This window comes from Bradyrhizobium sp. URHA0013 (genome assembly GCF_000518345.1).
Classification (GTDB): domain Bacteria; phylum Pseudomonadota; class Alphaproteobacteria; order Rhizobiales; family Xanthobacteraceae; genus Bradyrhizobium.
Genome location: NZ_KI912427.1, coordinates 56,351 through 112,531, shown reverse-complemented (window position 1 = coordinate 112,531; position 56,181 = coordinate 56,351). Strand labels below are relative to the sequence as shown.

The window sequence follows — 56,181 nt, the reverse complement described above, 5'->3', positions numbered from 1 at the left end:
AGTCGGTAGCATGAACGCAAAGACCGACACCGTGCAGTCCTCCGCCGACGCCCTGCGCTATCCCTGGGAACAGCATCCCGGCCCCGAACAGGTCGTCGAGGTGAAGCCCGGCGTGTTGTGGGCGCGGCTGAAGCTGCCGTTCCGGCTCAACCATGTGAACATCTACCTGCTCGCCGACGGCGACGGCTATGCCATGATCGATGCCGGCTTCGGCAATGAGGAGACGATCGAAGCCTGGACGAAGCTGTTCGACGGGCCGCTGAAGGGCGTCAACATCACGCGCCTGATCGTGACCCATTCCCATCCCGATCATGTCGGTCTGGCCGGGTGGATCGTCGAGCGGTTCAACTGCCCGCTGGTGATGTCGCAGGTCGAATATCTGCAATCGGTCTATCACCAGAACCGCGGCACCGAGGAGCGGCAGGAAGCGCAGCGGCTGTTCTTCCGCCGCCACGGCATGGACGAGTCACTCACCGAAAAGCTGCTCGGCCGTGGCCAGGACTATCTCAAGCGCGTCTCGGTGCTGCCGCCGTCCTACCGCCGCATCTCGCATGGCGAGGACGTCGTGATCGGCACGCGCCGCTTCAAGGTGATCACCGGCGGCGGTCACGCGCTCGACCAGGTGATGCTGTATTGCGCCGACGACAAGCTGTTCCTCTCGGCCGACCAGGTGCTGAGCAAGATCTCGCCGAACGTCAGCGTGTGGGCGGTCGAACCCGATCAGAACTCGCTCGGCGAATATCTGGCCTCGCTCGCCAGCCTTACGACGACTCTCCCCTATGACGTGCTGGTGCTGCCCGGCCACGGCGTGCCGTTCTACGGGCTGAAGACCCGCATCAAGCAGCTCGCCGATCACCACGAGGAGCGCTGCCGCCTGATCGCGGAAGCCTGCCGCGAGGTGCCGCAGACCTCGCGCGCCCTGGTGCCCGTGGTGTTCAACAAGCACGTGCTGGACGAACACCAGATGGGCTTCGCCGCCGGCGAACTGGTCGCCCACGTCAACTACATGATCGTGGAAGGCCGGCTGACGGCGGAGATGAAAGACGGCGTGTTGCAGTTCAGGACGACCTGAGGGCTGCGCTCAATTCACCGGATGGTGCAGAGCAACATTGCATCTCGCGCGAACTTGATCCGGATCAAGTTTCAAATCGCACGATAGGGCATTTTGCCCAAATGCCCCGCAGGTCCAAATGTGGGATAGCGCATAGACATTGGAGCTGGAAAAGCTCTAAGGATATGCGGGTCTTTGGTCGGTTCCGCTGCAGGTTTGACGATGGATTACGCCCAGTTCTTCAATTCCGCCCTTGATCGTCTCCACACCGAGCGGCGCTACCGCGTGTTCGCCGATCTCGAGCGCATTGCCGGCCGGTTCCCGCATGCGCTCTGGCACTCGCCGAAGGGCAAGCGCGACGTCGTGATCTGGTGCTCGAACGATTATCTCGGCATGGGCCAGCACCCGAAGGTAGTGGGCGCGATGGTCGAGACCGCGACCCGCGTCGGCACCGGCGCCGGCGGCACCCGCAACATCGCCGGCACGCATCATCCGCTGGTGCAGCTCGAGGCCGAGCTCGCCGATCTCCACGGCAAGGAAGCCTCGCTGCTCTTCACGTCCGGCTACGTCTCGAACCAGACCGGCATCGCGACCATCGCAAAGCTCATTCCGAACTGCCTGATCCTGTCCGACGAGCTCAACCACAATTCGATGATCGAGGGCATCCGCCAGTCCGGCTGCGAGCGGGTCGTGTTCCGCCACAACGACCTCGCCGATCTCGAAGCGCTGTTGCAGGCTGCGGGCCCGAGCCGACCCAAGCTGATCGCCTGCGAGAGCCTCTATTCGATGGACGGCGACATCGCCCCGCTCGCCAAAATCTGCGACCTCGCCGAGAAGTACGGCGCCATGACCTACGTCGACGAGGTCCATGCGGTGGGCATGTACGGCCCGCGCGGCGGCGGCATCGCCGAGCGCGACGGCGTGATGCATCGCATCGACATTCTCGAGGGCACGCTCGCCAAGGCGTTCGGCTGCCTCGGCGGCTACATCGCCGCCAACGGTCAGATCATCGACGCAGTGCGCTCCTATGCGCCGGGCTTCATCTTCACCACCGCGCTGCCGCCGGCGATCTGCTCGGCCGCGACCGCCGCGATCAAGCATCTGAAGACGTCAAGCTGGGAGCGCGAGCGTCACCAGGATCGCGCCGCCCGGGTCAAGGCGATCCTCAACGCCGCCGGCTTGCCGGTGATGTCGAGCGACACCCACATCGTCCCGCTGTTCATCGGCGATGCCGAGAAGTGCAAGCAGGCCTCCGACCTCCTGCTCGAGCAGCACGGCATCTACATCCAGCCGATCAACTATCCGACGGTCGCCAAGGGCTCCGAACGCCTGCGCATCACGCCCTCGCCCTATCACGATGACGGCCTGATCGATCAGCTCGCCGAAGCCCTGCTGCAGGTGTGGGACCGCCTGGGTCTGCCGCTTCGCGCGAAGTCGCTGGCGGCGGAGTAGCTCCGGGTCGTCCTGCTTAACGACTACCCCAGTTCCCGCACCCGCACGGCATTTCGCTGTCGCCTGCGGCCGTCCAACGCGCTAGGTTTACAGGGAAAATGAGATCGGGCGCGGCCAGCGCGCCCAGAGAGAAGCACGCTCGCCATGCTGCACGATTGGGGCGTGATCGCCGCCGCCTTCGGCTATATCGGCTTTCTGTTCCTGGTGGCGAGCCATGGCGACCGCCGCTCGCCGGCCGGGCGCGGCCGCGCCTCGGGGCTGATCTATCCGCTGTCGCTGGCGATCTACTGCACCTCCTGGACCTTCTTCGGCTCGGTCGGCTTCGCCACCCGCACCTCCACCGACTTCCTCGCGATCTATGTCGGCCCGATCCTGATGATCGGGTTAGGGGCCGGCGTGCTCCGCCGCGTGATCCAGCTCGCGAAGGCCCACAACATCACCTCGATCGCCGACTTCATCGGTGCGCGCTACGGCAAGAGCCAGGCGGTGGCGGCAACCGTCGCGCTGATCGCCATCATCGGCTCGGTGCCCTACATCGCGCTCCAGCTCAAGGCGGTCGCCTCCTCGCTCGAAACCATCCTGAGCGAAGACCAGGCCTTCTCCCACATCCCGATCGTCGGCGACGTGGCGCTGATGGTGACGCTGGCGATGGCGGCCTTCGCAGTGCTGTTCGGCACGCGGCAGACGGACGCCACCGAGCACCAGCACGGCCTGATGCTCGCGGTCGCGACCGAATCCATCATCAAGCTGGTCGCCTTCCTCGCCGCAGGCATCTTCGTCACGTTCTGGATGTTCTCGCCGCACGAACTGATCGAGCGCGCGATGAAGACGCCGGAGGCGGTGCGCGTCATCAACTATTCGCCGTCGATCGGCAACTTCCTGACCATGACGCTGCTGTCGCTGTGCGCGATCATGCTGCTGCCGCGCCAGTTCCACGTCAGCGTGGTGGAGAATTCCTCGGACGCCGAGGTCGGACGCGCGCGCTGGCTGTTTCCGCTCTATCTCGTCGCCATCAATCTGTTCGTGATCCCGATCGCGTTCGCCGGCCTCGTCAGCTTCCCGTTCGGCGCCGCCGATCCTGACATGTACGTGCTGGCGCTGCCGATGGAGGGCGGCGCGGATCTGCTCAGCGTCGCCGTCTTCGTCGGCGGGCTGTCGGCGGCGACCGCGATGGTGATCGTCGAATGCGTCGCGCTCTCCATCATGGTCTCGAACGATCTCGTGGTGCCCCTGGTGCTGCAACGACGGCCCGAGGGGCGCACCGGCGGCGCCGATTTCAGCGACTTCCTGCTGCGCTCGCGCCGGCTCGCGATCTTCGCCATCATGGTGATGGCCTATTTCTACTACCGCGCGCTCGGCAACACCCAGCTCGCGGCGATCGGACTCCTGTCTTTTGCCGCCATCGCCCAGCTTGCACCAAGCTTCTTCGGCGGATTGCTGTGGCGGCGAGCGACCGCGCGCGGCGCGATCGGCGGCATGCTGGTCGGCTTTGCGGTGTGGCTCTACACACTGTTCATCCCGAGCTTCATGGATACTTCCACGGCGGGCATCCTGCTGCTCCAGCACGGCCCGTTCGGGATCGAGGCGCTGCGGCCGCAGGCGCTGTTCGGCGCCGATTTGCCGCCGCTGATGCACGGCGTGGTCTGGTCGCTGTCGCTCAACATCCTCACCTATGTGCTGTTGTCGCTGGCGCGCCGGCCGTCTTCGATCGAGCTGGTGCAAGCCGATCTGTTCGTCCCCAACACGCTCGCGCCGATCTCCCCGGGCTTCCGGCGCTGGCGCACCACCGTCACGGTGCAGGACATCCAGACCACGGTGGCGCAATATCTCGGGCCTGACCGGGCGCGGCATTCCTTCGAGGCATTCTCCGCGCGGCGCAATGTGCGGCTGGAATCCGGGGCGCCCGCCGATTTCGAGCTGCTGCAGCACGCCGAGCACCTGATCGCCTCCTCGATCGGGGCGGCCTCCTCGCGTCTCGTGATGTCGCTGCTGCTGCGCAAGCGGACGGTCTCCGCCAAGGCTGCGCTAAAACTGCTCGACGATTCCCATGCGGCGCTGCATTTCAACCGCGAGATCCTCCAGACCGCGCTCAACCATGTGCGCCAGGGCATCGCGGTATTCGATGCCGATCTGCAACTGATCTGCTCCAACCGGCAGTTCGGCGATCTCCTCAACGTTCCCCCGCATTTCATCCAGTTCGGCACGCCGTTGCGCGAAATCCTGGAATTTATGGGCGTGAGCGAGCCGGCCGATCCGATCGAGCGCGAGGCCATGCTGGAGCGCCGGCTGGCGGCCTACACCACCGACGGCGAGCCTTATCTCGAGCGCCTGCCCGACCGCCACATGGTGATCGAGATCTTGACCAACCGCATGCCGGGCGGCGGCTTCGTCATCACCTTCACCGACGTCACGCCGACGTTCGAGGCGGCCGAAGCGCTGGAGCGCGCCAATGCGACGCTGGAAAAGCGGGTGCGCGACCGCACCGAGGAACTGACCCGGCTGAATTCCGAGCTGGCGCTGGCCAAAAGCGCGGCCGAAGACGCCAGCATCTCCAAGACGCGCTTTCTCGCCGCCGCCAGTCACGACATTCTCCAGCCGCTGAACGCGGCGCGGCTCTATGTCACGAGCCTGGTCGAGCGTCAGCACAGCGGCGAGGAGACGCGGCTGGTCGAGAACATCGACGAATCGCTCCAGGCGATCGAGGAGATCCTCGGCGCGCTGCTCGACATCTCCCGGCTCGACGCCGGCGCGATGACGACCTCGATCTCGAGCTTCAAGATGGCCGATCTGATGCGCTCGCTGGAGATCGAGTTCGCTCCGATCGCACGCGCCAAGAATCTGGCGCTCGTCTTCGTGCCGTGCTCGCTGCCCGTCGAGTCGGATCGTCTCCTGCTGCGACGGCTGCTCCAGAACCTGATCTCCAACGCGATCAAATATACCCCGCGCGGGCGCGTCCTGGTCGGCTGCCGCCGCCATGGCGCCTCGCTCAAGATCTGCGTCTACGACACCGGCGTCGGCATTCCGACGGTCAAGCGCAGCGAGATCTTCAAGGAATTCCACCGTCTCGAGCAGGGCGCGCGGATCGCCCGCGGCCTCGGCCTTGGCCTGTCGATCGTCGAGCGGTTGGCGCGCGTGCTCAAGCACGACATCGCCATCGATTCCAATGTCGGCGGCGGCTCGGTGTTTTCCGTGACGGTGCCGACGGCGAAGGCGATCACCCACACCGCGGCCGTGACCAGCGCAACGCCGCTCGCACGCACCTCGATCTCGGGGACCCTGATCGTCTGCATCGAGAACGACGCCGCGATCCTCGACGGCATGCGCACACTACTGAAGGCGTGGGACGCCGAAGTGATCGCGGTCGCCGATCCCGAGGGCGCGATCGCCGCGATCGAAACTGCCGGCCGCCGCGTGACCGGCCTGCTGGTCGATTATCACCTCGACCGCGGCAACGGCATCGCCGCGATCCGCGACATCCGCCGCCGCTTCGGTGACGGCATCCCCGCGATCCTCATCACCGCCGACCGCAGCCCCGCCGTGCAAATGGCGGCCCGCGACGAAAAGGTCGCGGTGCTCAACAAGCCGGTCAAGCCGGCCTCGCTCCGCGCCCTGCTCGGCCAGTGGCGCACGCAGCAGATGGTGGCGGCGGAGTGAGCCTCCGCTCTCAGGGCGCAAGCCTCGTAAACACGTAATCGCGACTCTTCACACGAGCTTCGTGGCAGGCGAAGCAGGTGCGATGCTGTGCCTCGTCGACCGGCTTGCCGTTGACGAAGCGACCAAATCCCCAGCCGCCGGTCGAGGCATATTTTCTGGAATCCTTGACCATCACCTGGACGGTGGTGGCCTCACCGGGAATCGTCGCGGACGCAAATTCGGGGGATTGCTTCCGCTTCCAGGCGCGTTTGACCAGAATTGTGCCGTCCGGGAACGGAAGCTTGCCGCCTTGATAGGCATCGATCGCGGCGCTGTTGCCGACGACGGCACGCAGCTCGTCCAAGGGAGCCGCCTCTTCGGCCGGCGCGATCAGCTCCCACCGCTTGTAGCCTTCCGGGACAGTGACGCCGAAGATCGGCGAGGCATCGGTCTCGCCCTGCGCGAAAGCGATCGTGACCAGATACGGCACGCAGGTCAGGACAACGACGAGGAGGAGCACGGCCACCACGATCATCGTCGTAGACGATGGAAATTTTGACTTTTCAGATTTCATTGTCGTCATGACGCCTCACTGAGCTGCGATCGCATATCAGGCCTGGGCCCGGCCTTGCCGGACCGAGGTGCTGCCAAAATTCTCAGGCACCGCCGTCGGCGTCGATCACGGCCTTGGCAAAGGCTTCCGGTGCTTCCTGCGGCAGATTGTGGCCGATGCCGCCGGTGATCAGGCGATAGTCGTACCGGCCCGAGAATTTCTTGGCATAGGCGCTTGGATCGGGATGCGGCGCGCCGTTGGCGTCGCCTTCCATCGTGATCGCCGGGACGCTGATGACGGGAGCTGCGGCGAGCTTCTTTTCGAGCTCCTCGTACTTCGCTTCGCCCTGGGCGAGCCCGAGCCGCCAGCGGTAATTGTGAATCGTGATCGCGACATGATCCTTGTTGTCCAGCGCCGCCGCGCTGCGATCGAAAGTGGCGTCGTCGAACTTCCACTGCGGCGAAGCCAGCTTCCAGATCAGTTTTGCGAAATCATGCGTGTACTTCTCGTATCCGGCGCGGCCGCGCTCGGTCGCGAAGTAAAACTGGTACCACCATTGCAGCTCGGCCGACGGCGGCAGCGGCGCGTTGCCTGCGGCCTGGCTGGAGATCAGATAGCCGCTGACCGACACCAGCGCACGACAGCGATCCGGCCACAGCGCGGCGATGATGTCGGCGGTACGCGCGCCCCAGTCGAAGCCGGCGACAACCGCCTTCTTGATGTCGAGCTTGTCCATCAGTGCGATGATGTCGACGGCCATTGCTGCAGGTTCGCCGTTGCGCGGCGTCTCGGCGGAGAGGAAGTGGGTCGAGCCGTAACCACGGAGATAGGGAATGATGACGCGATAACCGGCCTTTGCCATGATCGGCGCGACGTCGACGAAGGCGTGAATGTCGTAGGGCCAGCCGTGCAGCAGGATTGCGACGGGACCGTTCGCAGGACCGACCTCTGCGTAGCCGACGTTGAGGACGCCGGCATCGATCTGCTTGATCGCGCCGAACGGCGCATTCGTCGCGGCCGAGCGCGGCGCTTCCGATTCGGCGCGGACGGCGCCAATCACGCCGAGGCCGGCGGCGATGGTTCCCGCGGCGACGCCGAAGAACTGGCGACGGTGCTGGTCGATGCTCTGTTTCATGATGGTGCTACCTTGTTGATGGTTGGAGGTGGTGCCGTCAGATCAGCGCGACCGTGACGTCGATGTTGCCGCGGACGGCCTTGGAATAGGGACAGGTCTGATGCGCCTCATCGACGATCCCGCGCGCGATCTCGCGATCGAGGCCGGGCAGGCTGACATCGAGGCGTGCCCTGAGGGAATAGGCGCCCTCGTCGAGCACCAGGTCGATCTCCGCATCTATCGCGCATTTCCTGGGGAGCTCGATCTTCCGCTTGCGGGCCGCGATCTCCATCGCGCCCTCGAAGCAGGCCGACCAGCCGGCCGCGAACAATTGCTCGGGATTGGTACCGATGCCGGTGCCGCCCGGCGGCGACAGCTTGACATCCAGGCGGCCGTCGGAACTGCGAGATATCCCGTCCTGTCGCCCGCCGCTGGTGTGGGTCCGGGCCGTGTAAAGCAACTTTGCCGCCTGGGTCATGAAGGTCTCCTTGCCGTCGCACAAGTGACTAGCAGCGGCTGCCGCGACACACCCGTTGGGACTTGTGAGAAGTTGTGAGGTCTCCGCTCGCGCGCCTCACATGGGTCTGCAACCGCAGTCTGATCGCGACGCGGGGAACGGTCTTGCCGGATTGCGGTCATCTGGCTATCCGGTCCGTTCGAAAGGATCAGGATTTCGCCATGACCGAGCCGGCCGACACCGCAACGGGAACCCTCTCGTTTGGGCCATTCACCGTGATGCCAAATGAAAGACTCGTGACCCGCGATGGCGTCGCGCTGCCGCTCGGCGCAAAGGCCTTCGACACGCTGCTCGCACTGATGTCGCGGCCGAACCAGGTCGTCAGCAAGTATGATCTGATGGCGCTGGTGTGGCCCGGCATGACGGTCGAGGACGCCAATCTCCGCTTTCACGTCGCGGCGCTTCGTAAGGCCCTTGGCGACGGCAAGGACGGTGCCCGCTACATCACCACACTCTCCGGCCGCGGCTATTGCTTCGTGGCGCTAATCTCGCAGGTGAATATCCCGGCAGAGCGGCGCACCGCCGCGCGAACGGAATTGCCGCCCGTCAAACTGCCGAACCGGCTGCAACGGATGGTCGGGCGCGACGATGCGGTCGCCGCCGTCTACGACAGGCTCGTCGGCTCCCGCTTCGTCACGATCACCGGCCCGGGCGGTGTCGGCAAGACCGCCGTTGCGGTTGCGATTGCTCACGATCTGCTCGCGACATTTTCCGACGCCGCACATTTCGTCGATCTTGCCGCGCTGAGCGATCCCGATCTCGTGATCACCTCGATCCTGCTGATGCTGGGCTTGCCGGCGCAAACCGAGGATCCCCTGCCTGCGCTGCTCGCGCATCTCAGGGACAAACGGATGCTGCTGATCCTCGACAATTGCGAACACGTCATCGCCACGGCGGCGCCGCTGGCCGCCGACATCTTCCACGCCGCACCGCATGTCCATATCCTGGCGACGAGCCGCGAAGCCCTGCGGGTCGAGGGTGAGCAGGTCTATCGCTTGGCGCCGCTCGCCGTTCCGCCCGACAATCCTGGGCTGACGGCGGCCGCTGCGCAGACTTATCCCGCGCTTCAACTCTTCCTCGAACGTGCCACGGCCGGCGGCGCGCAGATCGCGCTCGACGATGCCAATGCCGCGATCGTCGCCGGGATCTGCCGCAAGCTCGACGGCATGGCGCTGGCGATCGAACTCGCCGCCGGCCGCGTCGAAGCCTACGGCCTGGAGCAGACCGCAGCACTGCTCGACGAGCGCCTCAATCTGCTCTGGCAGGGCCAGCGCACGGCGCCGCCGCGACAAAAGACGTTGCAGGCGACGCTGGCATGGAGCTACGGGCTCTTGTCCGACATCGAACGCCTCGTGCTACGCAGGCTCGCGGTTTTCGCCGGTCACTTCACCATCGACGCCGCACTCGAGATCGTGCCGGACGAACGTGTCGACCGCTCCCGCCTGTTCGACGCCATCGACGGCCTGGTGGCCAAGTCGATGGTCGCGGCGCGGCCGATCGGCGCCATGATGCGTTACCGTCTGCTCGACACGACGCGCGCCTATCTGCTCGAGATCGAGCCTGATGACGCGGCGCTCGCCGCCCGGCATGCGACCTATTACCGGCAATGGCTGGAGCAGGCCGGCACGACGTGGGCCACGGTGCCGAGCGCCGACGAGCGCGCGATCCACTTCTCCGCGCTTCACAACGTGCGCGCGGCGCTGGACTGGTGTTTTGGCACGGACGGCGATGCCAGCATCGGCATTGCACTGGCCGCAGCTGCAGCGCCAATTTTTCTCGCGATGTCGTTGCTGGTCGAGTGCCGGCGCTGGTCTGAACGGGCGCTGCTTGCGATCGATCCCTCCTCGCGCGGCGGCGCCGAGGAAATGCACATCCAGGCCGCTCTCGGACTGACCTTGATGTTCACGCGCGGCGGCAGCGAAGCGGCGCGTGCCGCGTTGAGCCGGAGCCTTGCGATCGCCGAGGCGCGCGGCGACGCGCCGAACCAGCTCCAGCTGCTCGGGCGCATGCATATCTTCCACGAGCGCATGGGACAGTTCGACGCCGCGCTCGGCTATGCGCAGCAAAGCCTTACGGTCGCCGGGACACTCGGCGGGGCCGCCTCCCTCGCCCTCGCCCATTCGCTCCTCGGTGTCTCCTTGCATCTTGCCGGCGAGCATCGCGACGCGCTGACGATGCTGGAGGCCGCCTGGCATGGGCCGGGCACGGAACGGATCAGCACCGTCTATGGCTTCGATCACCGCAACCGGGCCGGCATCTCGCTCGCGCGCGAGTTCTGGTTGCAGGGCCGCCCCGCGGATGCGCTGCAACTGGCCCGACAGACGGTCGTCGAGGCCGCGCAGATGGACCATCCGATCACGCTCTGCATTGCGTTGATCTGGGCGGTCTCGATCGATCTCTGGAGCGGAGACCTCGATGCCGCGGAAGAGAACATCGACCGCTTCATCGCCCATGCCGAATCGCGCTCCATGGGCCCCTATCTTGCGGTCGGCCGCGGCGTCAAAGGCGAACTGGCGATCCGGCGCGGCCATGCCGCCGAAGGCGTCGAGACGATCGGGACGTGTCTGCGTGAGCTCCACGATGCCGGCTACGAGCTGCTCACCACGACGTTCAACATCGTGCTTGTTCAGGGCTTGATGGCGCTTGGGCAGATCGAGCGGAGTGCGTGCCTGATCGACGATGCGATCCGCCTCGTCGAGCAAAGCGGCGATCATCTGTACATGCCCGAGCTGCTGCGCATGAAGGGAAGGGTTCTCTTGGCGAGGCCCAAGCCCGACGCTGATCAGGCAGAAGCCCACTTCGTCCAATCACTGGAATTGAGTCGTCGCAAAGGCGCCAAAGCCTGGGAGCTGCGGGCCGCGATCGATCTCGCCGGTCTCCTTGCCGAACGCGGCCGGCGCGAGGAAGCGAGGCGGTGGCTTCAATTGGCGTATGAAGGCTTCGCCGCGGGCTCGGAGACAGCGGATATCCGGGCCGCCGACAAGTTGTTGCAAACATTATGACGCGGACTCGGTGCCGCTCGTGTCCCGGGCGCACTGCAACGCTCTTGCGCTGCTGCGCAGAGCCGGGATCCACGAGCGACACGGTACAATGCAGCGACATGGGCCCCGGCTCTGCAGCGCACCGTCGAAGCCTAGCAGCGCCGCTCGTCGACACGAAGTTTTGGGCTCACGGAGAGCAATCCGCCCTGCCCTTGGCCTCTCGTACCCGAACGCTGCCGCGTCCACCGCAAGCCCGGCTCGCGAACGTGACGACCACAAGATCGCCCCTCAAGGATGAGCCGGGATGGGCGACACACACGCCAAAACGGAATTTCGGTAAAGTGGAATATTTTGCGCGGTGGGATTGACAGGAGGGCGACACAGCGAGCGCATCCGGACTACGGGAAGCTCGCTCCATGCTCACCCCGTCGGGGTGCCCTGCTTCCATTGGCCGCCGGCGATCTTCGCGGCGGCGATCACGGCTTGGGTCCGGCTTTCGACGCCGAGCTTTTGCAGGATGGCCGAGACATGCGCCTTGATGGTGGCCTCGGAGACGCCGAGCTCATAGGCGATCTGCTTGTTGAGCAACCCCTCCGACAGCATCATCAGGACCCGGACCTGCTGCGGCGTCAGCGTCACCAGCCGGTCGCGCAGGCGCGTCATGTCGGGATCGGCGACGGCCGACAGATCGGTGTCTGCCGGAACCCAGACGTCGCCCTCCATCACCTTGAGGATGGCGTCGCGCAAGGTCTCGACGCCAAATCGCTTCGGAATGAAACCGGAGGCGCCGAAATCGAGCGAGCGGCGGATCGTGGCGCTGTCGTCGGAAGCGGAGACGATCACCACCGGGATCGCCGGATATTGCGCGCGCAGATAGATCAGGCCTGAAAAGCCGGAGATCCCGGGCATCGAGAGGTCGAGCAGGATCAGATCGACGTCGGAGGCCTGTTCCAAAAGCTTGGTCAGATCCTCGAACGATCCAGCCTCGTCGATCTTGGCCGAGCTCAGGACGCCCGCCACCGCCTGCCGCAGCGCGGCGCGGAACAATGGATGGTCATCGGCAATGACGAGATGGGTTGAGGGAGCGTTCATCGTTCTCTTACTGGCAGTCGCACCGGGCCAGTAAGCCGGCGCGGGGCCTCGGTCAATTCTTTCCCGACCAGCCGTGGCATGCAAGTGGACATTATCCCTTTGCGGCAACGGGGTTAATCCACAGGCCGGCACTATGTTGCCGAATGGAACGCCCGCGACGTCAGGTGCGCGTCAGTGCGAAAGGCCGAAAGTCGTATTGGGGCGGGTTTCACGCCAATGTTACCTTGGGGACAAGGCTTGGGTTGATCCGGCATGACCGGACATCCAGGACGCGAGGAAACGATTTTTCGGGGAGCGACTCAATATGTCGACAATGGCTGTGTCTCAAGCAGGCGCGGGAGGGATGACGAAGGACGAACGGTTCGTCATTCTCGCCTCCTCGCTCGGTACCGTCTTCGAGTGGTACGATTTCTATCTCTACGGTTCGCTGGCCGGCATCATCGGCGCGCAGTTCTTCTCGGCCTATCCGCCGGCAACCCGCGACATCTTCGCGCTGCTGGCCTTCGCGGCGGGCTTCCTGGTGCGCCCGTTCGGCGCGATCGTGTTCGGCCGTGTCGGCGACATCGTCGGCCGCAAATACACCTTCCTCGTCACCATCCTGATCATGGGTCTGTCGACCTTCATCGTCGGCCTGCTGCCCAACGCGGCGACCATCGGCATCGCGGCCCCGATCATCCTGATCGCGCTGCGTCTCGCCCAGGGCCTGGCGCTCGGCGGTGAGTATGGCGGTGCGGCCACCTACGTCGCGGAGCATGCTCCGAACGGCAAGCGCGGCTACTACACCTCCTTCATCCAGACCACGGCGACGCTCGGCCTGTTCCTGTCGCTGCTGGTGATCCTGTTCACGCGCTCCGCGCTCGGCGAACCCGAGTTCGCGGCATGGGGCTGGCGCATTCCGTTCCTGGTCTCGGTGCTGCTGCTCGGCGTTTCGGTCTGGATCCGACTTCGCCTCAACGAATCCCCGATCTTCCAGAAGATGAAGGACGAGGGGAAGAGTTCCAAGGCCCCGCTGACGGAAGCCTTCGGCAACTGGCAGAACGGCAAGCTCGTGCTGCTGGCGCTGCTTGGCGGCGTGATGGGCCAGGGCGTGGTCTGGTACACCGGCCAGTTCTACGCGCTGTTCTTCCTGCAATCGATCCTCAAGGTCGACGGCTACACTGCCAACCTGCTGATCGCCTGGTCGCTCCTGCTCGGCACCGGCTTCTTCATCGTGTTCGGCATGCTCTCCGACAGGATCGGCCGCAAGCCGATCATCCTCGGCGGCTGTCTGATCGCGGCGCTGACCTTCTTCCCGATCTTCAAGATGATCACCACCAACGCCAACCCGGCGCTGGAAAAAGCGATCGAGACGGTCAAGGTCGACGTAGTGGCGGATCCCGCAGGTTGCGGCGACCTGTTCAACCCGGTCGGCACCCGCGTCTTCACCTCGCCTTGCGACACCGCACGTGCCTATCTGTCGCAGTCGTCGGTCAAGTACTCGACCACGCCGGGTGCGGCAGGCTCCGGCGTGAAGGTGATGGTCAACGGCAAGGAAGTTGCCTACGCCAACGCCAAGGACGGCAACCCGGCAGTCCTCGCCGCCGTGCAGGGAGCCGGCTATCCGAAGCCCGGCGATGCGAGCATCGTGAAGATGGCGCATCCGTTCGATATCTTCCGTCCGCAGGTGGCCGCGGTCGTCGGACTGCTGTTCGTCCTGGTGCTCTTCGTCACCATGGTCTACGGCCCGATCGCCGCGATGCTGGTCGAACTGTTCCCGACCCGCATCCGCTACACCTCGATGTCGCTGCCCTACCACATCGGTAACGGCTGGTTCGGCGGCCTGCTGCCGGCGACCGCCTTCGCCATCGTGGCCTCGACGGGCGATATCTATGCGGGCCTCTGGTATCCGGTCATCTTCGCGTCGATTACCGTTGTGATCGGCTTGTTCTTCCTGCCGGAGACCAAGGACGTCGATATCAAATCGACCTGATCGACGGCAGATCCAGATCAACACCAACCGGCCGCGGTCTCCGCGGCCGGTTTTGTTTTGAGCTCCAAATTCTTTGTTTTGACGCGGTTTCTTGACGCGAACCGGTATCCACTTCGCTCGAAAACGCTCTACTGATTGCCGCCGATGAATTGCAGCACGATGTCGCGTCGGTGCGGGCGCTTGCGGTGCTCGATCAGGTAGATCGCCTGCCAGGTGCCGAGCGCGAGCTTGCCGCTCAGGACCGGCACATGAAGCGAAGTCTGGGTCAGCATTGTCTTGACGTGCGCCGGCATGTCGTCCGGTCCCTCGGCATCATGCGTCCAGCCGGCGTTCTCCGGCGCGAGCCGGGACAATGCCGTGGTGAGATCCACGAGCACGGAAGGGTCGGCGTTCTCCTGGATCGTCAGCGATGCCGAGGTGTGACGGACGAACAGCGTCAACGCGCCATCTCGCGCGCCTGCCTCGGCAACGAACTTCGCAGCTTCGCCCGTGAGATCGGTGAAGCCGCGGCCCGGCGTCTGCACGGTCAACAGCGACGATGTGAGGGTGGTGGCCTGCACCGACGATGGCGCCGAGCGCGTGATGGATTTGGCTGATGTCATGAAAGTCTCGCCTGATCGAAATCTGCCGTAGGGTGAGCAAAGCGAAGCGTGCCCACCATTCGCCCTGCATAGTCGGATAGATGGTGGGCACGGCGCGTCGCGCCTTTGCCCACCCTACGGCATCTCGCCGCGCGCTAAATCTTCCCCGACACGTCCTTCTGCACGCGATTGGCCATGTCGATCAGCCGGCGCCAGGCCCTTTCCAGGAACGACATCACGCGATCGACGTCCTGGTCGCTCGGCAGCGGGATCTCGATCCTGCGCTCGCCCTCGGCGGCCTTTGGTTCTCGTGCTTGCGGCTCCGCCTTCTTGAGCGGATCGGTCTTCGGCAGCGCCTCGTCGATCTTGCCCGAGACGGTCGGACCCGCCGCGAGCCGTCCCTTCAGCGTCTCGACTTCGGCCTGGAGCCTGCCGATCTCGGCGTCGAGCGCGGTACGTTCATCGGGCACCGCGTAGCAGGCCCAGCCGGCGCCGCTGCGGGTGCAGGTCGACACCGTGCCGGTGCGGCTGTCGAGCCGCAGCACGCCCTCGGGGATGGGGGTCATGCTGTAGCGGCCGTTTTCGCCGTCGGGGGCGGATTGCGCGGCGAGGCCGCCGGCGCTGACCGCCATCACCGCCGCGAACGCCGCCGCCGCAAGCCATGATGCTGTGGATGAATTCGCTGGTCTCATCGCGTTCTCCGCCACGACGGGCCGGTAGCACGTCCAAAGATGGCGCTCATAAAGGTGGCACTCATAAGGGTGGCACTTCTTGCAAATTCTACACCCCGGCGAGGCGATCCGCCGCTCAAAACGCGCCTCTGATATGAACGATCACGGCGCCCCCTTTGATCCCGGCAGCCGCGCGAAATGGCGACTGCGTCCGCCGATCAAGCGGAGACCTGCTGCGGTGCGGCGTCACGCTGTGTGCAGCGCTGCCGCTTGCGCCAATATTGTCAAATAAATCAGCCACATAACTGGAATGGACACAATCGTGACTTGGCTTGACTTGATTATGGGCCATCAGTATGGTCCGCGCGGCTTTTGAGGGTGGCGGGCGTAATTTCCATTCAGCCGCGGCGTTTCGGGTCTTCGTTGCATGACACAGGGCACGGGACACGGCGAGAATGGAGATCGCGATAGATCGCCCGAGGAAGCTGCGCTTTCCGATCGGCTCGGAAATCTTGATCAGCGGTTGTCCGAATTTCGCGGCCGCCACGTCAAGACCGAGCAACCCGCAGGTGACGGTGAGGACAGAGCGGCCAGAGCCTCGGCGATGGCGCTTGGTTTCCGGTTATCCTCCGAGTTGGTCGCCGGGGTCGTTGTCGGAGCGGGGATTGGCTGGGGGTTCGACCGCTTGCTGTCGACGTCGCCTTTCGGATTTATCGTGTTCCTGCTGCTGGGCTTCGTAGCCGGCGTGGTGAATGTGGTGAGAACGGCAGGCGCGGGTCAAAACAGGCGCGGTGGTTCTTAAGCGATCCACACCAGGAGAGGAATGATCGTGCCGGCTCGCGCCGGTACGGGCCGGGCCCGACCGGCAGACCGAGACCCGCCGGCATCGCCCGGCAGACCAAGAGATGCCGCGCTGATGAAAATCGATCCGATCCACCAGTTCAACATCGAGCCTCTCTTCACCCTGGGCCATATCGGCAACCACACGATCGCCTTCACCAATTCCTCGCTCTACATGCTGGTGGCGGTCGCGATCATCTCGATCCTGATGCTCGCCAGCGGCACGCAGCTGGTTCCCGGGCGCCTGCAGTCGGTCGCCGAAATCTCCTACGAGTTCGTGGCCTCGACCATCCGCTCGACGGCCGGCGCGGAAGGCATGAAGTTCTTTCCGCTGATCTTCTCGCTGTTCATGTTCATCTGCGTTTCGAACCTGGTCGGCATCATCCCCTACACCTTCACGATCTCGAGCCATCTGATCGTCACCGCCGCTCTGGCGCTGCTGGTCTTCTTCACGGTCCTGATCTACGGCATTGCCAAGAACGGCCTGAAATTCTTCTCGATCTTCGTGCCCCACGGCGTCCCCGGCTACATCCTGCCCTTGGTGATGTTCATCGAGATCCTGTCGTTCTTCCTGCGGCCGGTCTCCCACAGCGTCCGTCTATTCGCCAACATGCTGGCCGGCCACATCGCGCTGAAGGTGTTCGCGGGCTTCGTCGCCATGCTCGGCTTCTCGCTCGGCGCCCTTGGCTGGGTCGGCGGCGTGCTGCCGCTGGCGCTCACGGTCGCGCTGTACGCTCTCGAAATTCTGGTCGCGTTCCTGCAAGCCTATGTGTTTGCGATCCTGACCTGCATCTACCTCAACGACGCCATTCATCCGGGACACTGAGCGGTCCGGGGAATTTCCACCCAAAACCCAATCTTTCTTCCAAGGAGTCTAAAATGGATCCGGCAGCAGCAAAACTTATCGGCGCGGGCATCGCATGCATCGGCATGGGCGGCGCAGGCGTCGGCGTCGGCGTGATCTTCGGCAACTATCTTGCCGCAGCCGTTCGCAACCCCTCGGCCGCTCAGGGCCAGTTCGGCAATCTGATCTTCGGCTTCGCCGTGACCGAAGCGCTGGGCATTTTCTCGCTGCTGATCGCGCTGCTGCTGCTGTTCGTTCCGCTCTGAGGACGATTTTTCGCGCCGCTTCGACCGAAGCGACGCGCATGACAGCAACAGGAGTAATCCATGGCTGAAAGTCATGGCGGCGCAAAAGGTCCGGCGGCGGGCGCCCACACCGGGTCCGAAGGCGGTCACGGTGGCGGCTTTCCCCCGTTCGAGAGCGGCACCTATGCTTCACAGCTGGTGTCGCTCGCGATCTTCTTCGTCGCGCTTTACGTGATCGTGTCCAAGCTCGCTCTGCCGCGCGTCGGCGGTGCGATCGAGGCGCGTCAGAACAAGATCGAGGGCGACCTCGCCGAAGCGCAGAAGCTGAAGGACCAGTCCGAAGCGGCGCTGAAGGCCTATGAAAGCGAGCTTGCTTCGGCGCGCTCGCGCGCGCAGGCCATCGGCAACGAATCCCGCGACAAGGCGAATGCGCAGGCGGACGCCGAGCGCAAGGCGCTGGAAGAGCAACTGGCGGCCAAGCTCGCCGAGGCGGAGAAGACCATCGCCTCGACCCGTGCGACCGCCATGAGCAACGTCCGCGGCATCGCGGCCGATGCGGCAGGCACCATCGTGCAGCAGCTCACCGGCGTGGTTCCGGACGCGGCATTGGTCAATGCCGCCGTTGATGCGTCCTTGAAGGGTTAATCGATATGTTCTTCGATCCTGAAACCTGGGTCGCCATCGCCTTCGTGATCCTGATGGTCGTGTTCGGCTATCTCGGAGTCTTCAAGAAGGCCATGACGGCGCTCGACCATCGCGCCGATCGCATCAAGGCCGAACTCGACGACGCGACGCGCCTCAAGCAGGAAGCCGCCAAGGTGCTCGCCGACTACAAGGCGCGCACCGCCTCGGCCGAACGCGAGGCCGCCGACATCATCGCGAACGCGAAGAGCGAAGCCGAGCGCATCGCAATCGAGGCCAAGGCCAAGGTGGAAGATTTCGTCGCTCGCCGCACCAAGACCGCGGAGGGCAAGATCGCGCTCGCCGAGGCCCAGGCAGTGGCCGATGTTCGCGCCGCAGCTGCGGAAGCCGCCGTCCAGGCCGCCTCCACGATCCTGTCGCAGTCGGTCAGGGGCCAGGTCGCCGACGATCTGCTCGCCAAGGGCATTACCGAAGTCAGGCAGAAGCTGAACTGAGGGGCTTCGCCTTCACTCATCAAAAAGCCGGCGCGATGAGCGCCGGCTTTTTTGTTTGATAGTTTGCTTTCTCGACGTCATGGCCGGGCTTGTCCCGGCCATCCACTTTCTATTCAGGCGGAGCGAAGGACGTGGATGCCCGGGACAAGCCCGGGCATGACGGTCACTTGCAAAATCATTCGCTACTTCTTCTTCGCCCGCGCCTTCGGCTCGGGTGACAGCGCCTGCGGATCGAAGCCGACATAGAAGATGTAGCTATCGGCGTCCTTGGCCGAAGGCATCGGATAGACCAGATCCTCGGCCACGAAGGTGAAGGGGACGCTGCCGCCCTCCGACATTCCGACCGTGGTCCGGTAGGCCTTGGAAGCGATCACCTTCTCGCCGATGCCGCCATGCACCACGGCGACGCGCAGCGGCACCTCGACGCTCGCCGGCGCGCCGGCGGGACCGGCAATGACGCGGCCCTGGATGCCGATCCGGGCCGTGATGTCGCCGCCATTGCGGGTGCATTCGCGCGCCATCTTGGTGATGGTGGCCTGGAAGCGGATCTCGTTGCCGACGGCCGGTTTGCCGGTGGCACCGACCGCGTAGGTGGAGGCTCCTGCACGCACCGTGACCTGCGGGCAATCAAGATCATCATCAGCCGCCGGCTGTCCCGGTGCAGGCGCCGGCTTGGGTTGGGCCGGCTCGTCCGACTTGCCGCCGAACAAGCCCTTGAATCGATCGGTCAGCGACTGCGCCGCGACTGGCGAGACGGAGACGAGCGCAACTGACAACACCAGCGCGACCGCTGCCCCCCGCCGCAACGCATTCCGCGGTGACCGAAGCTCCTGCACCATCAACACCCAAACTCCATGACGACATCACGGCCGATCACCGGCCGGGCTGCGCCGTTATATCGTCAAAACCGGCGAACCCAAGGCAGCAAACAAGCAGACTTTGGTCACATGGATAAGCGGGCTCAGCCGCGGAAATCCTCGTGCAGCAGGCCGAACAGCAAATGGTCCTGCCAGATCCCGTTGATGCAGAGATACCGGCGCGCCAGCCCCTCGCGGGAGAAACCGCACTTCTCCAGCACCCGGATCGACGGCGCATTGGTCGGGATGCAGGCGGCCTCGACCCGGTGCAGATTGAGCTCGCCGAACAGCGTCGGCAGCAGCACCCGCAGCGCGGCCGTCATGTAGCCGCGCTGGGCGTGGGGCTTCCCAACCCAATAGCCGATGGTGCCGGCCTGGACGATGCCGCGGCGAACATTGGCGAGCGTGATGCCGCCGACCATGGCGCCGTCGAGCTCCCGGAAGATCAGAAAGGGATAGGACCGGTCTGCGGCGATGTCCTCGGAATAGCGGCGCAGGCGACGGCGGAAGCCGGAGCGCGTGAGATCGTCCGACGGCCAGATCGGCTCCCAGGGCGTCAGGTAATCGCGGCTGGACTCGCGCAGATGGGCCCATTGCAGGAAGTCCGACATCTGCGGCGCGCGTAGCAACAGGCCGTTGCCGCGCGGCGCGAGAGCGGCGGGTCCACTGGATGGCAGGCGAAAGAGGGCCATGGTGATGCTTCCCGGGGGCGGATCAACCCGTGCGCGGCTCCTAATGCAGCCGCGCCTTGGCGCGTGCCCGGGTCAATCCTTCCGCAAAAGACACCGCCGTGTCCAGACCCCTGCCACTGCCCAATGCGACAACCGCAGGGCGGCTGCGCGAAAGCAGTGCACGCGCCGCATCCCGGGTCGATTCGACGCTGACGGCGTCGATCCGGGCCACCAGCTCCTCGGCGGTCTGGGGCCGGCCATAGGCCAGCACATGCCGGGCGAGCTGCTCGGCACGAGAGGAGCAGCTCTCCAGCGCCATCAGCAGCCCCGCCTTCATCTGCGCCTTGGCCCGCGCGATCTCGACCTCGGTCAGGGTCTCGACCGAATCATTCATGATGTCGACCACGACCTCCATCATCTCGGGCGCATCGGCCGGATCGGTGCCGGTGTAGAGGCCGAAGAAGCCTGTGTCGGTATAGGGCGCGTGGAACGAGTAGATCGAGTAACAGAGGCCGCGCTTCTCACGCACCTCCTGGAACAGCCGCGACGACATCCCGCCGCCGAGGATGTTGGTGAAGACCTGGAGCGAGAACAGCGACAGATCGGTCTGCGGCACGCCCTCCAGCGCCAGCGTCAGATGCGCCTGCTCGAGTTCGCGATGCACCACCTTGGTACCGCCCTTGCCGAACTGCGCGGCTTGCGGCTTGGGACCCGCAGTCCCCTCAAAACTGGCAAAGCGCTGCTCGACCTCGGCGACCACCTGCTTGTGATCGACCGCCCCGGCGGCCGCCACCACCATGTCCGGCCCACGGTAATGGGTCGACAGATAGTCGCGCAGCGAGTCGCGGCTGAAGGCACGCAAGGTCTTGGCAGTGCCGAGCAGCGAGCGGCCCATCGCCTGGTCGGGATAGCAGAGCTCGTTAAGGTGCTCGAACACGACGTCGTCAGGCGTGTCTTGCGCCGCGCCGATCTCCTGCACGATAACGTTCTTCTCGCGCTCAAGCTCGTCGGGCTCGAAGGCCGGGTTGGCCAGGATGTCGGCGAGCACGTCGAGCGCAAGCGGCACGTCGGCCTTCAGCACCCGCGCATAATAGGACGTGGTCTCGGTCGAGGTGCCGGCGTTGAGGTCGCCGCCGACCGCCTCGATCTCCTCGACGATCTCGCGCGAGGAGCGCTTCGTCGTGCCCTTGAACGCCATATGTTCCAGGAGATGCGAGATGCCGTGCTCGTTGGGCTTCTCGTCGCGCCCGCCGACGCCGGCCCAGACGCCGAGCGCCGCAGTCTCGAGATGGGGCATCTTGTCGGTGACGACAGTCAGGCCGGACGCAAGCTTGGAAATCTCGACGCTCATCCGGCAACTCCCTGTTTCGCGGCGCGGCTGACCGACAGCACGAACCGCTCGACCTCGGCCTGGTCGTTCTTCATCACCTTCATGTGTTCGGATTTGGTCATCAGGCCATCGAGCCAGGCCGGCAGTTGCGGCCGCTGGCCGCAGGCCGCTTCGACCGCGTCGGGGAATTTGGCCGGATGGGCGGTGGACAGCACGATGCTGGGAACCGTCCTGTCCGTGGTGTCGCGGTCGGCGACCGCAAGCGCGACCGCGGTATGGGGATCGACCAGCTCGCCCGCCTCGCGCCAGGCGGCGCGGATCGCGGCCGCGGTCTCGGTCTCGTCGGCCCGGCCTGCGTCGAATCCCTCGCGGATCGCGGCCAGCGTCGCATCGGGCAGCACGAAGCGGCCGGACTGCTTCAGCGAATCCATCAGACGGCGCACGCCGGCAGCATCGCGCCCGCCAGCCTCGAACAGCAGCCGCTCGAAATTCGAGGAGATCTGGATGTCCATCGACGGCGACGCCGTCGCGTGGACCTCGCGCACCTCGTAGATCCCGGTCTTCAGCGTGCGCGCCAGGATGTCGTTGACGTTGGCGGCGATGCCCAGGGTCCGCACCGGAAGACCCATGCGCTTGGCGACATAGCCGGCGAAGATGTCCCCGAAATTGCCGGTCGGCACGACGAAGTCCACCGCGCGCGCGGGTGCACCGGCGGCAACGGCGGAGGTGAAATAATAGACCACTTGGGCGACGATCCGCGCCCAATTGATGGAATTGACGCCCGACAGCGACGTCGCATCGCGGAAGCGATGGTTGTTGAACATTGCCTTCACGAGGGCCTGGCAATCGTCGAAATTGCCCTCAACGGCGAGCGCATGGACGTTGGCCGCGCCCGTCGTCGTCATCATCCGCCGCTGCACCTCGGAGATGCGGCCATGCGGGAACAGCACGATGAGATCGACATTCTCGAGCCCTGCGAACGCGTCGACTGCAGCACCGCCGGTGTCGCCCGAGGTCGCGACCACGATGGTGGTGCGCTGGCCGCGCTTGGCGAGCACGTGGTCCATCAGCCGCGAGATCAGCTGCATCGCCACGTCCTTGAAAGCGAGCGTCGGACCGTGGAACAGCTCCAGCACGAACTGGTGCGGCGCCATCTGGCGCAGCGGCACCACCGCCGGATGGCGGAAAGTGGCGTAGGCCTCGTTCGCCATGCGGCCGAGCTCGGCGTCCGAGATCTCGCCGGCGACGAAGGGGCGGATCACCTCGACCGCGACCTCCCAATAGGGACGACCGAAGAAGCCGGCGATGGCGTCAGTCGAGAGTTGCGGCCAGATGGCCGGCACATACAGGCCGCCGTCGCGGGCGAGCCCGGTCAGCATCACATCGCAGAAGCCGAGTTCGGGGGCCTCGCCCCGGGTCGAGATATAACGAGTCAAACTGCCCTCCAAAGGCCGGCCGAGCCTGGGCTCGATCCGCAAGCCTTTGATTTTACGAAATTACTTGCTAACAGCCAGAGGCTTTGAGCCACCATAAAGTGTTTTGCGGCATCAGGAAACCGCTTCGCGGCTGGGGCCATCCAAGGAAAAGGCTGCCAACAAAAAGGGCTGCGGCAATGCCGCAGCCCTCTCTTGGAAGGTCTGTCGTTGTGTGCAGACCGGTTTGGCCTCTTGGGGTCACCGACCCGCAAAAACTGTTCGCGCAAGCTTTCGTCGGCTGTCACGACATCGTCAAGGGACAAAACGGGTTGTGTGAGAAAATGTTCCTGTTTTTCCCGACAGGTTTCGGCCCGGACAAGCATTCGCCAGCGGTCGTACGTCACGCATTGCCGTTATATCCCGAATGACCGGACAGTTCAGGAACGAACGACGGCTGCGCTCATTGTGTCGGCGGATGGTGTCGGCGCTATCCATGCATTGCCCGGCTGAGCGCCGAGACCGGTCCGCCCGCCGAACCGGCAGCATCCTGGAGCAGCCGGTTCGGCGCCCCGGGCGTCAGTTCATCCCGATTTCCACCGCGATCCGGATCAGGTCGGAATGGTTCTTGGCACCGAGCTTCTGCTTGAGCAGGGAGGTGGTGTTGGCGACGGTCTTGTAAGAGATACCGAGCGCCTCGGCGACCTCGACGATCTTGTCGCCTCGCCCCAGCAGGCGGAGAATCTCGAGCTCCCGCGGCGTCATCTGCGAGGCGGGATTGGCCTTGATCGCCGCGCCGGAAAACGTCACGGCTTCCGCGAGCTGCGGTGAGATGAAATTGTCGCCCGCAACGACCTTGCGCACCGCCTTGAGCAGGATCCGGGGATCGTCGCCCTTGGAGACGTAGCCCTGCGCGCCCAGCTCGACCGCCCGCACCACGAAGGCCGGATCGTCGTTCATGCTGAACATGATGATCTTGGCGTCGGGATCGTCCTTGCGAATGCGCCGCATCAGTTCAAAGCCGGAGACGTCCGGCAGGCTGATGTCGATCACAGTGACGTCGGGCCGCTTGCTGACATAGGCGCGATGCCCGGATTTGGCGTCGGTCGCCTCGTCGATCCGGATCGAATGGTCGGAGGCGAACAGGGTGCGGCAACCGGACAGGACCACGGGATGGTCGTCAACAATCAGGACGCGGGTCGCCGGCTTGGCAGTATCTTGCATTGTAACTCTCTAGTTTTTTGACTCATAAACCGACGGGAACAAATGGAAAGAGCAAATCCGACCGATGCGCGTTAGAATTGACCTAATGTGGCAACGCCTCTCGTTCCGAACCCAACTGTTTCTGCCGCTCGGCCTGAGCTTCCTCGCCGCGCTGATCATGAGCGGCGTGCTGCTCCAGATCTTCGCGACCGACCAATTGGCGGACGAGAACGAGCCGGGGCGGCGTTCGATCCAGACCGTTGCCGCCGCGCTCAACAACGCCCTGCGCACCTCGAACAATCCGCGGCAGACGCTCGACGCCTTTGTCCATTCTCTGGACAACTCCTCTGATATCCAATTCCGTGCCGCGGAGATGGGTCCCGCGTCCTCAGCGAGGGACGGTCCGCGCAAGCCGCATGGCGTCCCGCAATGGTTTGTCGACCTGCTCACCATTCCGGACATGGAGGCGGCAGCTCCGGTGACGATCGGCGACAAGCGTGTCGGCGATCTCGTCTTCCGGCCGGACCTGTCGGCCGACCTGTTCGAGAAATGGATCGGCTTTCTCGCGCTGACCAGCCTCGTTGCCGTGCTGATGGTGCTCACCGGCACCATTGCCTATGTTTTCGCGGGATCGGCCCTGCGCCCGCTGCAAGATCTCGGCGCAGGCCTCACGCGGCTACGGCGCGGCGACTACGCAACGCTGATCCCGGTCGGAGGACCGCCGGAAATCCGGCAAAGCTGCGAGGAGGCCAATGCGCTGGCCGAAACGCTCGCGCAATTGAGCCAGGACAATCGCGACCTGCTGCACCGCCTGGTGTCGCTCCAGGACGACGAGCGGCGCGATCTTGCGCGCGAACTGCACGACGAACTCGGTCCGCTGCTGTTCAGCATCCGCGCCGGCACGATCGCATTGGTTGATGCCTCGCCCCCGGCGGGAAATCCCGGCAGTTCGGCGCAGGATGTGTTGCAATCGGTCGAGGCGCTCCAGCAGACCAACCGCCGCATCCTCGACCGGTTGCGACCGCTCTACATCGAGGAATTGGGTCTGGAGACCACCGTGCAGACGCTGCTCCGGAATTTCCGCAAGCAGGCGCCGTCACTCGACCTGACGGACACGATCGATCCGGATCTCAACGCGATCGACGGGCCGCTGGCTCAAACCGTCTATCGCGTGATTCAGGAGGCGCTGACCAACGTGTTGCGTCATGCCGGCGCCAGCAATGCCCATGTGCAGGCGACCTTCGCCGGCGAGGCGGTTGTCATCGAGATTTCCGATGACGGCGGCGGCTTCCCCGAAGGCAATTTGTTCGGTCGCGGCCTGACCGGCATGCATGAGCGCGTGCGCGCACTCAGCGGATCGCTGTCACTGCTGCGCGTGGACGACCGGACCTATGTGCGCTGCCGCCTTCCCGCCGGACCGGCGCGCGAGGCGCCGGTCACCGGCTAGCGTTTTCGCGAGGTGGATACCGGTTCGCGTGAAGAAAACGCGTCAAAACAAGAATCTGGAGTCTCTAGCAAGCACAGCCAAGCTGCGCGCTCTGTCGCGCCGGTTCGCACAGCGTGGCGCGGATCTTGCCGTCCGGGCTGAAGCAAAACGAGGCGCGAATGCGCAGCGCGCCGGCGACGGAATATTCGAGATCGATGCCGTGGGGCGCAGGATGGATTTCCTCCAGCCCGAAACCGGCCGACGAGAAAGCGCTGAGCCGCGGCTGCCAATAGGCTTCGAGCTCGCTCCGGCCGCGATAGTGCTGTGTGCCGTTGCACGTGCATTCGACCTGGGCATCGTCCGCATAGAGGTCGAGAAGCGTCGCGAGGTCGCCTTTCCTGCAGGCATCCACCCAGTCGACGACAATTCCCATCTGGTCGAAATCGCTCACGCTGCAATCCTGTCTGCCGCGAAAAAACGATGGCGGCTTAGGACCACACTCGTGAATGTGCGCTGAATGGTAAACCCCGGGCGATACCGGGTTCCCTAGGTGGATCTACGGAGCTCAGCCCCGCCGCCGCCCTCTTGCCCACACGGCGAAGGCGATGAGCACGGCGCCTGCAAGCGTGAACCAGGTGATGGCGTATTGCAGGTGATCGTCCTTGAGATGCACGTCGAGCGGTCCCGGCCGCGGAATGCCGTTCTCGGGCGCCGGCTGCTCAAGGTCGACATAGAACGGCGCAACCGCGCCCCAGCCCAGCGCGCTCGCGATCGCCACGTGATCGCGCACGAACCACAGCCGCTTGTCGCGGTTCTCCGCCGGAGTCAGCCAGCCAGGCGCCTCGGGAAAGCGCAGATAACCGGTGAACGAGACCTCCTGCCCCGTGACGAGCTTCTTGACCGCGCGATCCTCGACGCTGCGATCCTGCATGGTGTTTTCGACGAAGCCCGCATCGATCACCACCGTCTCGCCGCTCGGCAGCCGCGCCGGCAGGAACGCCCAGGTGCCGGGGCCCGACGCGTCCTTGCGCACGGCGGAGCCGGGGGAATAGACCATCGCGTCGGGCAAGGGCGCGTAGGTCGCGGTAAAGCTGACGCGGCGGAATTCATCGCGCGCGGGACTTAGCGCGGCCCATCGTGCCGGCGGCGGCAGAGCGACCGGTGCCTCCGCGAGGCGCTCGGTCAGTGCGGCGATCAGCTCGTGCTTGGCGATGCGGCGCTGCAATTGCCAGACACCGAGCACGATACAGACCGCGGTCAGGAATAGCGTGAACAGCGCGAAGCCGGCCACGCGGGGCTTGCGCGCGGTCTCGTTCATTTCGCGCGGTCGACCAGCCGGCCCGGCGCCGCCTTATGGTGGAATTGCAGCGCGATCAGCAGCGACTTCATCGCGCGCAACGGCAGCAGGGTCGTCGCGAGAATCAGCGGCAGCCACAACACCGCGTGCAGCCAGTACGGCGGCTGGTACTTGACTTCGACGACGAGCGCGCAGCCGACCACGATCGCGCCGGCCAGCATGATGATGAAGATCGCCGGACCGTCACCGGAATCGATGAAGGCATAGTCGAGGCCGCAACGCTCGCAGGACGGCGCTAGCGTCAGGAAGCCCGCATAGAGCTTGCCCTGGCCGCAGCGCGGGCATTTGCAGGCAAGCCCGCGCAGCGCGCTCTGCAGGACGGTGGCTTGCGGCTCGGACGTATCGGCGGCTTCGTTCATGATGACAGGGTCTATCACAGTTTCTGCCGAAACCCCTGCGCGCAAAAAAGCAAAAGGGCGGCCCCGGAGGCCGCCCTTTCTCGATCCGAAGTCAGCCCGCTTAGTGCGCGCCGTGGGCCATGGTCTCGGCGCCGTGTCCCCAGACATAGATGCAGAGGAACAGGAACAGCCAGACCACGTCGACGAAGTGCCAGTACCAGGCGGCGAACTCGAAGCCGAGATGCTGGGTCGGCGTGAAGTGGCCGGCATAGGCGCGGAACAGGCACACCAGCAGGAAGATGGTGCCGACCAGCACATGGAAACCGTGGAAGCCGGTCGCCATGAAGAAGGTCGCGCCATAGACGTTGCCGCCGAAGGAGAAGGCCGCGTGGCTGTACTCATAGGCCTGCACGCAGGTGAAGAGCGCGCCAAGCACGACGGTGAGGATCAGGCCATACTTCAGGCCCTGGCGATCGTTCTCGAGCAGCGCATGGTGGGCCCAGGTCACCGTGGTGCCGGAGGTGAGCAGGATCAGCGTGTTCAGGAGCGGAAGATGCCAGGGATCGAAGGTCTCGATGCCGTGCGGCGGCCAGGTGCCCGGCACGGCGCAGGCGCCGGCCGCCGTCCCGAGACCACAGCCGAACACCGCATCGCGGGTGGCGTGGACGGCGTCGGCCGGGAAGAGCGCCGCGTTGAAATAGGCCCAGAACCAGGCGACGAAGAACATCACCTCCGAGGCGATGAACAGGATCATGCCGTAGCGGTGATGCAGCTGCACCACGCGGGTGTGATCACCCTTGTACTGGGCTTCCCTGATCACATCGCCCCACCAGCTCGCCATGGTGTAGAGCACACCGACGGTGCCGACACCGAAGATGATCGGCGCAGCCGAGAACATGTGGTGCATCCAGGTGATCGCGCCGACCGCCATGATGAAGGCGGAGATGGAGCCGACGACGGGCCATGGCGAGGGATCGACCAGGTGGTAGTCGTGATGCTTGGTGTGCGCCGTTGCCATTTGCGGTCTCGCTCCTCAATCCCGTGCCTGTCAGGCACTTATCCCCTTATTCCAACCCCGGCGCGTGAGCCCGAAGATCAGAGATTTCCCTTGCGTTTGTCGTCTTCGCTGGCCGCGAGCGGCTTCACCACCGGATCTTTCACCGGATAGAACGTGTAGGACAGCGTGATCGTGTTGAGACCGTCGTTCTCGTGGTCGTCGGCAATCGACGGATCGACGTAGAACACGACCGGCATCTCGCGCTTCTCGCCGGGCGCCATGGTCTGCTCGGTGAAGCAGAAGCAGTTGATCTTCTGGAAATAGGATCCGACCGTCAGCGGCGCGACATTGTAGGCGGCCTGGCCTGCAGTGGTCCGCGCGGCCTGGTTGGTCACCGTGTAAAAGACGGTCACGACCTGGCCGATATTGACCTCGATCTCGCTCTGCTCCGGTTCGAACTTCCAGGGCAGGCCGGGCGCAACGTTGGAATCGAAACGCACCGCGATCTTCCGTGCGATCGGGCCGCTGGCCGGCGCCGAGGTCGCGACCTGGGTCGTGCCGTTGAAGCCGGTGGCGCGGCAGAACCAGTTGTAGAACGGCACCGCCGCGTAGGAGGCGCCGACCATCAGCGCGACCACGCCGCCACAGATCGAGGCGACCACCACGTCGCGGCCAAGCCCCTTGGCAGACCTGCGGCCTTTGGTGGCCGTCCGGCTCTGATCCCGCGATATGGTCGGCTTCTGATCCATGTTTCCTACATCGGCCGGACGAGCACGGCCGGCCCCTTGACCATGGTCACGGCGAAGAACAGCACCACGAGCACGCCGAGCGCGAGCGCGATCGCGATCGAGCGCTGACGACGGCTCTTCTTCTGCGCCTCGGTGAGGACGATTCCATCTATCTCGGGTTTGTCGGCCATTCCTGCGATCATGCGCCCCCTACCATCGGCGCAAGCGCCCGGAACACGACCTCGGCCAGCAAGGTCGCAAACAGCGCAAACAGATAAAGGATGGAGAACGCGAACAGCTTGCGGGTCGCCCGCAGCGATTGGCTGCGCTCGCGACGGACATAGACATTGATGGCGAACGCCAGCATGCCGGCGCCGAGGATCAGCGAGACGATGCCGTAGATGGCGTCGAAATAGCCGAGCGCCCAGGGCGCAGCCGCGACTGCGATCAGCACGATGGTATAGAGCAGGATCTGAAGCCGCGTCGCGTCGGGACCGGCGACGTTGGGCAGCATCGGAATGCCGGCGCGCGCGTAGTCGTCGGAGCGGAACAGCGCCAGCGCCCAGAAGTGCGGCGGGGTCCAGAAGAAGATGATGGCGAACAGCAGCAGCGGCTCGACGTCGACCGTGCCTGTGACCGCGGCCCAGGCCACCACCGGCGGCAGCGCGCCGGCGGCACCGCCGATCACGATGTTCTGCGCGGTCCAGCGCTTCAGGCCGATCGTGTAGATCACGACGTAGAAGAAGATGGTGAAGGCGAGCAGCGCGCCCGCGATCCAGTTGACGAGGATGCCGAGCGTCATCACCGAGAAGAAGGCGAGCGTCATGCCGAAGGTCATCGCCTCGGGACGGGTGATGCGGCCGCGCGGAATCGGCCGGTTCGCCGTGCGCGACATCTTGGCGTCGATGTCGCCTTCGAGCGCCATGTTGAGCGCCCCGGACGCGCCGGCGCCGACGGCGATGCAGAGCAGCGAGGTGAAGGCCAGCACCGGGTGGAAATGCCCGGGTGCCATCGCCATTCCGACCAGCGCGGTGAAGATCACCAGCGACATCACCCGCGGCTTCAGGAGCGCGATGTAATCGCCAACCTCCGCTTCGGAGATGCGGGGATTGATGTCGACGGCATTGTGGTCGAGGACGGACACTAGATTGACTCGCTTCTTTGTCGAGCCGCGGCGCCCGTCACGGGCGCCGCGAGCGTTGGCTTACTGCACGCGGGGCAGCACTTCGAACTGGTGGAAGGGCGGCGGCGAGGGCAGCGTCCATTCCAGCGTGGTCGCACCTGCACCCCACGGATTGTCGCCAGCCGGCACCTTCTTCGCGAAGGCGTCGATCACGCAATAGAGGAAGATCAACACGCCGAAGCCGGAGATGTAGGAGCCGACCGACGAGACCAGGTTCCAGCCAGCGAACGCGTCGGGATAATCGACATAGCGCCGCGGCATGCCCGACAGACCGAGGAAGTGCTGCGGGAAGAACACCAGGTTCACGCCGATGAAGGTGACCCAGAAGTGCGCCTTGGCGAGCCCTTCATTGTACATATAGCCCGACATCTTCGGGAACCAGTAGTACCAGCCGGCGAAGATTCCGAACACCGCGCCGAGGGAGAGCACGTAGTGGAAGTGCGCGACGACGTAGTAGGTCTCCTGCAGCACGCGGTCGACGCCGGCATTCGCCAGCACCACGCCAGTGACGCCGCCGACGGTGAACAGGAAGATGAACCCCACCGCCCAGATCATCGGCGCGCGGAACTCGATCGAGCCGCCCCACATCGTGGCGATCCACGAGAAGATCTTCACGCCGGTCGGGACCGCGATGACCATCGTGGCGGCGACGAAATAGGCCTGCGTCGCCGAGGACATGCCGACCGTGTACATGTGGTGCGCCCACACCACGAAGCCGATGCCGCCGATCGCGACCATGGCGTAGGCCATGCCGAGATAGCCGAACACGGGCTTGCGCGAGAAGGTCGAGACGATCTGGCTGACCATGCCGAAGGCGGGCAGGATCAGGATGTACACTTCGGGGTGACCGAAGAACCAGAACAGATGCTGGAACAGCACGGGATCGCCGCCGCCTTCGGGGTTGAAGAACGTCGTGCCGAAATTGCGGTCAGTGAGCAGCATCGTGATCGCACCGGCGAGCACCGGCAGCGACAACAGCAGCAGGAACACCGTCACCAGGATCGACCACACGAACAGCGGCATCTTGTGCAGGGTCATGCCCGGCGCGCGCATGTTGAAGATGGTGGTGATGAAGTTGATAGCGCCGAGGATCGACGAGGCGCCCGCCAGATGCAGCGACAGGATCGCGAAGTCGACGGCCGGGCCCGGATGGCCCGAGCTCGACAGCGGCGCGTACATGGTCCAGCCGGCGCCGACGCCGTTGGCGCCCGGCTCGCCCTCGACGAAGGTCGACATCAGCAGGAGCGCGAACGACGCCGGCAGCAGCCAGAACGAGATGTTGTTCATGCGCGGGAACGCCATGTCGGGCGCGCCGATCATCAGCGGCACGAACCAGTTGCCGAAGCCGCCGATCATCGCAGGCATGACCATGAAGAAGATCATGATCAGACCATGGGAGGTCACGAACACATTGTAGGTGTGCGTCTCGTGGAAGATCTGCACGCCCGGATACATCAGCTCGGCACGGATCGCGATCGACATCGCGGCGCCGATGACGCCGGCGATGACCGCGAAGATCAGGTACATCGTGCCGATGTCCTTGTGGTTGGTCGAATAGACGTAGCGCCGCCATCCGGTCGGATGGGCGTGCTCGTCATGTCCGTGGTCTTGCGCGTGATCGCCGTGTGCCGCTGCGCTCGTTGCCATTTTCTAATCCTGCCTTGCGTCCCGATCGGACCTCTGGAGGTCCCGCCTTATGTCGCTTTCAGTTTCCTCGAACCCTTCGCCCGGCGCTTACTCCGTCGGGCCGGCCGTGGAGGCGTAGGTGCTGGTGCCGCCGCTCGCGTATTTCTTCTTCGCGGTCTCGACCCAGGAGGCGAACTCCTGGTCGCTCACCACGCGGATGGCGATCGGCATGAAGGCGTGGTCCTTGCCGCACAATTCCGAGCACTGGCCGTAGAACATGCCGGTCTTGGTGGCCTTGAACCAGGTCTCGTTGAGCCGACCCGGAATGGCGTCGATCTTGACGCCGAAGGCCGGCAGAGCAAAGGCATGAATCACGTCGGCCCCGGTCACCTGAACCCGGACCACCTTGTTGACGGGCACCACCATCTCGTTGTCGACGCCGAGCAGACGGGGCTGCTTGTCCTGGGCCATCAGCGAGTCGAACTCGAACTTGCCGTTATCCGGATAGGCGTAGGACCAGTACCACTGCTTGCCGGTCGCCTTGATGGTCAGATCCGCTTTCGGCACGTCGAGCTCGAGGAACAGGAGGCGGAACGACGGCACCGAGATACCGACCAGAATCAGCACCGGAACGAGCGTCCACGCCACCTCGATCAGCGTGTTGTGCGTGGTCCGCGACGGCACCGGATTGGCTCTCGCGTTGAACTTCACGACCACGATCACGAGCAGCGCCAGAACGAACAGCGTGATCAGCGTGATCAGCACGAACAGGAAATTGTGGAACCAGACGATGTTGTCCATCACCGGGGACGCGGACTGCTGAAGCGTCCACTCCCACGCAGCCGGTTGCCCGAGCTCGGCAAATGCCGCGCCGCCCGTCGCCAGCGTCAGACCCGCCACGGCCAATCCCAGCAAGTGCCGGCCCACCGGGCCCATCGACATCTTCATGCCGTTCGCGCTCCCCTAACGAAATCACCCCAAGTGCATTCCCCTATTTTCGGGAAACGCTTTATTCGATCCCCCCGTCTGACAAACCGCCGCGCAAGAATACCTCTAAGAGGAATTGGGGCCAGATCGCTAGAACGCCGAAATCAAGCCTCTCAAACCATAATTCTTGATCTATCGCAATGCAGTCTTGAGCCTCGTCTGTCAGCCATCACCCGCAAGATATTTCCTAGTAACATCAGACAAAATTACCATTTCCCGGGATGCTGCGGCTTGACAGCGGAATTGCCCGCGGTAGGCACTGGCAGACAGCCGCACAGGAACCTGATTCGTGCGGGCGACGGCGGCCGTGGCGGCGTGGAATTTGCTTGCGAATCGCCTTCAAGACGCCGTCATTCCCGTATCAGTCCGCCCGGCGCGAGCGACCCAGGCGAGCAGAGGGACCGACCCGATGGGGTTTTCGAGATCCATGGCAAGGCGAGCTAAAAGCCAGGCTGGCAGCCTCACGATGCTGATTGCCCTGCTGGCGGCGGCCATCGTCCTGGCGCTTCCGGGCCTCGCCCATGCGCAGGGCGCGGTGCGCTCCGTCCATGGCGACTGGCAGATCCGCTGCGACACCCCCCCGGGCGCCCAGTCCGAGCAATGCGCCCTGATCCAGAGTGTGGTGGCCGAAGACCGCTCCAACGCCGGCCTGACCGTGATCGTTCTCAAGACCGCCGACCAGAAGAGCCGCCTGATGCGGGTTGTCGCCCCTCTCGGCGTTCTCCTGCCCTCCGGCCTCGGCCTCAAGCTCGACAACCAGGACGTCGGCCGTGCCGGCTTTGTCCGCTGCCTGCCCAATGGCTGCGTCGCCGAGGTCGTCATGGACGACAAGCTGCTCGGCCAGCTCCGCACCGCCAAGACCGCGACCTTCATCATCTTCGAGACCCCGGAAGAAGGCATCGGCTTCCCGCTCAGCCTGAACGGGCTCGGCGAGGGATACGACAAGCTGCCGTAGGGGTGAAGGGCGGTTAGACCCGCGAATCCTATTGTTTCCGTAATGTGAGACTTGGCGCCCTCGCGGAACTGCCGGGAAACCATTATCTTGCCTCACATCCCCCGATAATGGACGGACGCATGACCAACCCTGCCACAACCTCCCTGCTCGACCGCGCCAATCTCGACCGCGACCAGGTTCGCAACGAGCTCGCGCGCGGGCTTGCCGGTGCCGACGACGGCGAATTGTTCCTGGAATACAGCCAGACCGAAGCGCTGATGTTCGACAATGGACGGCTGAAGCAGGCGACCTACGACACCTCGCAGGGTTTTGGCCTGCGCGCCGTCAAGGACGACGCCGTCGGCTATGCGCATTCCTCCGACGTGTCGCTGCCGGCGCTGATTCGCGCTGCGGACGCGGTCGCGGCGGTGCGCGGTGGTTATTCCGGCAGCTTCGCCGCGCCTCCAGCGCATACCAACGTGCGGCTTTATAGTGACGACAATCCGCTCGATGCCCCCGGCTTCGAGACCAAGGTCAAGCTGCTCGCCGAGATCGACGCCTATCTGCGCGACAAGGATCCGCGGGTGCGGCAGGTCAGCGTCAGCCTGGGCGCGACCTGGCAGGTGGTCGAGATCCTGCGGCCCGACGGCGAGAGCTATCGCGACATCCGCCCGCTCGTGCGCGTCAACGTCTCCGTCGTCGCCGGTCAGGGCGACCGCCAGGAGAGCGGCAGCAAGGGCTATGGCGGCCGCGCCGGCTACGCCGAATTCATCGAAAGCAAGAATTGGCGCGACGCCGCCGATGGCGCGCTGCGCGAGGCCCTGGTCAATCTGGAATCGGTTCCCGCCCCCGCCGGCGAGATGGACGTCGTGCTCGGGGCCGGCTGGCCCGGCGTAATGCTGCATGAGGCGGTCGGCCATGGCCTCGAAGGCGACTTCAACCGCAAGAAGACGTCTGCGTTTGCCGGCCTGATGGGCCAGCAGGTCGCGGCCAAGGGCGTCACCGTGGTCGACGACGGCACCATTGCCTCGCGCCGCGGCTCGCTGTCGATCGACGACGAGGGCACGCCGACCAACCGCACCGTGCTGATCGAGGACGGCGTCCTGGTCGGCTACATGCAGGACCGCCAGAACGCGCGGCTGATGAACATGAAGCCGACCGGCAACGGCCGCCGCCAGGGCTATGCCCATGTGCCGATGCCGCGCATGACCAACACCTACATGCTCGCGGGCGACCGCGATCCGGCCGAGATCCTCGCTTCGGTGAAGAACGGCGTCTTCGCCGCGAATTTCGGCGGCGGCCAGGTCGACATCACCTCGGGCAAATACGTGTTTCAGTGCACCGAGGCCTACAAGATCGAGAACGGCAAGATCGGTGCGCCCTTGAAGGGCGCCATGCTGATCGGCAACGGGCCGACCGACCTGCATCGCATCCGCATGATCGGCAACGACCTCGCGCTCGATACCGGCATCGGCACCTGCGGCAAGAACGGTCAGGGCGTGCCGGTCGGCGTCGGCCAGCCGTCGCTGTTGATGGAACGCATTACGGTGGGTGGAACAGGCGGATGAGTGTCGAGAAGATAACTGTCACCACCAAGCGGAAGAGCAGCGGCTGGGCAGGCCACCTCGTGCAGCTCGCCGGCATCGTCGCCGCGGTGTTCATCGCCAAGGGCGCGCTGGCCGAGCCGTTCTACGTGCCGTCGGGCTCGATGGAGCCGACGCTGTTGATCGGCGACGCCTTGATCGCCTCGAAATTCCCCTACGGCTACGGCACCTCGTCGCTGCCGATCCAGATCAACCTGCCCGAGAGCGGCCGCGTGTTCGCGGAGACACCGAAGCAGGGCGACGTCGTGGTCTTCCGCTGGCCCGGCGACCGCTCGCAGGCCTGGGTCAAGCGCGTCGTGGGTCTGCCCGGCGACCGCATCCAGCTGCGCCAGGGCCAGCTCTTCGTCAACGACCGCCCCGCCGAGCTGAAGCCGGACGGCGTTGGCGCCGCCGAGGACGACAATGGCGGCAGCGAACCCGCCTATCGCTATGTCGAGACACTGCCGAACGGCGTCTCGCATTTGATCTTCAAGATGCGCGACAACGGTCCGCTCGACAATACGCAGGAAGTGACGGTGCCGGCTGGCCATCTCTTCGTGCTCGGCGACAACCGCGACAACTCCGCCGACAGCCGCGTGCCCTTGCGCTCCGGCGGCGTCGGCATGCTGCCGATCGACAATCTGGTCGGCCGCGCGGATGCCGTGCTCGGATCCTGGGATCTCGGCATCCGGGGCCAGCCGGTGTGGACCTGGCTGTCCGGATTTCGCATGGCACGGTTTTTCACCGCCGTGCATTGAAGGCCGGAATGTCTTCACTCCTCTCCCGCACGCGGGAGAGGGAGCGCAACAGTAATGATCCGCGACGAATTTCTGGCTCTCGCCCTGCGAAATCCGTTCAACGCAGCGATCCTCAATGAAATCCATCGTCTCGCAGTGCCGGATGCGTGGCTCGTCGCGGGTTGCCTGGTGCAGACGGTGTGGAACGTGCTCACGGGCCGCCCGATCGATCACGGCATCGTCGATTATGACGTGTTCTATTTCGATTCCGACACCGCATGGGAGGCGGAAGACGCGGTGATCCGCAAGCTGCACGCGCCGCTCGCGCATCTCGGCGCCAAGGTCGAAATCCGCAACCAGGCGCGCGTGCACGTTTGGTATCCCGGCAAGCACGGTCTGCCCTATCCGCCCTTGATGCGCGCGACCGACGGTATCGACCGCTTCCTCACGGAGAATACGCAGGTGGGCATCCGCCCTGCCGGCGGGGATTTCGACGTCTACGCGCCGCACGGGTTCGACGACGTCGCGAAGCTGATCGTGCGACCCAATCGGGCGCCGAATTTTTCCGCCGCCAATTACGCGGCGAAGGCGGCACGCTGGAAGACGCTGTGGCCCGAGATCACGGTGATCGCGGCCGAGTGAGGTGTCGCTTTACCCTCCTCGTCATTGCGAGGAGCGAAGCGACGAAGCAACCCAGACTGCCGCCGCGGAAGCAATTTTGGATTGCTTCGCTACGCTCGCAATGACGGCGGTGAGAGCTGCATGCTACCGCACCACGCCCGACGTGAACCCTGCCTTCCGCCGCGGCGGCTTGATTTCCTTTTTCAGGAAGCAGCGCGCTTCGCGTCCGGTGTAGCCGGGGCGGGCATAGGTGAAGGCGCGGCATTTGTTGTCGGCGGTGCAGGCGGCCTTGCAGGCTTCTTCGCCTTCGCCGTCCTTCATCTCGAAATTGCGCAAATCGCCGCCGGGGCGGTCGATCGAGGTCTCCACGCCTTCGACACGCGGCTCGATCACGCCGGCACCGCGCACACCGGAGATGCAGCAGCTTCCCGGCACGCGCGCAGGCACCGTGTTCTTCAGCCAGCACACCGCCGAGCCGCCTTCGACGTCAGGATAGCTGAAGCTCCACGAGCGGCAACGGCGGTCGCGCTCGCACAGCAGTGCGCAATCCTCGGGATCGCCCGACGTGACGGGGGTGCTGAAATAGTCTCCGCCTGGCCGATCGAACGCCGTCTGGGCGCGCGCAGGCCAGCTCGCAAACGCGAGCGAAAGCAGCGCGGCGCAGGCCACGACGCTTGCCATGACGGCCAGGCGGCCCTTCCCCATCGGAACAGCTTTCGAGTTATTGACGACGCTCGGGTTTTTCAGCCGGCCATTTGATCGCCGCAAACCTGTACGGGCGATGAACGGCTCGAGTCCCGACCGTTGGGACCTTGGTCTAGAACGCGTATTCCGCGTACGCCGGTTCCACCGAGCCGTTCCACGGGCCCTTGAACTTGTCGAGCATCTCCTCAGCTGGCGTGCGGCCGGAATCGATGATGCGGTCAAGCGGCTCCAGATGCCTGGTCTCGTCGCGGCCGAGCTGGTCGATCCGGCCGCGCCGGCGCAAGCCGGCATGTGCCAAAGCGAGGCACTCCTTGGCGATCTCGAACAGATAGCGGTCCTTGATCCGCGACTTGAAGCCGAAGCGCGGCACGTCGTCGCGCAGGGCCTGACGCTCATGCGCGTTCCACTGCTTTACCAGGTCCCAGGCGGCATCCAGCGACACATCGTCGTAGAGCAGCCCGGCCCAGAACGCCGATAGCGCCGGCAGTCGGCCCCATGGGCCACCATCAGAGCCGCGCATCTCGAGATAGCGCTTGAGCCGCACCTCCGGGAAAATCGTCGAAAGATGGTTGGCCCAATCCGACAACGTCGGACGTTCCCCGGGCAAATTGTTGTTGCGGCCATCGAAGAAGGCGCGGAACGAGGAGCCCGAGACGTCGATGTAGTCCTCGTCGCGTTTGACGAAATACATGGGCACGTCGAGCGCGTAGTCGACATAGCGCTCGAAGCCCATGCCATCCTCGAATGCCCAAGGCATCATGCCGGCACGCGCGTTGTCGGTGTCGCGCCAGATCTCGGACCGGAAGGAGAGGAAGCCATTCGGCTTGCCCTCGGTAAACGGCGAGTTGGCGAACAAGGCGGTTGCGGCTGGCTGGAGCGCGAGCGAGACACGCAGCTTCTTGACCATGTCGGCTTCGGAGGAGAAGTCGAGATTGGTCTGGACCGTGCAGGTCCGGTACATCATGTCGAGGCCGTACTGGCCGACCTTCGGCATGTAATTGGTCATGATCTTGTAGCGGCCCTTGGGCATCACCGGGATGTCGGCGCGCGACCAGGACGGCGTCATGCCGAGCCCGAGAAAGCCGATGCCGAGCGGCGTCGCGATCTCGCGCACCTGCGCCAGATGCGCCATCAGCTCACTCTGGGTCTGGTGCACGTTCTCGACCGGGGCGCCCGAAAGCTCGAACTGCCCGCCGGGCTCCAGCGAAATCGCGCCGCCGCCGGTGACGTCGTAGAGGCCGATGATGTTACCCTTCTCCATGATCGGCTCCCAGCCGAGCAGGAGTTTCATGCCTTCGAGCAGCGCGCCGATACCGCGCGGGCCTTCGTAGGGCACCGGGCGGTGGCCTTCGAGCGTGAACGGCGTCTTCTCATGCTCGGTGCCCATGCGGAATTCGGACGGGTCCTTGCAGCCTTCCTCGAACCACTTGACGAGCTCGTCACGCGATTGCAACGGCGTCATATCGATCTGGTCTCGCGCCATATCAGACTCTAATCAAAAGCGCTTCGATCGAACGCGCGTGGGTGACAGGGATGGTCCGCGCAGCCACCGGCTGCACGGACGAGTTGGTGTGCCGCGCGCTCATCGCGACGGCGTGGTTTCGTTGACGTGGGCAGGCGGCAGTTTCATCTCGCCGCACGAGCAGCCGAGACGGTCGAGCAGACCGCTGAGCTTCACGGCATCCGCATCGGACAGTTTCGAACCGACATATTTCTCGATCGCGGCCGAATAGGCGCCCCACATCCGCTTCTGCAATTCGCGGCCGGCTTCCGTGATCTCCACGAATTGGCCGCGCTTGTCGATCTTGCATTCACGCCGCGAGGCGAGGCCTTCGTCGACCAGACGGTCGATCAGCCGCGATGTCGAATATTGCGGGATCAGCATCTGCCGTTCGAGTTCGACCGGCCGGAGCTCGCCCGAGGGCGCCCGTGACAGTTCGAGCAGCGCGTCATACCATGCCAACGGCGGGAAGCCGGCCTTCTTCAGGTCCTGCTCGACGCAATTGAGCACGCGGCTCTGCACCCGCATCAAGCGGATCCAGGCGGAAGTCGCCTCGGTCGATGGTTTGCGTTTCATGGTCCCGCTCAAGCTCGTCGCCCGTCTCTTACCCTATTCGATGCACCTGCATCAATCTTGACTATTTCAAGCAGATGCATGTAGTCGTTCTTTCGCCTGAGCCAAGCAACAAGAGGAGGAAATTCCATGAAATTGTACTATTCGCCCGGTGCCTGCTCGCTATCCCCCCATATCGCGCTCCTGGAGGCCGGCCTGCCCTATGAACTGGTCAAGGTCGATATCCGGGCCAAGAAGCTCGAAAACGGTGAGGATTATCTGAAGCTGAACCCCAAGGGCCAGGTCCCTGCGCTGGGCCTCGATAGCGGAGAGATCGTGACCGAAGGCCCGGTGATTGTCCAGATGATCGCCGATCAGGCCTCTGCCAAGGCGCTGGCGCCGGCCCACGGCAGCGCCGAGCGCTACAAGCTGCTCGAATGGCTGAACTTCCTCACCTCGGAGGTCCACAAGAGCTTCGGCCCGATGTTCGCGCCGGCGCTGAACGACGAGGCCAAGGCCTTCTTCAAGGACCGCGTCATGGGCAAGCTGAAATACATCGATAGCCAGCTCGCCGGCCGCGACTACCTCATGGGCAAGCAGTTCACGGTGGCCGACGGCTATCTCTTCACGATGCTGACCTGGGGCGACCGGATGAAGTTCGACCTCTCGGCGATGCCGAACCTTGCCGCGTACAAGACCCGCGTCGCGGCGCGGCCGCAGGTGCAGGAAGCGATGAAGAAGGAAGGGCTGATTCAGGCTGCCTGAGCGCACATGCGAAAGGCCGGATGGAGATCCGGCCTTTCGTATTTTTCATCCCGGCTAAATCACGCGGCCGCCTTCTTCGGCGCGAAGCGGCCGTAGAAGGTTTCTCCCTTCGCAGCCATCTCCTCGAGGAGCTTCGGCGGGGTGAAGCGCGAGCCGTATTTCGCTTCCAGCTTGTGGCAAAGCTCGACGAACTTCTTGGGACCCATGAAGTCGATGTAGGACAGCGTGCCACCGGTGAACGGCGCGAAGCCGAAGCCGAGGATCGAGCCGACATCCGCCTCGCGCGGATCGGTGATGACGTGGTCCTCCACCGTGCGCGCGGCTTCCACCGCCTGCACCACCAGGAAGCGCTGCTTCAGCTCCTCGACGTCGAGCGTATCTGGGTCGAGCTGCTTGGGCTGCAGCGCGGACAAGCCCGGCCACAGGCTCTTCTGACCCTTGCCCTTCTCGGGGTAGTCGTAAAACCCCTTGCTGTTCTTGCGGCCCAGACGGCCCTGCTTCTCGACCAGCTCGACCATCAGCTTCTTCTGATCGGGATTGATGGCGTTGGGGCCGAGGTCGGCTTCCGTCGCCTTCATGATCCTGAGCCCGAGGTCGAGCGCGACCTCGTCCGACAGCGAGAGCGGGCCGACCGGCATGCCGGCCATCTTGGCGCAGTTCTCGATCATCGCCGGCGGCACGCCTTCGAGGAACATCTCGTTGCCTTCGGCGACGTAGCGGCCGACGCAGCGATTGGCGAAGAAGCCTCTGGAGTCGTTGACGACGATCGGCGTCTTGCCGATCTGCCGGACGTAATCGAGCGCGGTCGCGACCGCGAGATCGCCGGTGTTCTTGCCCTGGATGATCTCGACCAGCATCATCTTCTCGACGGGCGAGAAGAAGTGGATGCCGACAAACCTGCCCTGGTCCTTGAAGGATTCCGCCAGCGAGGTGATCGGAAGCGTCGAGGTGTTGGACGCGAAGATAACGTCCGGCTTCATATGCTCTTGCGCCTTGGCAAAGGTATCGGCCTTGACCTTGCGGTCCTCGAACACGGCTTCGATGACGAGATCGACGTCCTTCAATGCGGAATAGTCCGCGGTCGGCGTGATGCGCGCGAGCAGGGCTTCTGCGTCGCCGGGCTTGGCGCGGCCCTTCTTGATCTGCTCCTCGATCACCTTTTGCGCATGCGCCTTGCCCTTGTCGGCGCTCTCCTGGTCGCGATCGATCAGGACGACGTCGAGGCCGGCACGGGCCGAGACATAGCCGACGCTCGCACCCATGAAGCCGGCGCCGATCACGGCGATCTTCTTTACCTTGGTCGGCGGCACATCCTTCGGACGGCGCGCACCCTTGTTCAATTCCTGCATCGACAGGAACAGGCTGCGGATCATCGCCGCCGCTTCCTTCGAGCGCAGCACCGAGGTGAAGTAGCGCGATTCCACGCGCAATGCGGCGTCGATCGGCAGCTGCAGGCCCTCATAGACGCAGCTCATGATCGCGCGTGCGGCCGGATAATTGTCGTAGGTCTCGCGGCGATAGATCGCGTTGCCGGCGGGGAACATCATCATGCCGGCCTTGGAGAACACCGGGCCGCCCGGCAGCTTGAATCCCTTCTCGTCCCAGGGCGCGACGGCCTTGCCGCCGCCCTTGATCCAGTCCTTTGCCGCCTTGATGAGATCGGCGGCGGGAACGACGGCGTGAATCAGATTCAGCGCCTTGGCTTTCTCGATCGTGACCGGATCGCCCTTGAGCAGGATCGTCATCGCGTCCTGCGGCGGCACCAGGCGCGGCACGCGCTGCGTGCCGCCGGCGCCCGGGAACAGGCCAACCTTGACCTCGGGCAGGCCGAGGCGGGTCTTGGGATTCTCCGCCGCCACGCGATAGTGGCAGCACAGCGTGATCTCGAAACCGCCGCCGAGCGCGAGGCCGTTGATCGCCGCCGCCCACGGCTTGCCGGAGGTCTCGATGGAGCGCAGCACCTGCGAGAAGCGCCGGCTCTGCTCGAACAGCATCTGGTTCGCCGCGGTCTCGCCCTGCTCCTTGAAGACCTTTGCGTAGGCCTGGTTCATGCCTTCGAGCATGGAAAGATCGGCACCCGCGCAGAACGCTTCCTTGGCGGAGGTGATGACGACACCCTTCACCGCGGCGTCGGCCGTGGTCGCCTTGACGATCGCGTCGAGCTCGTTGGTCGAGGTCTCGTCGAGCACGTTCATCGAACGGCCCGGGATATCCCAGGTGACCAGTGCGATGCCGTCGGAATCGGTCTCAACCTTGAAATTCTTGTAAGCCATGCTGGTTGCTCCCTACCCTTAGACGCGTTCGATGATGGTCGCGGTGCCCATGCCGCCGCCGATGCACAGCGTCACCAGTGCGGTCGCCTTGTTGGTGCGCTCGAGCTCGTCGAGCACGGTCCCGAGGATCATGGCACCGGTCGCGCCGAGCGGATGGCCGAGCGCGATCGCGCCGCCATTGACGTTGATCTTGGCGTTGTCGATGTCGAAGGCCTGGATGTAGCGCAGCACGACGGAGGCGAAAGCCTCGTTGAGCTCGAACAGGTCAATGTCCGACTTCTTCATGCCGGAGCGCGCGAACAGCTTTTCGGTGACGTCGACCGGACCGGTCAGCATCATCGCCGGCTCGGACCCGATATTGGCGAACGCGCGGATCCTCGCGCGCGGCTTCAGGCCGTACTTGCCGCCGGCTTCCTTGCTGCCGAGCAGGACCGCGCCGGCACCATCGACGATGCCCGACGAATTGCCGGCGTGGTGCACGTAATTGACGCGTTCGATTTCCGGATGCGACTGCACCGCGACGCCGTCGAAGCCGCCCATCTGTGCCATCATCGTGAACGCCGGCTGCAGCTGCGCCAGCGACTGCATCGTCGTCGACGGACGCATATGCTCGTCCTTGGCGAGGATGGTGAGGCCGTTGATGTCCTTCACCGGGACGACCGACTTGTCGAAGCGGCCTTCATCCCAGGACTTCGCCGCACGCTGTTGGCTCTGCACCGCATAGGCATCGACGTCGTCACGCGAGAAGCCGTATTTGGTCGCGATCAGATCGGCCGAGACACCCTGCGGCATGAAATAGGCCGGCACTGCCATCGACGGGTCCATCGGCCAAGCGCCGCCGGAAGCACCGATGCCGACGCGGCTCATCGATTCGGCGCCGCCGCCGATCACGAGCTCGTGCTGGCCGCTCATCACCTGGGCTGCGGCAAAATTCACGGCATCGAGGCCGGAGGCGCAGAAGCGGCTGATCTGCACGCCCGGTACCGCTTCGCCGAGGCCCGCCTTCAGCGCGGCGAAGCGCGCAATGTCGGAGCCGGCTTCGCCGACGGGATCGACCACGCCGAGAATGACGTCATCGACGGAATCTTCCGGCAGGTTGTTGCGGTCCTTGAGCGCCTTGAGCGGCACGGTCGCGAGCGCGAGCGCGGTGACTTCGTGCAGCGCGCCGTCCGCCTTGCCGCGGCCGCGCGGGGTGCGGACGTGGTCGTAGATGAATGCCTCAGGCATGACGCCCTCCTGATGTGATGATCTTCTGGTCTTGATCGGGTCGCAGCGAAAGCGGCTTCAGAACGCTTCCGCCGGCAGTTCCATAATGGTGGCGCAGCCGGCCTGGATGCGCGCGAGATTGGCGGCGGTCTCCGGCAGCATCCGCTCCATGAAGAAGCGGCCGGTGACGAGCTTGGTCGAGAGATAGGGAGTCGCCCCGCTCTCGGCAATCTTGGCTTGCGTCACCTTCGCCATCTTCGCCCACATGTAGCCGAGCGCGACGAAGCCGAAGAGATTCAGGTAATCGGTCGCGGCGGCGCCGGCATTGTCGGGCTTGGCCATCGCGTTCTGCATCAGCCAGGTGGTGGCCTGCTGGAGATGGCCGAGCGAAGCCGAGAGCGGGGTAACGTAGGGCTTCATCGCCTCGTCGCCGCCGTTCTCCTTGGCGAAGGCCATGACCTCGCCGAAGAACGCCATGATGGCGCGGCCGCCGTCGCGCGGCAGCTTGCGGCCGACGAGGTCGAGCGCCTGGATGCCGTTGGCGCCTTCGTAGATCATGGCGATGCGGGCATCGCGCACGAACTGCTCCATGCCCTGCTCGGCGATGTAGCCGTGGCCGCCATACATCTGCTGCGCCTGCACCGCATTGGCGAAGCCGTAGTCGGTGAGGAAGCCCTTCAGCACCGGCGTCATCAGGCCCATGTGATCGTCGGCGGCCTGGCGGTCCTTGGGATCCTCGGAGCGATGGGCGACGTCGCTCTTCAGCGCGGTCCACATCACGAAGGCGCGCGCAGCCTCGTTGAAGGAGCGGATCGACAGCAGCGTGCGACGCACGTCGGGATGGACGATGATCGGATCGGCCGGCTTGTCCGGCGCCTTGGCACCCGTGAGCGAACGGCCCTGGATGCGATCCCGGGCATAGGCGACCGCGTTCTGATAGGCGACTTCCGACTGCGCGAGACCCTGCACGGCGACGCCGAGGCGGGCCTCGTTCATCATCACGAACATGCCCTGCATGCCCTTGTTCTCTTCGCCGATCAGCCAGCCGGTGGCGTTGTCGTAGTTCATCACGCAGGTGGAATTGCCGTGGATGCCCATCTTGTGCTCGATCGAGCCGCAGACCACGCCGTTGCGCTGCCCCACCGAACCATCGGCATTGACCATGAATTTCGGCACCACGAACAGCGACACGCCCTTGATGCCGGCGGGCGCGCCCTCGACGCGGGCGAGCACGAGGTGGATGATGTTGGGGGCGAGGTCGTGTTCGCCGGCCGAAATGAAGATCTTGGTGCCCGTGATCTTGAAGCTGCCGTCGGCCTGCCGCACCGCCTTGGTGCGGAGCATGCCGAGGTCGGTGCCGCAATGCGGCTCGGTCAGGTTCATGGTGCCGGTCCACTCGCCCGCCACCATCTTCGGCACGTAGGTCTGCTTCTGCTCCGGCGTGCCGTGGACGATCAGCGCTGCGGTCGCGCCCATGGTGAGGCCGCCATACATCGAGAACGCCATGTTGGCGGAGATCTGGAATTCGTTGACGGCCTGGGAGAGCGTCACCGGCAGGCCCTGGCCGCCGAACTCGGTCGGTGCCGACAGGCCGAGCCAGCCGCCCTCGGCGACCTGCTTGAACGCCTCCTTGAATCCCTTGGGCGTGGTGACGCTGCCGTCATCGGCGCGCTTGCAGCCCTCGAGATCGCCCACGCGGTTGAGCGGCTGCAGCACCTCTTCGGCGAGCTTGGCAGCTTCGCCGAGAATGGCTTCACGCACGTCGCTCGACGCATCGGAGAAGCCGGCCAGATTGTCGTAACGGTCGATCTGGAAGACGTCGTTGAGCAGGAAGTTCACGTCTTCGACGGGGGCTTTGTAGATCGGCATGGTGGTCTCCCGGCAGGCCTTGAAGTGATTTGCCTTGAAGTGATGATGCTGGTTTAGGATTGGGCGGCGGCCAACTGCTCCGCCATCAGGCGATGCAGCATGTTGATGGCCTTGAGCGGCCGCACCATCACCTTGAAATGCGTGATGCGGCCCTCGCCGTCGAAACTGATGATGTCGACGCCATTGATCTCGATGCCGTCGATCATGGTCTTGAATTCGAGCACGGCGCCGCTCTCACTCTTCCATTCGCCGACATAAGTGAAGCCGGGACCGCCAAGCACCTTCTCGGCGCTGGCCAGATATTTGAAGGTGATGTCGCGTCCGCGCTGCGGCGCGTGCACGACGGGGCTTTCGAAAACGGCGTCGGGATGGAGCAGGTCCCAGAGCGCTGCCCGGTCATGCGACTTCATGTAGCCGTACCAGGAATCGAGGCCGGTCATTCAGGTGCCTCCCTAAAGGCAAAGCAACTAAGGCTTCGGCAAAAAACGCGAAAACAACCCCATGCACAGTAGCGCGAAGGTTGATTCCATTGAGGTTTTCGGGGCGGTGTTTGCCCTCGTTTTTGGGTCGCCTCATATGCACATTGACGCATATGCGCCGATGCGCATAAAGTCAAGCCAATTGGTTAAGGTCGAGAACAGGAGGACCGGGTCATGGCTTTAGGCGACGCAATCCTCGCATGCCTGACGGAACGTCCGATGACGGGCTACGAGCTCGCCAAGACATTTGATTCCTCGATCGGCTTCTTCTGGAAGGCCGACCACCAGCAGATCTACCGCGAGCTCTCCAAGCTGCGCGACCGCGGCTACATCCAGGGCCGCGAGGTCGTGCAGACAGGCAAGCCCAATAAGCTGATCTATACGCTGACTCCGGAGGGCCGAACAGCGCTGCGGCACTGGGCCGCGCGGCCAAGCACGCCCCCCTCCATCAAGGACGACCTCCTGGTGCGGCTGCATGCGCTGGACAGTATCGGCCTCGAGCCCATGCGCACCGACCTGATGGCCCGGCTCGAGCACCACCGCGATCGCCACGAGAACTACGAGCGCATCCTGAAGAAGCGCTTTCCGGAAGGGGCAGCCTCTGGCGTGCTCGACCTCGGTAACCTGCTGCTGCTTCAACTCGGCGCCCGGCACGAGCAGATGGTGGCCGATTTCTGCGAAGAGGCGCTCGAGGCCCTGTCGGCGATGAGCGCAAGCGGCACCGTGGTGGCGCTGGAGGACGGCAAGCGCGAGGGCAAGGGCTGAGGTGTCTCTGCTTCGTCATGGCCGGGCTTGTGTGCAAGCCACCCGCACCCCGCCGCCCAACTTTAAGACACCGTCAACGGGTTCCTTAACCCGTTATTTACCGTAACAGACAAAAGTCGGTTTTCGAGGCAGACGACCCGCGCCAAATCCGATTGTCTTTGCAACCGGCACGCGAGGGAAGACTGGAGGCGCCGGGTGGGGCGCCGGAGTCGGAACCGGACAGAGTCATGAATTCGCGCGTATCGTGGAGTGTTGACGGCATCGATCCATCCGTCCGGGAGCGGGCCGAAGCTGCTGCGCGTCGCGCCGGAATGTCACTCAACGATTGGCTGAACTCCACGCTCGGCGAGACCGCCCCGCCGAACTTTCGCGGACTTTACGACCAGCGTCCGCAAACCCAGCACGTTCCGAGTCAACTGCCGAGTCACGTGCCGAGCCAGGAAAGCCGCGAAGTCGCCGACATCCACCAGCGGCTCGACGCCATCACCCAGCAGATCGAACGGATTTCAAAGCCGGCGCCGCGCCAAGATTCTTCGCGACAAGACACTTCGCGACAAGACACTTCGCGGCAAGACACTCCGCGACAAGACGTCTCGCGCGAGCAGGGCGTTGCGCGCCAGCTCAACGACGCGATCTCACGGCTCGATGCAAGGCTGTCGCAAATTTCGAAGCCGCAGCAGGCTCCGGCTCCGCGACAGGCCCCCGTTGAAACGCGCCAGCGCCAGGCCGATGCGGTCGAGCGCGCGGCAGCGCAGGTCTATCGCAGCTCACCGCCCCTGAGCCCCGCTTCGTTCGACGTCGCGGTCGCCGAGATCACGGCACGGCAGAGCGAGCTCGACGGCTTTACGCCCAGGCAGATGCCGCCGCGCGCCGCGCCCTCGATCGCGCCTGCGGCAGCTCCTTACGCGCCCCCCGCGCCGCCTGCCTACGCTCCGCCGCCACCGCAGCCGGGGCCGGATTTCTCTGCGCTCGAGCGCCATCTGCTCAAGATCACGAGCCAGATCGAATCGCTGCAGCGCCCTGACAATACCGAGCAGGCGATCAACACCTTCCGCAGCGAGCTTGCGGAGATTCGCAACGCCATCACCGAGGCAATGCCGCGCCGCGCGATCGAATCGATCGAGAACGAGATCCGCTCGCTGCATCGGCGCATCGACGAGACCCGCTCCAACGGCACCGACGGTCAGGTCCTGTCCGGCATCGAGCACGCGCTGTCCGAGATCAAGCAGGTGCTCCGCACGCTGACACCGGCCGAGCAGCTCACCGGCTATGACGAGGCGATCCGCAATCTCGGCGCCAAGCTCGATCTGATCCTGCGCGCCAATGACGATCCCTCGACGGTCCGCCAGCTCGAAGGCGCGATCTCGGCGCTGCGCGGCATCGTCTCCAACGTCGCCTCCAACGAAGCGCTGGCACGGCTCTCGGACGACGTGCAGCTGCTGTCGTCCAAGGTCGACCAGGTCACCCGTGCGTCCGGCCAGGGCGACAGTTTTGCGGTGCTGGAGCAGCGCATCGCGGCGCTCACCGCCGCTCTGGAAACGCGCGAGCGCCCCCAGCCATCCGAGAGCAGCGAGCAGCTCGAAAGCGCGATCCGCGCCCTGTCCGACCGTTTCGATCGCATGCAGGTCGGCAACGACTCGGCTTCGACCTTTGCTCATCTTGAACAGCGGGTCTCGTATCTGCTGGAGCGGCTCGAGGCCGCCGCCGATCCGCGCAACGGCAATTTCAGCCGCGTCGAGGACGGGCTGCACGACATCCTGCGCCACCTGGAGCGGCAGCAGGCGACCTATTCCGCGCTGGCCGAGAGCCGCAACTCCACGCCGCCTGCCGATTCCGGCATGGTCGATCTCGTCAAGCGCGAGCTCTCCGACATCCGCTTCAGCCAGGCCGAGACCAACCGGACCACCCAGGATTCGCTGGAGGCCGTCCACAACGCCCTTGGCCACGTCGTCGATCGTCTCTCGATGATCGAGGGCGATCTTCGCAATGTGCGCACCGCGCCGCCCGCCCCTGCGCCGCAGCCGATGCCGATGCCGATGGCCGCTCCCATGGAGCCCGCGCCGATGGCGCGCGAGCCACGGCCGCAGCCACAGCAGCACCCGAAATACGATCCGAAGCCCGAGTTGCCCAATCCGGCCGCCGCGCAGGCGGCGCACGCCGCCTTCGCCGCCGCGCCGCGCGAATTCCATGCCGCCGCGCCGGCCGCGCCGCCGCCGATGCCGATGGCGTCGCCGCTTCCACCACGCGCGATCAGCGAAATCCTGGAGCCGCATACGGCGCCCACGCGCGCCGCGCTTGCGCCCGAACTGCCGCCGGATCATCCGCTCGAGCCGGGCACAAGGCCGGGTGCACGCATCGCCACGCCGTCGGAGCGCATTGCCGCGTCCGAAAGCGCGATCAGCGAAATCCCGGCCGCGCCCAAGGAGCCGGTGTCGTCGTCGAGCTTCATCGCGGCCGCGCGCCGCGCCGCCCAGGCCGCCGCCGCGCAGCCACCCGAGAAAACAGGCCGGGCCGCCAAGGCGTCTGCCGGCGGCGCAAAGGACAAGGGCAAGGCCAGCGATAAGGACGGCGGTTCGACCATCACCTCCAAGATCCGCTCGCTGCTGGTCGGCGCGAGCGTGGTCGTGATCGTGCTCGGCACCTTCAAGATGGCGATGAACCTGCTCGATGGCAGCAGCTCGTCACCGTCGCCGCAGGCGATGGAGAATTCGTCGCCTGCACCCGCGCCGCAGGCCCCGCCGCCGGTCGAGAACAAGCCCGCCACGCCCGAGCAGGTCACGCCGTCAATGACCTCGCCGACCCCGATCGGCCGGCAATCCCAGAACAATGCCGCGCCTGCTGCCGCCAATTCTGGCAACTCGGCCTCGGTCGAAATTCCGCCGGTGCCTGCCGCAGCGCCGCAGCCGGCCTCCAGCGACGTCACCGGCGCGCTGTCGGGCACGAGCCGCGCGAAACTCGCGATGATCCGGGTGCCGCCGACCGAAAAGCTGCCTGACGGCATCGGTGGCCCCGGCTTGCGTACCGCCGCGATGAAGGGCGATGCGACCGCGGCCTACGAGATCGGCGTGCGCTTTGCCGAGGGCAAGGGCGTGGCTGCAAACTATGAAGAAGCCGCCAAATGGTACGACCGCGCGGCGCAGGCCGGCGTCGTACCCGCGACCTTCCGCCTCGGGACACTCTACGAAAAGGGTCTCGGCGTGAAGAAGGACGCCGACATCGCCCGCCGCTACTACACGCAGGCGGCCGAGCGCGGCAACGCCAAGGCGATGCACAATCTCGCGGTGCTCGACGCCGATGGCGGCGGACGCGGCGCCAACTACAAGAGCGCGGCACTGTGGTTCCGCAAGGCCGCCGACCGCGGCGTCGCCGACAGCCAGTTCAACCTCGGGATCCTCTATGCCCGCGGCATCGGGGTGGAGCAGAACCTCGCCGAGTCCTACAAATGGTTCACCCTCGCCGCCGCCCAGGGCGATGCGGACGCAGCAACCAAGCGCGATGATGTTGCCAAGCGGCTCGACCCGCAATCGCTCGCCGCCGCCAAGCTCGCGATCCAGACCTTCAGCGCCGAGCCGCAGCCCGACGACGCCGTCAATGTTGCGGCCCCGAACGGCGGCTGGGACAGCGCGCCGCAGGCCAACGCGAAGCCTGCGCCGAAGCCGGTTGCCGCCAAGCGCGCGGCGTCGGCGGTGCACTAGAACCGAATTGCTTTAGATCGAACCAAGCGAGCCGCGGGCTCGGTGCACCTCTCCCGCTTGCGGGAGAGGTCGGCGCGTAGCGCCGGGTGAGGGCTCTCACCTCTTGGGGGTTCTCGCCCGGGGCCACACCCTCTCCCCAACCCTCCCCCGCAAGCGGGGGAGGGAGCGCACCTTTGTCCTTGCGGGTAGCGAACCCAATCTCATCACGCTCTCACCGCAGCCATTCACCACGCCCGAAATTCCTGGTCCCGCCCGCCGCCGAATTCCGCTATTGAGGGACGCGGCAATCGTTCTGCCCTCCTGCGAGCATTCCGCGCAATCGATCCGTCTCGCGGGAAGCGTGGTCTCTCGATGCAGCTCTATCTCCCGATCGCCGATCTTCCGGTCAACGTCTTCCTCGTGCTGGCGATGGGCGCCGCGGTCGGCTTCGTCTCCGGCATGTTCGGAATCGGCGGCGGCTTCCTGATGACGCCGCTTTTGATCTTCATCGGCATCACGCCGGCGGTCGCGGTCGCCTCCGTCGCGAGCCACATCGCGGCTTCGTCCTTTTCCGGCGCGCTTGCCTATTGGCGGCGGCGCGCGATCGACCCCGCGCTGGCGAGCGTGTTGTTGTGCGGCGGCGTGACCGGGACGGCGCTCGGCGTGTGGACCTTCACGCAGCTGCGCGCGCTCGGCCAGCTCGATCTGATGATCGCACTGTCCTACGTCGTGCTGCTCACCACCGTCGGCAGCCTGATGTTCTCCGAAGGCCTGCGTGCCCTGATGCGGACCCGGCGCGGCGCGCTGCCGCCGCGCCGGACCCATAACTGGATTCATGGCCTGCCGCTGAAGATGCGGTTCAAGCGCTCCAAGATCTACCTCTCGGTCATTCCGGTGGTGATCGTCGGCATCCTGATCGGCTTCATCGGCGCCATCATGGGCATCGGCGGCGGCTTCATCCTGGTGCCGATCATGATCTATTTGCTTCGGGTGCCGACCTCGACGGTGATCGGCACCTCGATGGTCCTGACGCTGGTCACGATGCTGTTTGCGACCCTGCTGCATGCGGTGACCAACCACCTGGTCGACGCCGTGCTGGCGCTGATCCTGATGGTCGGCGGCGTCACCGGCGCCCAATTCGGCGCCCGCGCCGGCCAGAAGATCCGCGGCGAGCAGTTGCGGCTGCTGCTCGGCCTGCTGATCCTCTCGGTCGGCGTCCGCTTCGCGATCGAGCTGGTGATCCGGCCCGAAGACCTCTTCACCATCCGCGAGGTGGGAGTGAACGGATGATGCGCGCAGCTCTCGCGGTCCTGCTCGTGCTGCTGCTCGGCTCCGTCGCCCGCGCCGAGCGGCTGATCGTGTCGGTCTCCAACCATCGCGTCACGGTGACACCGAATTATTCCGGCGAGGAGCTGGTGCTGTTCGGCTCGGTCGAGAAGGACGCCTCCACGCCCATCGATCGCAAGACCTACGATCTCGTCGTCACCGTGATGGGCCCGCGCGCCGACATGGTGACGCGGCGCAAGGAGCGCACCTTCGGGATCTGGATCAACACCGACTACCGCCAGTTCCTGGCGGTGCCGAGCTATCTTGCGCTGTTCGCCAACCGCTCCTTCGATGCGATCACCTCGCCTGAGATCGCGCGGCGCCAGCAGATCGGGCTCAACAACGTGCTGCTGACCCAACGGGTCAGCGGCGACTATGCCGACGTGGTGCCGAACGACGCGTTCCGCTCCGCCTTCATCCGCCTGCGCACCCAGCGCGGTCTCTACCGCGAGGATCCGAGCGCGGTGACGTTCCTGACGCCAACGTTGTTTCGCACCGGCATTCCACTGCCGGCGGAGGTACCGATCGGCACCTATGAGGTCGAGATCAAGCTGTTCGCCGACGGCGCGTTCATCGGCAAGACCGAGACCGCGTTCGAGATCGTCAAGGTCGGCTTCGAGCAGTTCGTCGCAACGACGGCGCGGCAGAACGGGTTGATCTACGGCCTCGTCACCGCGGCGATGGCGCTGATGACGGGGTGGATGGCGTCGATTGTGTTCAGGAAGGATTAGCCGCATACGCTCGTCATTGCGAGCGCAGCGAAGCAATCCAGACTGTCGCAGCGGAGGGATTCTGGATTGCTTCGCTGCGCTCGCAATGACGGCTGTGGTGCTAACTACGGCGCCTGCACCACCGTCGGCACGCCGGGCTCGAGCAACCGCAGCCGCGTCCCGAAACCCAGCACATCAAATGTCTTGCGCAGATCCTCGCTGTTCTGGCGGAAATGCGCCCAACCCTCCGTATGAACCGGCACGATCATCGCATCGGGGAAGGCGCGTGCGGTCTCGATGGTGTCGTTGGTGTCCATGGTGAGATGGAACGGCCCGCGCGTTTGCGCGGCGCCGGCGAAAGGCATCACCACGCCGCATTTGAAGCGGCGCGCGACCTCGGCGACGCCGTCGAACCAGGTGGTGTCGCCGCTGATGTAGACCGATGTGGTGTCGGTCCGGCTCGACGTCACCACGAAGCCGATGACATCGCCTGACAGCGGCTCGATGCCGGCCGGGCCGTGACGCGCCGGGGTCGCGGTGATCATCAGCGAGTTGCCGTCACGATCTTTCAGCTGCGCCGTGCCCCACGGCGCCAAACCTTCGACATGCCCGCCGAGGCGCTGCGCGCCGGCCTCGGTGGTCAGCACGTGCTTCACATGTTTGAGAAAGTCGCGGCCGGAATTATCGAGATTGTCCGAGTGCTGGTCGTGGCTGAGCAGGACCGCATCGATCGGGCCGATTGCGTCTGCCTTCAGCGCGGGTCCAATCGTCTTCTCCAGCTTCACGTGCGGCAGTTGATAGGCGCCCGGCGCATCGAAGGTCGGATCAGTGAGCAGACGAAAGCCATCGATCTCGATCAGCGCGGTGGGACCGCCGATCAGGGTGATGGAAATGGGCATGATGGACTCCTCTTACGAGACGGATTTGGCGGGCCGCGTCACCAGGTAGATGCCGAGTGCGACCGGAATGATTCCGAGCAGATCGCGCGCCTCGACGTGCTCGCCGAGCACGAGATACGCAAACAGCATGCCGAGCGGCGGCATCAGGAAATGATAGGCACTGGCAGCCGTCGCGCCACACACTTTCAGGAGATGAAACCAGAGCCAGTACGCCAGGATCGAGCCACCGAGCACGAGGAAAGCAAAAGCGCCGATCAGGCCCGGCGTGAAGTCGATGGCATGAACATCGGCGAAGGTCAGCGCCACCGGCGTCAGCACGATGCCGGCGGCGAGATTCTGCACGCCATTGCCGATCCACAACGAGCCTTTTGGCGCGAGCAGCTTGAACAGGATGGTGCCGGCGACGAGGGAGGCAAGCGAGGCCAGCGTGAACACGATGCCGTGCAGCGAGTCGGTGCCGACCGACAGGCGGTGCCAGACGATCAAGGTCACCCCGATGATGCCGAGCAGGAGGCCGCTCGCCTTGCGCCACGTCATGCCTTCGCCGAGCAGCAGCGCGGCGAGGCCGGCCGTGAACACCGGATTGGCCGACACGATCAGGCCGCCGAGGCCGGCCGAAACCGACTGCAGGCCGGTGTAGCCGAACCCGAGATAGAGCGCGTTGTTGGCGACGCCGAGCACGGCGAAGATCGCGGCATCGCGCCACGACAGCGACCAGTCGTCGCCGCGGACCAGCGTGGCACCGAGGATCAGGATGCCGGCGAGCGAGAAGCGCGCGGCGAGCAGGATGAGCGGCGGGCAATGGGTCACGCCGATCTTGCCGGCGACGAAGGCGTAGCTCCAGAGCAGGCAGAACAGGCCGATCGCAAGCGGCAGCGTGTTGAAGCGGCTACGGGGAACGGAGATCGAAGGGGCGAGCGACATGAGGGACATTCTCCTAGCCCTCGATCTAGAGAGCCCGCTTGCCATTTGGAAATTAAATGATTAACTACCGATCAGTGGATTTTCGAATGGAGGCCGTCCATGCTCGATCTGGAGCTCCTGCGCAGCTTCGTCTCGGTGGTCGATGCCGGCGGCTTCACCCGCGCCGGCGAGCGCGTCCATCGCACCCAATCGACCGTCAGCCAGCAGATCAAGCGGCTGGAGGAGGATGTCGGCCAGGTGCTGCTGCATCGCGACGGCAAGGACGTGCGCCCGACCGAAGCCGGCGAGCGGCTGCTGTCCTATGCGCGGCGGTTGTTGTCGCTTGCGGAAGAGGCGCGCGACGTGCTGCGCGAACCCGACGGCGAAGGCGCGATCCGGCTCGGCATTCCCGAGGATTTCGCGGCGTATCGGCTTGCGAAACTGCTCGGCGCCTTCTCGCGCTCGCATCCGGGTCTGCGGCTCGATGTGCGCGCCGACCAGAGCAAGAATCTCGCGCGCGACCTCGATCGCGGCGAACTCGACCTCGCACTGTTCAAGCGCGAGGCCGGCGCGAAGGGCGCGATAGCGGTGTGGCCGGAGCAGGTGCACTGGGTCACCAGCAAGAGCCATCCGATCCATGCCGATGTCGCCTCGGTGCCGCTGATCGGCTTTCCGCTCGGCTGCCTCTACCGCGCCGGCGCCATCCACGCGCTGGAAAGCGCGGGCCGCATTTGGCACATGTCCTATACGTCATCGAGCCTCGCCGGCATCCAGGCCGCGGTCGCCGCCGGCATGGGCTTGAGCATCCTGTCGGAGATGGCGATCCAGTCCGACCATCGCGTGCTGACCGCAAAGGACGGCTTTGCGCCAATCAACCGGACGGAAGTCGCGTTGATGGCCGCGCCGGGCGCAAGTCCCGCGACGCTGCGGCTCGCAGATCGGCTGGCGGAGTTCTGCGACGACGTGCAGGCGAAGGCGGCTTAGCTGCACCGCGACGCGGCGATCGCGTGGACGCGGCGGTCGCCGAGCAAATGCGCGACAAATCCGTTCTTTGGAAAGATCTTTGCAAACGCCGCGTCGCGGATGCTGAGGCCGCCGGCATAGGCGCCGAAGGCGGGCATCACGGCGCGCATCCCGTCGCAGGCGAAGCAGCGGCGCTCCATCGAGCGGCCGCGCGCGGAGACGCGAGCCTTGGGATGGAGATGGCCGGCGATCTCGCCGCTCGCGCCGGTCGGTTCGTGGCGGAAGGTGATCGCACCGATCGCGACTTCGTCGGCGACGGTGCCGCCGAGATCACGCGGCAGCGCCGGATCGTGATTGCCTGAGATCCAGATCCAGTCACGGCCGGCCTGCATGGCGGCGACCGCGTCGCGATCCTCCGCCGACAGCCGTCCATGCGCGGTGCGATCGTGAAAACTGTCGCCGAGCGCAATGATGATTCGCGGATCATGGCGGGAGATGACAGCAGCGAGACGACTGAGCGTCGCGATGGTGTCGTAAGGCGGCAGCAGCACGCCGCGCATGGCGAAGCTGGAACCTTTTTCCAGATGCAGATCGGAGACGACGAGCAGGCGCTGCTCTTCCCAGAACAGCGCGCCGGAAAGATCGGCCGCGAACGTCACGCTGCTGATGCTGACATTCGAAACGCGCATGTCCTCGATATCCCCTGAACCCAGCGCGCCTGCCGTCACGTCAAAACCTGCTGTTATCCCATCGCCTCTTTGACCAGCTCGTCGGCGGCTTCGGCCAGGAGCTCGTCTCCAGCTTCGCCATAGACTGACTCGCGGCCGATTTCCAGCATCACGGGGACGGCGAGCGGGGAGACACGGTCGAGTTCCCGATGCGTGATGCGGCCCTGGATGCGGGTGAGCATGTCGCTGAGGCG

52 protein-coding genes (1 of these 52 running past the window's edge) are annotated in these 56,181 nt (G+C 65.0%); 21 read left to right on the top strand and 31 right to left on the bottom strand.

Features of this window, described 5'->3' with window-relative positions:
- Nucleotides 1–10: 10 nt before the first annotated feature.
- The 3 genes from N551_RS0129940 (at nucleotide 11) to N551_RS0129930 (ending at nucleotide 6,157) form a co-directional block, all read left to right on the top strand.
- Nucleotides 11–1,072 (top strand): MBL fold metallo-hydrolase, encoded by a 1,062-nt coding sequence (locus N551_RS0129940; protein WP_027515291.1) that lies wholly within the window; start codon nucleotides 11–13, stop codon nucleotides 1,070–1,072.
- Between the two features lie 201 nt (nucleotides 1,073–1,273).
- The gene (hemA, locus tag N551_RS0129935) at nucleotides 1,274–2,503 is read left to right on the top strand and encodes a 5-aminolevulinate synthase (RefSeq protein ID WP_027570054.1); all 1,230 of its coding nucleotides are present in this window, start codon (nucleotides 1,274–1,276) and stop codon (nucleotides 2,501–2,503) included.
- 144 nt (nucleotides 2,504–2,647) lie between these two features.
- Nucleotides 2,648–6,157 (top strand): PAS domain-containing hybrid sensor histidine kinase/response regulator, encoded by a 3,510-nt coding sequence (locus tag N551_RS0129930; RefSeq protein WP_027570053.1) that lies wholly within the window; start codon nucleotides 2,648–2,650, stop codon nucleotides 6,155–6,157.
- A gap of 10 nt (nucleotides 6,158–6,167) precedes the next feature.
- On the opposite strand, the gene N551_RS0129925 is transcribed toward N551_RS0129930, so the two are convergent.
- From N551_RS0129925 to N551_RS0129915, 3 genes are all read right to left on the bottom strand, one after another.
- Nucleotides 6,168–6,671 carry a cytochrome P460 family protein gene (locus tag N551_RS0129925; protein ID WP_035963320.1) on the bottom strand — a complete coding sequence of 168 codons (504 nt, stop codon included), beginning with the start codon at nucleotides 6,669–6,671 and terminating at the stop codon, nucleotides 6,168–6,170.
- Nucleotides 6,672–6,792: 121 nt separating this feature from the next.
- On the bottom strand, nucleotides 6,793–7,824 hold the full coding sequence (locus tag N551_RS0129920) for an alpha/beta fold hydrolase (protein ID WP_027570051.1): 1,032 nt from the start codon (nucleotides 7,822–7,824) through the stop codon (nucleotides 6,793–6,795).
- Between the two features lie 37 nt (nucleotides 7,825–7,861).
- A complete protein-coding gene (locus tag N551_RS0129915; RefSeq protein ID WP_027570050.1) occupies nucleotides 7,862–8,281 on the bottom strand; it encodes an organic hydroperoxide resistance protein in 420 nt (139 codons plus the stop codon).
- Between the two features lie 200 nt (nucleotides 8,282–8,481).
- On the opposite strand from N551_RS0129915, the gene N551_RS0129910 reads away from it, so the two are divergent.
- Nucleotides 8,482–11,322: a winged helix-turn-helix domain-containing protein gene (locus N551_RS0129910; RefSeq protein ID WP_027570049.1), complete on the top strand. Its 2,841-nt coding sequence runs from the start codon at nucleotides 8,482–8,484 to the stop codon at nucleotides 11,320–11,322.
- Nucleotides 11,323–11,721: 399 nt separating this feature from the next.
- On the opposite strand, the gene N551_RS0129905 is transcribed toward N551_RS0129910, so the two are convergent.
- A complete protein-coding gene (locus tag N551_RS0129905; protein WP_027570048.1) occupies nucleotides 11,722–12,393 on the bottom strand; it encodes a response regulator transcription factor in 672 nt (223 codons plus the stop codon).
- A 343-nt stretch (nucleotides 12,394–12,736) separates the two neighbouring features.
- Here N551_RS0129905 and N551_RS0129900 point away from each other — a divergent pair, with 343 nt between their 5' ends.
- Entirely contained in the window at nucleotides 12,737–14,362 is a 1,626-nt protein-coding gene (locus N551_RS0129900) for an MFS transporter (protein WP_197031213.1), read from the top strand.
- Between the two features lie 128 nt (nucleotides 14,363–14,490).
- Here N551_RS0129900 and N551_RS0129895 read toward each other — a convergent pair whose 3' ends face one another.
- Both N551_RS0129895 and N551_RS0129890 read right to left on the bottom strand, forming a co-directional pair.
- The gene (locus tag N551_RS0129895; RefSeq protein WP_027570046.1) at nucleotides 14,491–14,964 is read right to left on the bottom strand and encodes a secondary thiamine-phosphate synthase enzyme YjbQ; all 474 of its coding nucleotides are present in this window, start codon (nucleotides 14,962–14,964) and stop codon (nucleotides 14,491–14,493) included.
- A 134-nt stretch (nucleotides 14,965–15,098) separates the two neighbouring features.
- A complete protein-coding gene (locus N551_RS0129890; protein WP_027570045.1) occupies nucleotides 15,099–15,635 on the bottom strand; it encodes a hypothetical protein in 537 nt (178 codons plus the stop codon).
- Nucleotides 15,636–16,041: 406 nt separating this feature from the next.
- On the opposite strand from N551_RS0129890, the gene N551_RS0129885 reads away from it, so the two are divergent.
- From N551_RS0129885 to N551_RS0129865, 5 genes are all read left to right on the top strand, one after another.
- Complete coding sequence (locus N551_RS0129885) at nucleotides 16,042–16,416, top strand: AtpZ/AtpI family protein (RefSeq protein ID WP_007599457.1); 375 nt, start codon at nucleotides 16,042–16,044, stop codon at nucleotides 16,414–16,416.
- A gap of 114 nt (nucleotides 16,417–16,530) precedes the next feature.
- On the top strand, nucleotides 16,531–17,280 hold the full coding sequence (locus tag N551_RS0129880) for a F0F1 ATP synthase subunit A (RefSeq protein ID WP_018459993.1): 750 nt from the start codon (nucleotides 16,531–16,533) through the stop codon (nucleotides 17,278–17,280).
- 53 nt (nucleotides 17,281–17,333) lie between these two features.
- On the top strand, nucleotides 17,334–17,564 hold the full coding sequence (locus N551_RS0129875; RefSeq protein WP_007599451.1) for a F0F1 ATP synthase subunit C: 231 nt from the start codon (nucleotides 17,334–17,336) through the stop codon (nucleotides 17,562–17,564).
- A gap of 60 nt (nucleotides 17,565–17,624) precedes the next feature.
- On the top strand, nucleotides 17,625–18,188 hold the full coding sequence (locus N551_RS0129870) for an ATP synthase subunit B (protein WP_027570044.1): 564 nt from the start codon (nucleotides 17,625–17,627) through the stop codon (nucleotides 18,186–18,188).
- A 5-nt stretch (nucleotides 18,189–18,193) separates the two neighbouring features.
- Entirely contained in the window at nucleotides 18,194–18,679 is a 486-nt protein-coding gene (locus N551_RS0129865; RefSeq protein ID WP_027570043.1) for an ATP F0F1 synthase subunit B, read from the top strand.
- A gap of 182 nt (nucleotides 18,680–18,861) precedes the next feature.
- Here N551_RS0129865 and N551_RS0129860 read toward each other — a convergent pair whose 3' ends face one another.
- From N551_RS0129860 to N551_RS0129840, 5 genes are all read right to left on the bottom strand, one after another.
- Nucleotides 18,862–19,518, bottom strand: a complete 657-nt coding sequence (locus N551_RS0129860; protein ID WP_027570042.1) for a hypothetical protein — start codon at nucleotides 19,516–19,518, stop codon at nucleotides 18,862–18,864.
- Nucleotides 19,519–19,640: 122 nt separating this feature from the next.
- The gene (locus N551_RS0129855; protein ID WP_007605081.1) at nucleotides 19,641–20,228 is read right to left on the bottom strand and encodes a GNAT family N-acetyltransferase; all 588 of its coding nucleotides are present in this window, start codon (nucleotides 20,226–20,228) and stop codon (nucleotides 19,641–19,643) included.
- A 40-nt stretch (nucleotides 20,229–20,268) separates the two neighbouring features.
- Nucleotides 20,269–21,558: a pitrilysin family protein gene (locus N551_RS0129850; RefSeq protein WP_027570041.1), complete on the bottom strand. Its 1,290-nt coding sequence runs from the start codon at nucleotides 21,556–21,558 to the stop codon at nucleotides 20,269–20,271.
- Nucleotides 21,555–22,973, bottom strand: a complete 1,419-nt coding sequence (thrC, locus tag N551_RS0129845) for a threonine synthase (protein WP_027570040.1) — start codon at nucleotides 22,971–22,973, stop codon at nucleotides 21,555–21,557. Before thrC ends, N551_RS0129850 begins: the two co-directional genes overlap by 4 nt.
- 555 nt (nucleotides 22,974–23,528) lie before the next feature.
- Nucleotides 23,529–24,173 carry a response regulator transcription factor gene (locus N551_RS0129840; RefSeq protein WP_008541266.1) on the bottom strand — a complete coding sequence of 215 codons (645 nt, stop codon included), beginning with the start codon at nucleotides 24,171–24,173 and terminating at the stop codon, nucleotides 23,529–23,531.
- Nucleotides 24,174–24,258: 85 nt separating this feature from the next.
- On the opposite strand from N551_RS0129840, the gene N551_RS0129835 reads away from it, so the two are divergent.
- Complete coding sequence (locus tag N551_RS0129835; RefSeq protein WP_027570039.1) at nucleotides 24,259–25,599, top strand: histidine kinase; 1,341 nt, start codon at nucleotides 24,259–24,261, stop codon at nucleotides 25,597–25,599.
- Between the two features lie 64 nt (nucleotides 25,600–25,663).
- Here N551_RS0129835 and N551_RS0129830 read toward each other — a convergent pair whose 3' ends face one another.
- The 9 genes from N551_RS0129830 to coxB form a co-directional block, all read right to left on the bottom strand.
- Nucleotides 25,664–26,029 (bottom strand): nuclear transport factor 2 family protein, encoded by a 366-nt coding sequence (locus tag N551_RS0129830; RefSeq protein WP_027570038.1) that lies wholly within the window; start codon nucleotides 26,027–26,029, stop codon nucleotides 25,664–25,666.
- A gap of 114 nt (nucleotides 26,030–26,143) precedes the next feature.
- A complete protein-coding gene (locus N551_RS0129825; RefSeq protein ID WP_027570037.1) occupies nucleotides 26,144–26,896 on the bottom strand; it encodes an SURF1 family protein in 753 nt (250 codons plus the stop codon).
- On the bottom strand, nucleotides 26,893–27,294 hold the full coding sequence (locus N551_RS0129820; RefSeq protein ID WP_027570036.1) for a DUF983 domain-containing protein: 402 nt from the start codon (nucleotides 27,292–27,294) through the stop codon (nucleotides 26,893–26,895). The genes N551_RS0129825 and N551_RS0129820 overlap by 4 nt, the downstream gene beginning before the upstream one ends.
- Before the next feature lie 100 nt (nucleotides 27,295–27,394).
- Complete coding sequence (locus N551_RS0129815; protein ID WP_007599437.1) at nucleotides 27,395–28,291, bottom strand: cytochrome c oxidase subunit 3; 897 nt, start codon at nucleotides 28,289–28,291, stop codon at nucleotides 27,395–27,397.
- Nucleotides 28,292–28,368: 77 nt separating this feature from the next.
- Nucleotides 28,369–29,019, bottom strand: a complete 651-nt coding sequence (locus N551_RS0129810; RefSeq protein WP_027570035.1) for a cytochrome c oxidase assembly protein — start codon at nucleotides 29,017–29,019, stop codon at nucleotides 28,369–28,371.
- Nucleotides 29,020–29,024: 5 nt separating this feature from the next.
- Complete coding sequence (locus N551_RS0129805) at nucleotides 29,025–29,201, bottom strand: hypothetical protein (RefSeq protein WP_007599435.1); 177 nt, start codon at nucleotides 29,199–29,201, stop codon at nucleotides 29,025–29,027.
- A complete protein-coding gene (locus N551_RS0129800) occupies nucleotides 29,198–30,142 on the bottom strand; it encodes a heme o synthase (protein ID WP_027570034.1) in 945 nt (314 codons plus the stop codon). The genes N551_RS0129805 and N551_RS0129800 overlap by 4 nt, the downstream gene beginning before the upstream one ends.
- 60 nt (nucleotides 30,143–30,202) lie before the next feature.
- Nucleotides 30,203–31,828, bottom strand: a complete 1,626-nt coding sequence (ctaD, locus tag N551_RS0129795; RefSeq protein WP_007605061.1) for a cytochrome c oxidase subunit I — start codon at nucleotides 31,826–31,828, stop codon at nucleotides 30,203–30,205.
- An 87-nt stretch (nucleotides 31,829–31,915) separates the two neighbouring features.
- On the bottom strand, nucleotides 31,916–32,755 hold the full coding sequence (coxB, locus tag N551_RS0129790; protein ID WP_027570033.1) for a cytochrome c oxidase subunit II: 840 nt from the start codon (nucleotides 32,753–32,755) through the stop codon (nucleotides 31,916–31,918).
- Nucleotides 32,756–33,203: 448 nt separating this feature from the next.
- Here coxB and N551_RS0129785 point away from each other — a divergent pair, with 448 nt between their 5' ends.
- From N551_RS0129785 to N551_RS0129770, 4 genes are all read left to right on the top strand, one after another.
- Nucleotides 33,204–33,749 (top strand): invasion associated locus B family protein, encoded by a 546-nt coding sequence (locus N551_RS0129785; RefSeq protein WP_027570032.1) that lies wholly within the window; start codon nucleotides 33,204–33,206, stop codon nucleotides 33,747–33,749.
- A 119-nt stretch (nucleotides 33,750–33,868) separates the two neighbouring features.
- A complete protein-coding gene (gene tldD / locus N551_RS0129780; protein ID WP_027570031.1) occupies nucleotides 33,869–35,296 on the top strand; it encodes a metalloprotease TldD in 1,428 nt (475 codons plus the stop codon).
- A complete protein-coding gene (gene lepB, locus N551_RS0129775; RefSeq protein WP_027570030.1) occupies nucleotides 35,293–36,069 on the top strand; it encodes a signal peptidase I in 777 nt (258 codons plus the stop codon). The genes tldD and lepB overlap by 4 nt, the downstream gene beginning before the upstream one ends.
- A gap of 54 nt (nucleotides 36,070–36,123) precedes the next feature.
- Nucleotides 36,124–36,690, top strand: a complete 567-nt coding sequence (locus tag N551_RS0129770) for a nucleotidyltransferase family protein (RefSeq protein ID WP_027570029.1) — start codon at nucleotides 36,124–36,126, stop codon at nucleotides 36,688–36,690.
- 123 nt (nucleotides 36,691–36,813) lie between these two features.
- Here N551_RS0129770 and N551_RS0129765 read toward each other — a convergent pair whose 3' ends face one another.
- The 3 genes from N551_RS0129765 to N551_RS0129755 form a co-directional block, all read right to left on the bottom strand.
- The gene (locus tag N551_RS0129765; protein WP_027570028.1) at nucleotides 36,814–37,374 is read right to left on the bottom strand and encodes a PAN domain-containing protein; all 561 of its coding nucleotides are present in this window, start codon (nucleotides 37,372–37,374) and stop codon (nucleotides 36,814–36,816) included.
- A 112-nt stretch (nucleotides 37,375–37,486) separates the two neighbouring features.
- Nucleotides 37,487–38,857 carry a glutamate--cysteine ligase gene (locus N551_RS0129760; protein WP_027570027.1) on the bottom strand — a complete coding sequence of 457 codons (1,371 nt, stop codon included), beginning with the start codon at nucleotides 38,855–38,857 and terminating at the stop codon, nucleotides 37,487–37,489.
- A gap of 99 nt (nucleotides 38,858–38,956) precedes the next feature.
- Complete coding sequence (locus tag N551_RS0129755) at nucleotides 38,957–39,451, bottom strand: MarR family winged helix-turn-helix transcriptional regulator (RefSeq protein ID WP_027570026.1); 495 nt, start codon at nucleotides 39,449–39,451, stop codon at nucleotides 38,957–38,959.
- 126 nt (nucleotides 39,452–39,577) lie between these two features.
- Between N551_RS0129755 and gstA the strand changes: the two genes are divergently transcribed.
- Entirely contained in the window at nucleotides 39,578–40,192 is a 615-nt protein-coding gene (gstA, locus tag N551_RS0129750; RefSeq protein WP_007605052.1) for a glutathione transferase GstA, read from the top strand.
- A gap of 59 nt (nucleotides 40,193–40,251) precedes the next feature.
- Here the strand turns inward: gstA and N551_RS0129745 are convergent, their stop codons facing one another.
- The 4 genes from N551_RS0129745 to N551_RS0129730 are packed head-to-tail and all read right to left on the bottom strand — an operon-like array spanning nucleotide 40,252 to nucleotide 45,980.
- Nucleotides 40,252–42,465 (bottom strand): FAD-dependent oxidoreductase, encoded by a 2,214-nt coding sequence (locus N551_RS0129745; RefSeq protein WP_027570025.1) that lies wholly within the window; start codon nucleotides 42,463–42,465, stop codon nucleotides 40,252–40,254.
- A gap of 18 nt (nucleotides 42,466–42,483) precedes the next feature.
- Nucleotides 42,484–43,692 (bottom strand): acetyl-CoA C-acetyltransferase, encoded by a 1,209-nt coding sequence (locus N551_RS0129740; RefSeq protein WP_027570024.1) that lies wholly within the window; start codon nucleotides 43,690–43,692, stop codon nucleotides 42,484–42,486.
- A gap of 57 nt (nucleotides 43,693–43,749) precedes the next feature.
- Nucleotides 43,750–45,540, bottom strand: coding sequence for an acyl-CoA dehydrogenase C-terminal domain-containing protein (locus N551_RS0129735; protein ID WP_027570023.1), 1,791 nt, complete (start codon nucleotides 45,538–45,540; stop codon nucleotides 43,750–43,752).
- Nucleotides 45,541–45,593: 53 nt separating this feature from the next.
- Entirely contained in the window at nucleotides 45,594–45,980 is a 387-nt protein-coding gene (locus N551_RS0129730; protein ID WP_027570022.1) for a nuclear transport factor 2 family protein, read from the bottom strand.
- A 213-nt stretch (nucleotides 45,981–46,193) separates the two neighbouring features.
- Between N551_RS0129730 and N551_RS0129720 the strand changes: the two genes are divergently transcribed.
- From N551_RS0129720 to N551_RS0129705, 4 genes are all read left to right on the top strand, one after another.
- Nucleotides 46,194–46,784: a PadR family transcriptional regulator gene (locus N551_RS0129720; RefSeq protein WP_027570021.1), complete on the top strand. Its 591-nt coding sequence runs from the start codon at nucleotides 46,194–46,196 to the stop codon at nucleotides 46,782–46,784.
- 227 nt (nucleotides 46,785–47,011) lie between these two features.
- Nucleotides 47,012–50,479, top strand: coding sequence for a tetratricopeptide repeat protein (locus N551_RS0129715; RefSeq protein ID WP_027570020.1), 3,468 nt, complete (start codon nucleotides 47,012–47,014; stop codon nucleotides 50,477–50,479).
- 351 nt (nucleotides 50,480–50,830) lie between these two features.
- Nucleotides 50,831–51,748 carry a sulfite exporter TauE/SafE family protein gene (locus N551_RS0129710; protein ID WP_027570019.1) on the top strand — a complete coding sequence of 306 codons (918 nt, stop codon included), beginning with the start codon at nucleotides 50,831–50,833 and terminating at the stop codon, nucleotides 51,746–51,748.
- Nucleotides 51,745–52,515, top strand: coding sequence for a TIGR02186 family protein (locus N551_RS0129705; RefSeq protein WP_027570018.1), 771 nt, complete (start codon nucleotides 51,745–51,747; stop codon nucleotides 52,513–52,515). Before N551_RS0129710 ends, N551_RS0129705 begins: the two co-directional genes overlap by 4 nt.
- A gap of 104 nt (nucleotides 52,516–52,619) precedes the next feature.
- Here the strand turns inward: N551_RS0129705 and N551_RS0129700 are convergent, their stop codons facing one another.
- On the bottom strand, nucleotides 52,620–53,393 hold the full coding sequence (locus N551_RS0129700) for an MBL fold metallo-hydrolase (RefSeq protein ID WP_027570017.1): 774 nt from the start codon (nucleotides 53,391–53,393) through the stop codon (nucleotides 52,620–52,622).
- Between the two features lie 12 nt (nucleotides 53,394–53,405).
- On the bottom strand, nucleotides 53,406–54,317 hold the full coding sequence (locus N551_RS0129695; protein ID WP_027570016.1) for a DMT family transporter: 912 nt from the start codon (nucleotides 54,315–54,317) through the stop codon (nucleotides 53,406–53,408).
- Between the two features lie 99 nt (nucleotides 54,318–54,416).
- Between N551_RS0129695 and N551_RS0129690 the strand changes: the two genes are divergently transcribed.
- Nucleotides 54,417–55,280 (top strand): LysR family transcriptional regulator, encoded by an 864-nt coding sequence (locus N551_RS0129690; RefSeq protein ID WP_027570015.1) that lies wholly within the window; start codon nucleotides 54,417–54,419, stop codon nucleotides 55,278–55,280.
- On the opposite strand, the gene pdeM is transcribed toward N551_RS0129690, so the two are convergent.
- A complete protein-coding gene (pdeM, locus tag N551_RS0129685; RefSeq protein WP_051462973.1) occupies nucleotides 55,277–55,948 on the bottom strand; it encodes a ligase-associated DNA damage response endonuclease PdeM in 672 nt (223 codons plus the stop codon). The two genes, N551_RS0129690 and pdeM, sit on opposite strands and share 4 nt — an antisense overlap.
- Before the next feature lie 53 nt (nucleotides 55,949–56,001).
- Nucleotides 56,002–56,181, bottom strand: the end of a protein-coding gene (locus tag N551_RS0129680) for a ligase-associated DNA damage response DEXH box helicase (RefSeq protein ID WP_027570013.1). 2,397 nt of this gene lie beyond the right edge of the window; the window shows 180 of its 2,577 coding nt (coding positions 2,398–2,577); its start codon lies off the right edge, out of view — the gene reads right to left on this strand; it ends in the stop codon at nucleotides 56,002–56,004.

Excerpts from the sequence above, each read along its gene's own strand:
- N551_RS0129940 (WP_027515291.1), top strand. The coding sequence starts at position 11 with ATGAACGCAAAGACCGACACCGTGCAGTCCTCCGCCGACGCCCTGCGC.
- hemA (WP_027570054.1), top strand. The coding sequence starts at position 1,274 with ATGGATTACGCCCAGTTCTTCAATTCCGCCCTTGATCGTCTCCACACC.
- N551_RS0129930 (WP_027570053.1), top strand. The coding sequence starts at position 2,648 with ATGCTGCACGATTGGGGCGTGATCGCCGCCGCCTTCGGCTATATCGGC.
- N551_RS0129925 (WP_035963320.1), bottom strand. The coding sequence starts at position 6,671 with ATGATCGTGGTGGCCGTGCTCCTCCTCGTCGTTGTCCTGACCTGCGTG.
- N551_RS0129920 (WP_027570051.1), bottom strand. The coding sequence starts at position 7,824 with ATGAAACAGAGCATCGACCAGCACCGTCGCCAGTTCTTCGGCGTCGCC.
- N551_RS0129915 (WP_027570050.1), bottom strand. The coding sequence starts at position 8,281 with ATGACCCAGGCGGCAAAGTTGCTTTACACGGCCCGGACCCACACCAGC.
- N551_RS0129910 (WP_027570049.1), top strand. The coding sequence starts at position 8,482 with ATGACCGAGCCGGCCGACACCGCAACGGGAACCCTCTCGTTTGGGCCA.
- N551_RS0129905 (WP_027570048.1), bottom strand. The coding sequence starts at position 12,393 with ATGAACGCTCCCTCAACCCATCTCGTCATTGCCGATGACCATCCATTG.
- N551_RS0129900 (WP_197031213.1), top strand. The coding sequence starts at position 12,737 with ATGACGAAGGACGAACGGTTCGTCATTCTCGCCTCCTCGCTCGGTACC.
- N551_RS0129895 (WP_027570046.1), bottom strand. The coding sequence starts at position 14,964 with ATGACATCAGCCAAATCCATCACGCGCTCGGCGCCATCGTCGGTGCAG.
- N551_RS0129890 (WP_027570045.1), bottom strand. The coding sequence starts at position 15,635 with ATGAGACCAGCGAATTCATCCACAGCATCATGGCTTGCGGCGGCGGCG.
- N551_RS0129885 (WP_007599457.1), top strand. The coding sequence starts at position 16,042 with ATGACACAGGGCACGGGACACGGCGAGAATGGAGATCGCGATAGATCG.
- N551_RS0129880 (WP_018459993.1), top strand. The coding sequence starts at position 16,531 with ATGAAAATCGATCCGATCCACCAGTTCAACATCGAGCCTCTCTTCACC.
- N551_RS0129875 (WP_007599451.1), top strand. The coding sequence starts at position 17,334 with ATGGATCCGGCAGCAGCAAAACTTATCGGCGCGGGCATCGCATGCATC.
- N551_RS0129870 (WP_027570044.1), top strand. The coding sequence starts at position 17,625 with ATGGCTGAAAGTCATGGCGGCGCAAAAGGTCCGGCGGCGGGCGCCCAC.
- N551_RS0129865 (WP_027570043.1), top strand. The coding sequence starts at position 18,194 with ATGTTCTTCGATCCTGAAACCTGGGTCGCCATCGCCTTCGTGATCCTG.
- N551_RS0129860 (WP_027570042.1), bottom strand. The coding sequence starts at position 19,518 with ATGGTGCAGGAGCTTCGGTCACCGCGGAATGCGTTGCGGCGGGGGGCA.
- N551_RS0129855 (WP_007605081.1), bottom strand. The coding sequence starts at position 20,228 with ATGGCCCTCTTTCGCCTGCCATCCAGTGGACCCGCCGCTCTCGCGCCG.
- N551_RS0129850 (WP_027570041.1), bottom strand. The coding sequence starts at position 21,558 with ATGAGCGTCGAGATTTCCAAGCTTGCGTCCGGCCTGACTGTCGTCACC.
- N551_RS0129840 (WP_008541266.1), bottom strand. The coding sequence starts at position 24,173 with ATGCAAGATACTGCCAAGCCGGCGACCCGCGTCCTGATTGTTGACGAC.
- N551_RS0129835 (WP_027570039.1), top strand. The coding sequence starts at position 24,259 with ATGTGGCAACGCCTCTCGTTCCGAACCCAACTGTTTCTGCCGCTCGGC.
- N551_RS0129825 (WP_027570037.1), bottom strand. The coding sequence starts at position 26,896 with ATGAACGAGACCGCGCGCAAGCCCCGCGTGGCCGGCTTCGCGCTGTTC.
- N551_RS0129820 (WP_027570036.1), bottom strand. The coding sequence starts at position 27,294 with ATGAACGAAGCCGCCGATACGTCCGAGCCGCAAGCCACCGTCCTGCAG.
- N551_RS0129815 (WP_007599437.1), bottom strand. The coding sequence starts at position 28,291 with ATGGCAACGGCGCACACCAAGCATCACGACTACCACCTGGTCGATCCC.
- N551_RS0129810 (WP_027570035.1), bottom strand. The coding sequence starts at position 29,019 with ATGGATCAGAAGCCGACCATATCGCGGGATCAGAGCCGGACGGCCACC.
- N551_RS0129805 (WP_007599435.1), bottom strand. The coding sequence starts at position 29,201 with ATGATCGCAGGAATGGCCGACAAACCCGAGATAGATGGAATCGTCCTC.
- ctaD (WP_007605061.1), bottom strand. The coding sequence starts at position 31,828 with ATGGCAACGAGCGCAGCGGCACACGGCGATCACGCGCAAGACCACGGA.
- coxB (WP_027570033.1), bottom strand. The coding sequence starts at position 32,755 with ATGAAGATGTCGATGGGCCCGGTGGGCCGGCACTTGCTGGGATTGGCC.
- N551_RS0129785 (WP_027570032.1), top strand. The coding sequence starts at position 33,204 with ATGGGGTTTTCGAGATCCATGGCAAGGCGAGCTAAAAGCCAGGCTGGC.
- tldD (WP_027570031.1), top strand. The coding sequence starts at position 33,869 with ATGACCAACCCTGCCACAACCTCCCTGCTCGACCGCGCCAATCTCGAC.
- lepB (WP_027570030.1), top strand. The coding sequence starts at position 35,293 with ATGAGTGTCGAGAAGATAACTGTCACCACCAAGCGGAAGAGCAGCGGC.
- N551_RS0129770 (WP_027570029.1), top strand. The coding sequence starts at position 36,124 with ATGATCCGCGACGAATTTCTGGCTCTCGCCCTGCGAAATCCGTTCAAC.
- N551_RS0129765 (WP_027570028.1), bottom strand. The coding sequence starts at position 37,374 with ATGGGGAAGGGCCGCCTGGCCGTCATGGCAAGCGTCGTGGCCTGCGCC.
- N551_RS0129760 (WP_027570027.1), bottom strand. The coding sequence starts at position 38,857 with ATGGCGCGAGACCAGATCGATATGACGCCGTTGCAATCGCGTGACGAG.
- N551_RS0129755 (WP_027570026.1), bottom strand. The coding sequence starts at position 39,451 with ATGAAACGCAAACCATCGACCGAGGCGACTTCCGCCTGGATCCGCTTG.
- gstA (WP_007605052.1), top strand. The coding sequence starts at position 39,578 with ATGAAATTGTACTATTCGCCCGGTGCCTGCTCGCTATCCCCCCATATC.
- N551_RS0129745 (WP_027570025.1), bottom strand. The coding sequence starts at position 42,465 with ATGGCTTACAAGAATTTCAAGGTTGAGACCGATTCCGACGGCATCGCA.
- N551_RS0129740 (WP_027570024.1), bottom strand. The coding sequence starts at position 43,692 with ATGCCTGAGGCATTCATCTACGACCACGTCCGCACCCCGCGCGGCCGC.
- N551_RS0129735 (WP_027570023.1), bottom strand. The coding sequence starts at position 45,540 with ATGCCGATCTACAAAGCCCCCGTCGAAGACGTGAACTTCCTGCTCAAC.
- N551_RS0129730 (WP_027570022.1), bottom strand. The coding sequence starts at position 45,980 with ATGACCGGCCTCGATTCCTGGTACGGCTACATGAAGTCGCATGACCGG.
- N551_RS0129720 (WP_027570021.1), top strand. The coding sequence starts at position 46,194 with ATGGCTTTAGGCGACGCAATCCTCGCATGCCTGACGGAACGTCCGATG.
- N551_RS0129715 (WP_027570020.1), top strand. The coding sequence starts at position 47,012 with ATGAATTCGCGCGTATCGTGGAGTGTTGACGGCATCGATCCATCCGTC.
- N551_RS0129710 (WP_027570019.1), top strand. The coding sequence starts at position 50,831 with ATGCAGCTCTATCTCCCGATCGCCGATCTTCCGGTCAACGTCTTCCTC.
- N551_RS0129705 (WP_027570018.1), top strand. The coding sequence starts at position 51,745 with ATGATGCGCGCAGCTCTCGCGGTCCTGCTCGTGCTGCTGCTCGGCTCC.
- N551_RS0129700 (WP_027570017.1), bottom strand. The coding sequence starts at position 53,393 with ATGCCCATTTCCATCACCCTGATCGGCGGTCCCACCGCGCTGATCGAG.
- N551_RS0129695 (WP_027570016.1), bottom strand. The coding sequence starts at position 54,317 with ATGTCGCTCGCCCCTTCGATCTCCGTTCCCCGTAGCCGCTTCAACACG.
- N551_RS0129690 (WP_027570015.1), top strand. The coding sequence starts at position 54,417 with ATGCTCGATCTGGAGCTCCTGCGCAGCTTCGTCTCGGTGGTCGATGCC.
- pdeM (WP_051462973.1), bottom strand. The coding sequence starts at position 55,948 with ATGCGCGTTTCGAATGTCAGCATCAGCAGCGTGACGTTCGCGGCCGAT.